48 protein-coding genes and 1 tRNA gene (2 of these 49 running past the window's edge) are annotated in these 57,671 nt (G+C 48.5%); 9 read left to right on the top strand and 40 right to left on the bottom strand.

The features are described 5' to 3' along the window. The 15 genes from ACE5LO_RS09265 to ACE5LO_RS09195 all read right to left on the bottom strand — a co-directional run. Positions 1 to 682, bottom strand: the 5' portion of a protein-coding gene (locus ACE5LO_RS09265; RefSeq protein WP_375519724.1) for an aldose 1-epimerase. The gene continues 326 nt to the left of window position 1, outside the view; only the first 682 of its 1,008 coding nucleotides appear in the window; it begins with the start codon at positions 680 to 682; the stop codon falls past the left edge of the window. 41 nt (positions 683 to 723) lie between these two features. Then, positions 724 to 2,484: a glycoside hydrolase family 2 protein gene (locus ACE5LO_RS09260; protein ID WP_375519723.1), complete on the bottom strand. Its 1,761-nt coding sequence runs from the start codon at positions 2,482 to 2,484 to the stop codon at positions 724 to 726. A gap of 80 nt (positions 2,485 to 2,564) precedes the next feature. Next, the gene (locus ACE5LO_RS09255; RefSeq protein WP_375519722.1) at positions 2,565 to 3,371 is read right to left on the bottom strand and encodes a carbohydrate ABC transporter permease; all 807 of its coding nucleotides are present in this window, start codon (positions 3,369 to 3,371) and stop codon (positions 2,565 to 2,567) included. Further along, positions 3,371 to 4,261 (bottom strand): carbohydrate ABC transporter permease, encoded by an 891-nt coding sequence (locus tag ACE5LO_RS09250; protein ID WP_375519721.1) that lies wholly within the window; start codon positions 4,259 to 4,261, stop codon positions 3,371 to 3,373. Before ACE5LO_RS09250 ends, ACE5LO_RS09255 begins: the two co-directional genes overlap by 1 nt. A gap of 72 nt (positions 4,262 to 4,333) precedes the next feature. After that, positions 4,334 to 5,635 carry an ABC transporter substrate-binding protein gene (locus ACE5LO_RS09245; protein WP_375519720.1) on the bottom strand — a complete coding sequence of 434 codons (1,302 nt, stop codon included), beginning with the start codon at positions 5,633 to 5,635 and terminating at the stop codon, positions 4,334 to 4,336. A gap of 420 nt (positions 5,636 to 6,055) precedes the next feature. Beyond that, the gene (locus tag ACE5LO_RS09240; RefSeq protein WP_375519719.1) at positions 6,056 to 7,105 is read right to left on the bottom strand and encodes an aldo/keto reductase; all 1,050 of its coding nucleotides are present in this window, start codon (positions 7,103 to 7,105) and stop codon (positions 6,056 to 6,058) included. Between the two features lie 209 nt (positions 7,106 to 7,314). Next, a complete protein-coding gene (locus ACE5LO_RS09235) occupies positions 7,315 to 7,908 on the bottom strand; it encodes a TetR/AcrR family transcriptional regulator (protein WP_375519718.1) in 594 nt (197 codons plus the stop codon). A gap of 140 nt (positions 7,909 to 8,048) precedes the next feature. Then, a complete protein-coding gene (locus ACE5LO_RS09230) occupies positions 8,049 to 8,324 on the bottom strand; it encodes a hypothetical protein (RefSeq protein WP_375519717.1) in 276 nt (91 codons plus the stop codon). Positions 8,325 to 8,331: 7 nt separating this feature from the next. Further along, a complete protein-coding gene (locus tag ACE5LO_RS09225) occupies positions 8,332 to 8,877 on the bottom strand; it encodes an Rpn family recombination-promoting nuclease/putative transposase (RefSeq protein ID WP_375519716.1) in 546 nt (181 codons plus the stop codon). Positions 8,878 to 8,946: 69 nt separating this feature from the next. Beyond that, positions 8,947 to 10,104: a glycoside hydrolase family protein gene (locus ACE5LO_RS09220; RefSeq protein WP_375519715.1), complete on the bottom strand. Its 1,158-nt coding sequence runs from the start codon at positions 10,102 to 10,104 to the stop codon at positions 8,947 to 8,949. A 49-nt stretch (positions 10,105 to 10,153) separates the two neighbouring features. Next, positions 10,154 to 10,984, bottom strand: a complete 831-nt coding sequence (locus ACE5LO_RS09215) for a carbohydrate ABC transporter permease (RefSeq protein WP_375519753.1) — start codon at positions 10,982 to 10,984, stop codon at positions 10,154 to 10,156. A 7-nt stretch (positions 10,985 to 10,991) separates the two neighbouring features. After that, positions 10,992 to 11,927 carry a carbohydrate ABC transporter permease gene (locus ACE5LO_RS09210; RefSeq protein ID WP_375519714.1) on the bottom strand — a complete coding sequence of 312 codons (936 nt, stop codon included), beginning with the start codon at positions 11,925 to 11,927 and terminating at the stop codon, positions 10,992 to 10,994. Positions 11,928 to 12,006: 79 nt separating this feature from the next. After that, positions 12,007 to 13,320 (bottom strand): ABC transporter substrate-binding protein, encoded by a 1,314-nt coding sequence (locus tag ACE5LO_RS09205; protein ID WP_375519713.1) that lies wholly within the window; start codon positions 13,318 to 13,320, stop codon positions 12,007 to 12,009. Positions 13,321 to 13,791: 471 nt separating this feature from the next. After that, positions 13,792 to 15,519 (bottom strand): cache domain-containing sensor histidine kinase, encoded by a 1,728-nt coding sequence (locus ACE5LO_RS09200; protein WP_375519712.1) that lies wholly within the window; start codon positions 15,517 to 15,519, stop codon positions 13,792 to 13,794. A 54-nt stretch (positions 15,520 to 15,573) separates the two neighbouring features. Continuing rightward, entirely contained in the window at positions 15,574 to 17,184 is a 1,611-nt protein-coding gene (locus ACE5LO_RS09195; protein ID WP_375519711.1) for a response regulator, read from the bottom strand. Between the two features lie 308 nt (positions 17,185 to 17,492). On the opposite strand from ACE5LO_RS09195, the gene ACE5LO_RS09190 reads away from it, so the two are divergent. After that, on the top strand, positions 17,493 to 20,987 hold the full coding sequence (locus ACE5LO_RS09190) for a discoidin domain-containing protein (RefSeq protein ID WP_375519710.1): 3,495 nt from the start codon (positions 17,493 to 17,495) through the stop codon (positions 20,985 to 20,987). A gap of 47 nt (positions 20,988 to 21,034) precedes the next feature. Here the strand turns inward: ACE5LO_RS09190 and ACE5LO_RS09185 are convergent, their stop codons facing one another. Together ACE5LO_RS09185 and ACE5LO_RS09180 are read right to left on the bottom strand one after the other, a co-directional pair. Continuing rightward, a complete protein-coding gene (locus ACE5LO_RS09185) occupies positions 21,035 to 22,549 on the bottom strand; it encodes a hypothetical protein (protein ID WP_375519709.1) in 1,515 nt (504 codons plus the stop codon). Positions 22,550 to 22,754: 205 nt separating this feature from the next. Continuing rightward, positions 22,755 to 26,459, bottom strand: coding sequence for a ribonucleotide reductase barrel domain-containing protein (locus tag ACE5LO_RS09180; protein ID WP_375519752.1), 3,705 nt, complete (start codon positions 26,457 to 26,459; stop codon positions 22,755 to 22,757). 322 nt (positions 26,460 to 26,781) lie between these two features. Here ACE5LO_RS09180 and ACE5LO_RS09175 point away from each other — a divergent pair, with 322 nt between their 5' ends. From ACE5LO_RS09175 to ACE5LO_RS09165, 3 genes are all read left to right on the top strand, one after another. Next, positions 26,782 to 28,512: a DEAD/DEAH box helicase gene (locus ACE5LO_RS09175; protein ID WP_375519708.1), complete on the top strand. Its 1,731-nt coding sequence runs from the start codon at positions 26,782 to 26,784 to the stop codon at positions 28,510 to 28,512. A 22-nt stretch (positions 28,513 to 28,534) separates the two neighbouring features. After that, positions 28,535 to 29,461, top strand: coding sequence for a YqhG family protein (locus tag ACE5LO_RS09170; protein WP_375519707.1), 927 nt, complete (start codon positions 28,535 to 28,537; stop codon positions 29,459 to 29,461). 230 nt (positions 29,462 to 29,691) lie between these two features. Beyond that, positions 29,692 to 30,762: a hypothetical protein gene (locus ACE5LO_RS09165; RefSeq protein ID WP_375519706.1), complete on the top strand. Its 1,071-nt coding sequence runs from the start codon at positions 29,692 to 29,694 to the stop codon at positions 30,760 to 30,762. A gap of 55 nt (positions 30,763 to 30,817) precedes the next feature. On the opposite strand, the gene ACE5LO_RS09160 is transcribed toward ACE5LO_RS09165, so the two are convergent. After that, a complete protein-coding gene (locus tag ACE5LO_RS09160) occupies positions 30,818 to 31,018 on the bottom strand; it encodes a YqzE family protein (protein ID WP_375519705.1) in 201 nt (66 codons plus the stop codon). 164 nt (positions 31,019 to 31,182) lie between these two features. Here ACE5LO_RS09160 and ACE5LO_RS09155 point away from each other — a divergent pair, with 164 nt between their 5' ends. Next, positions 31,183 to 31,905, top strand: a complete 723-nt coding sequence (locus ACE5LO_RS09155; RefSeq protein WP_375519704.1) for an N-acetylmuramoyl-L-alanine amidase — start codon at positions 31,183 to 31,185, stop codon at positions 31,903 to 31,905. Here the strand turns inward: ACE5LO_RS09155 and ACE5LO_RS09150 are convergent. Further along, on the bottom strand, positions 31,880 to 32,653 hold the full coding sequence (locus ACE5LO_RS09150; protein WP_445993903.1) for a divergent polysaccharide deacetylase family protein: 774 nt from the start codon (positions 32,651 to 32,653) through the stop codon (positions 31,880 to 31,882). The genes ACE5LO_RS09155 and ACE5LO_RS09150 overlap by 26 nt on opposite strands. 259 nt (positions 32,654 to 32,912) lie before the next feature. Here ACE5LO_RS09150 and ACE5LO_RS09145 point away from each other — a divergent pair, with 259 nt between their 5' ends. Both ACE5LO_RS09145 and ACE5LO_RS09140 read left to right on the top strand, forming a co-directional pair. Beyond that, positions 32,913 to 33,338 carry an SRPBCC family protein gene (locus tag ACE5LO_RS09145; protein ID WP_375519702.1) on the top strand — a complete coding sequence of 142 codons (426 nt, stop codon included), beginning with the start codon at positions 32,913 to 32,915 and terminating at the stop codon, positions 33,336 to 33,338. A gap of 2 nt (positions 33,339 to 33,340) precedes the next feature. Then, the gene (locus ACE5LO_RS09140) at positions 33,341 to 33,676 is read left to right on the top strand and encodes an ArsR/SmtB family transcription factor (protein WP_375519701.1); all 336 of its coding nucleotides are present in this window, start codon (positions 33,341 to 33,343) and stop codon (positions 33,674 to 33,676) included. A gap of 252 nt (positions 33,677 to 33,928) precedes the next feature. Here ACE5LO_RS09140 and ACE5LO_RS09135 read toward each other — a convergent pair whose 3' ends face one another. The 16 genes from ACE5LO_RS09135 to ACE5LO_RS09060 form a co-directional block, all read right to left on the bottom strand. Beyond that, the gene (locus ACE5LO_RS09135; protein WP_375519700.1) at positions 33,929 to 34,291 is read right to left on the bottom strand and encodes a hypothetical protein; all 363 of its coding nucleotides are present in this window, start codon (positions 34,289 to 34,291) and stop codon (positions 33,929 to 33,931) included. Between the two features lie 275 nt (positions 34,292 to 34,566). Next, positions 34,567 to 35,529, bottom strand: coding sequence for an ArsR/SmtB family transcription factor (locus tag ACE5LO_RS09130; RefSeq protein WP_375519699.1), 963 nt, complete (start codon positions 35,527 to 35,529; stop codon positions 34,567 to 34,569). A gap of 76 nt (positions 35,530 to 35,605) precedes the next feature. Then, a complete protein-coding gene (locus ACE5LO_RS09125) occupies positions 35,606 to 36,115 on the bottom strand; it encodes a DUF4358 domain-containing protein (RefSeq protein WP_375519698.1) in 510 nt (169 codons plus the stop codon). Positions 36,116 to 36,121: 6 nt separating this feature from the next. After that, positions 36,122 to 37,261: a DHHW family protein gene (locus ACE5LO_RS09120; protein ID WP_375519697.1), complete on the bottom strand. Its 1,140-nt coding sequence runs from the start codon at positions 37,259 to 37,261 to the stop codon at positions 36,122 to 36,124. A gap of 11 nt (positions 37,262 to 37,272) precedes the next feature. Further along, entirely contained in the window at positions 37,273 to 38,679 is a 1,407-nt protein-coding gene (locus tag ACE5LO_RS09115) for an MBOAT family O-acyltransferase (protein WP_375519696.1), read from the bottom strand. A 37-nt stretch (positions 38,680 to 38,716) separates the two neighbouring features. After that, entirely contained in the window at positions 38,717 to 39,403 is a 687-nt protein-coding gene (locus ACE5LO_RS09110) for a GDSL-type esterase/lipase family protein (RefSeq protein ID WP_375519695.1), read from the bottom strand. 163 nt (positions 39,404 to 39,566) lie between these two features. After that, positions 39,567 to 41,393 (bottom strand): sensor histidine kinase, encoded by a 1,827-nt coding sequence (locus ACE5LO_RS09105; protein ID WP_375519694.1) that lies wholly within the window; start codon positions 41,391 to 41,393, stop codon positions 39,567 to 39,569. Beyond that, complete coding sequence (locus ACE5LO_RS09100; RefSeq protein ID WP_375519693.1) at positions 41,390 to 42,067, bottom strand: response regulator transcription factor; 678 nt, start codon at positions 42,065 to 42,067, stop codon at positions 41,390 to 41,392. The genes ACE5LO_RS09105 and ACE5LO_RS09100 overlap by 4 nt, the downstream gene beginning before the upstream one ends. Before the next feature lie 291 nt (positions 42,068 to 42,358). Next, the gene (locus ACE5LO_RS09095) at positions 42,359 to 42,853 is read right to left on the bottom strand and encodes a MarR family transcriptional regulator (RefSeq protein ID WP_375519692.1); all 495 of its coding nucleotides are present in this window, start codon (positions 42,851 to 42,853) and stop codon (positions 42,359 to 42,361) included. Between the two features lie 80 nt (positions 42,854 to 42,933). Beyond that, a complete protein-coding gene (gpmA, locus tag ACE5LO_RS09090; RefSeq protein ID WP_375519691.1) occupies positions 42,934 to 43,683 on the bottom strand; it encodes a 2,3-diphosphoglycerate-dependent phosphoglycerate mutase in 750 nt (249 codons plus the stop codon). Positions 43,684 to 43,856: 173 nt separating this feature from the next. Continuing rightward, positions 43,857 to 45,254: a Fe-S cluster assembly protein SufB gene (gene sufB, locus ACE5LO_RS09085; RefSeq protein ID WP_375519690.1), complete on the bottom strand. Its 1,398-nt coding sequence runs from the start codon at positions 45,252 to 45,254 to the stop codon at positions 43,857 to 43,859. Positions 45,255 to 45,269: 15 nt separating this feature from the next. Continuing rightward, entirely contained in the window at positions 45,270 to 46,586 is a 1,317-nt protein-coding gene (sufD, locus tag ACE5LO_RS09080; protein ID WP_375519689.1) for a Fe-S cluster assembly protein SufD, read from the bottom strand. A gap of 17 nt (positions 46,587 to 46,603) precedes the next feature. Beyond that, positions 46,604 to 47,452: a Fe-S cluster assembly ATPase SufC gene (gene sufC, locus ACE5LO_RS09075; RefSeq protein ID WP_375519688.1), complete on the bottom strand. Its 849-nt coding sequence runs from the start codon at positions 47,450 to 47,452 to the stop codon at positions 46,604 to 46,606. A gap of 200 nt (positions 47,453 to 47,652) precedes the next feature. Then, positions 47,653 to 48,210 (bottom strand): class I SAM-dependent methyltransferase, encoded by a 558-nt coding sequence (locus ACE5LO_RS09070; protein ID WP_375519687.1) that lies wholly within the window; start codon positions 48,208 to 48,210, stop codon positions 47,653 to 47,655. 30 nt (positions 48,211 to 48,240) lie between these two features. Next, a complete protein-coding gene (pssA, locus tag ACE5LO_RS09065) occupies positions 48,241 to 48,762 on the bottom strand; it encodes a CDP-diacylglycerol--serine O-phosphatidyltransferase (RefSeq protein ID WP_375519686.1) in 522 nt (173 codons plus the stop codon). A gap of 32 nt (positions 48,763 to 48,794) precedes the next feature. Next, complete coding sequence (locus ACE5LO_RS09060; protein ID WP_375519685.1) at positions 48,795 to 49,499, bottom strand: TVP38/TMEM64 family protein; 705 nt, start codon at positions 49,497 to 49,499, stop codon at positions 48,795 to 48,797. Between the two features lie 174 nt (positions 49,500 to 49,673). On the opposite strand from ACE5LO_RS09060, the gene ACE5LO_RS09055 reads away from it, so the two are divergent. Further along, positions 49,674 to 50,372 (top strand): response regulator transcription factor, encoded by a 699-nt coding sequence (locus ACE5LO_RS09055; RefSeq protein ID WP_375519684.1) that lies wholly within the window; start codon positions 49,674 to 49,676, stop codon positions 50,370 to 50,372. Beyond that, entirely contained in the window at positions 50,365 to 51,681 is a 1,317-nt protein-coding gene (locus ACE5LO_RS09050) for a HAMP domain-containing sensor histidine kinase (RefSeq protein WP_375519683.1), read from the top strand. The genes ACE5LO_RS09055 and ACE5LO_RS09050 overlap by 8 nt, the downstream gene beginning before the upstream one ends. 124 nt (positions 51,682 to 51,805) lie before the next feature. On the opposite strand, the gene ACE5LO_RS09045 is transcribed toward ACE5LO_RS09050, so the two are convergent. The 5 genes from ACE5LO_RS09045 to ACE5LO_RS09025 all read right to left on the bottom strand — a co-directional run. Further along, entirely contained in the window at positions 51,806 to 54,205 is a 2,400-nt protein-coding gene (locus tag ACE5LO_RS09045; RefSeq protein WP_375519682.1) for a glycoside hydrolase family 6 protein, read from the bottom strand. After that, positions 54,202 to 54,588 carry a hypothetical protein gene (locus tag ACE5LO_RS09040; protein WP_375519681.1) on the bottom strand — a complete coding sequence of 129 codons (387 nt, stop codon included), beginning with the start codon at positions 54,586 to 54,588 and terminating at the stop codon, positions 54,202 to 54,204. The genes ACE5LO_RS09045 and ACE5LO_RS09040 overlap by 4 nt, the downstream gene beginning before the upstream one ends. Positions 54,589 to 54,651: 63 nt before the next feature. Then, a tRNA-Leu gene (locus tag ACE5LO_RS09035) sits at positions 54,652 to 54,736 on the bottom strand. A gap of 175 nt (positions 54,737 to 54,911) precedes the next feature. Beyond that, positions 54,912 to 56,015, bottom strand: coding sequence for a glycoside hydrolase family 88/105 protein (locus ACE5LO_RS09030; RefSeq protein ID WP_375519680.1), 1,104 nt, complete (start codon positions 56,013 to 56,015; stop codon positions 54,912 to 54,914). A gap of 59 nt (positions 56,016 to 56,074) precedes the next feature. After that, positions 56,075 to 57,671: the 3' portion of a helix-turn-helix transcriptional regulator gene (locus ACE5LO_RS09025; RefSeq protein WP_375519679.1), read on the bottom strand. 680 nt of this gene lie beyond the right edge of the window; only the last 1,597 of its 2,277 coding nucleotides appear in the window; its start codon lies off the right edge, out of view; its stop codon occupies positions 56,075 to 56,077.

Below are 57,671 nucleotides of genomic sequence, written 5' to 3'. Positions count from 1 at the left end.
TACGTTCTTCCTCTTGTACAAGCGGCTGGTACCGTGTCGTCGGCAGCATACGGCCGTCCAGCTCCCAGCGCTGTCCAATCGTCAGCTTCAGCTTGTAGTCCCTGGCCGAGCCCCCCGCGGCAAACGGCGCATTCACGGATGTATGAAATGCAAGCAGGCAAGGCATCACGGTGCTGCCATGATTGCGGACCCTCACATGCTGCATTAGTCCGTCGCTGCTAAGCGAATACCGTAAAATAATGCTGAAGTGGAAAGGAAAGACTACGTATACCGGATGATTTTCATCGATGGTAATCGAGACGGATACAAAGCTTTCCAGCCCGGTCTGACCATACTCATCCACAGTCCATGGTATGTTATACAGAAAGCCGTGCAGATGGTTGCCTGTAGCCTCTTCATTGACTGGCAGCTGCAGTGTGCGCCCATTCCAGGCAAACCGCCCGTCCTCATAGCGGTTTGGCGGGAACAGCACCGGGATGCCGTGGATCATGGGCCTTGCCTTGAACGCCTCCATCTCCTCCGGCGCCGGTTCATGCAGGAAGCGGCACAACAGCTCCTGATCGCGGAAGGCAACCAGATTGCCACCGATCTCCGGAAGCATCACCGCCTCGTAAGGACCGTAGCGCAGCCAAATGGCTTTTTCCCCTTGATACTCGCCTTCCCACGACGCACTTGTGAACATATTCTTCCTCCATTCCAAAAAATCTGTGAATCATAACTGCCTCAAGCCAGATTGATCTCCCGGATCACTTCAAGCGGCACCTTCGGCTGACGATCTTCCGTCAACAGCCCGTTGACCTCCTGCTGCACATCGGTGATCTGCGTGTAGCAATAACCCGCGATGTAAGGAGTGGCCTTAATCGCTTCGGTTATGGCGCGGAAGCGTTCGATAAAGGCTTCCTCGGAATCCACCTGATTCCCGTATCCCCAGCCTTTGTCCGTCTGGAACGCAATGCCGCCGAATTCGCTGATGATGATCGGCTGTCCCCGATAGGCATATCCTTCCGCAAACGCGCGTTTCCATTGATTAAAGGAGATTTGGTTGTTTACGATGCTCTCCTTGTCCTGATACCGCTGCAGAAACTCTTCGCCCTTCTCCACATAGTCATGCAGGGTCAAAATATCCGAGACTGTATGCTCCCATCCGTCATTGGTAACGACCGGGCGATACGGATCGATTGCTTTTGTAAGATGATAGATACCCTCCGTAAACTGCTGCTGATTTACATCATGCTCAATCCTCTGAATGCCCCAGGATTCATTGAACGGGACCCAGGTGATAATACTTGGATGATTGTACTGCTGCGGCACAATCTCCAGCCACTCCCTCGTAAAACGATTGACCGCGTCGTCATTAAACTCAAAGGTGGCCGCCATTTCCGACCAGACCAGCATGCCCTTCACGTCACACCAATATAAAAAGCGCGCATCTTCCAGCTTCATATGCTTACGGAGTCCGTTGTAGCCCATCGCGGCCGTTTTATTGATATCCTCAATAAGCGCTTCCTCGGATGGAGGCGTCAGGTGGCTGTCCGGCCAATAGCCTTGATCCAGAATCAGCCGCTGATAGAGCGGAGCATTATTCAGCAGAATCTGCCCATTCTCAATCGATATTTTCCGCATGCCGAAATAGGAGTACACCCGGTCGCGCTCCTGCTCGCCCTCATACAGAGCAAATTCCACATCGTACAGGTTTGGCGATGCCGGCGACCACAGGCTCTGCTTCCATGGGCCGCCTGCCTCGTGGAGTACATTAACCTCCACCGTAATCCAGGGCCTGTCGGCAGACAGGCTGACCGTTCTCACAGGCTGTCCCTTCAGTTCAATAGCGGCCTCCAGGCGCAGATTGCTCTTGCCTTCGATGCCCTTGAGCTGGAAGTCAAAGCGGATCATATGGCGGTCGATATCAGGCGTCATTTTGACTGCTTCAATTCTCGCCTCATTCACATGCTCCAGCCACACACTTTTCCAGATGCCCGTGCTCTGCACATAAAAGCATTCAAAATTCTGATCCACCCAGCGCTGTTTTCCCCGTGGCTGCGTGCAGCTCTGGCTGTCCTCCACTTCAAGCACAATATTGTTTTCCGATCCGTACTTGATATAAGGCGTGATATCAAACGAAAACGCAGCATAAGCACCTTCATGCTCACCGGCAAGCACCCCGTTCACCCAGCATTTCGCCTTATAATCCACACCCTGAAAGTGCAGAATCGTTCTTTTCCCTGCCGCCTCCTGTGGGATCACTACGCTTCTGCGGTACCAGACGAGCGGATAGAAGGTCTCCATTCCGATCCCGCTCGCTTTTGTCTCATAGGTAAATGGCACGATAATTTTTTGCCCTTCCGGAAAATGGTTGAACCATTGCTCCTTTTCCCCAATCCTTTCATCATCGAAGCAAAAGTCCCATTCCCCGTTCAAATCCAGCCACTCTTTGCGCACAAATTGCGGCCTCGGATAATCTTTGATATAAGCTTTTGTAGTCATACGGTTTCCACCTATCCTTTTAGTATATTCAGGCTCGTTGGCACGAGCTGATTCACAAGCAGTCTGTCAATTCACGCTGGTCATCCCTTAATGCCGGACATGCTGATCCCCTTAACGATCTGCTTTTCGAAGATGATAAACAAAATAATGATCGGCACGGAAGCCACCGCATTAATGACCATCGGTTTGACGTAATCCTCCGAGTATTGGCCCATCAATGTGGGAATGCCCATCGGCAGTGTGAACAAATTGTCATCCGTGATGGACAGGAAGGGCCACAGAAAGTTATTCCATGAACCGATAAAGGTCAGAATCGCCATGGAAGCCATGGCCGGACGGGTCAGGGGCAACATAATGTTCATGAAAATTCTCCAGATGCCGCCGCCATCCATTTGCACGCTCTCCAGCAAGTCATTGGGTATACCATCGAAAAAGCTTTTAAGCACAATCACAGCCACCGGAGAGGCCAACGCCGGAATAATGAGCCCGCTGTAGGAGTTCAGCAGATGCAAATCCTTGGCTACCTGATAGAGCGGAATAATGGTCGCTTCTCCAGGAATGAGCAGCCCGCCCAGGATGAAGAAGAACATAAACGTACGGTAGCGAAACGGCACCTTGGACAGAGCAAATCCGGCCATGGCGGCGAAAATCACGGTCAGCACCGTGACAATCACGGCTACCAGCAAGCTGTTGATTGTCCACTGAGACAGCTTCGTGGTCGTCAAAACCTCCTGATAAACAGCCAGCGAATACGGCGGCTTGAACCAGTCCAGCACGGTGATGATCTTCATGCCCTCTTCCTTGACGGACACAACCAGCATCCAGACGAGCGGAGCCGCAAACATAAGCGCCATGAGCGCCGAGCCTATACGATACAGCCATTTCATCAGTCTTCCGCTCCTTTCCGGTTATTCATCCAGTATTGCAGCGCAGACAGCAGCAGCAGAATGACGAACAGAATATAGGACATGGTGGCGGCATAACCAAGATTGTTGTTTTTAAATCCGGTCTGGTAAATCAACTGGATGATCGGACGTGTCTGATCCAGCGGGCCGCCACCTGTAATGACATAAATTTGCATAAAGACCTTAAATGAAGCAATGATTTGCAGCATCGTGATCGTTTTGGTCAGCGGAGTCAGGTACGGAAGGGTGATCCGCCAAAAGATTTGGGCATCGCTCGCCCCGTCCAGCCTGGCCGCCTCGTTAATCTCATCCGGTATTTCCTGCATGGCCGCCAGGTACAAAATAAAGTTGAACCCGACCGTCCACCACAAAGTGATCACCGTAATGACGACCCAGGCCAGCCCCGTTTCCGTCAGCCAGAAAATTTCGGCATTCTCGGGCAATAACCCGATGACATGCAGTGTTGAATTCACAAGCCCGGTATAGGGCTGGAATACGAACAATCCCAGGTAAGCCGCAACGGCCACGGAAAGTACACTTGGTATAAAAAAGAGGATGCGGTAGAACTTTTGCAGAAACGATTTCCGGTTGGCGATCAGCGCCAGCAGCAAGGCCAACACAATCATGGTTGGTGTGCTTAAAATGACGAAAAAGGTTGAGTGCCACAGCGCCTCCCATACTTCTCTGTCCTGCAGCACCTTGCGGAAGTTGTCAAGGCCGACAAAGCTCATTTTGCGGATCAATGTCCATTTATAAAAGGTCATCTCAACGCCCTTAATCATCGGCCAGATCGTAAATAAAATGTACACAATTAAAAATGGAAGCAGGAATAGCAGTGCCTGCAGGTCTGTTCTCCATTTTTTGATCTTCATTTGCGTCCCCCCTTGGTTGGCACGCAAGCCGACGGATCAGCATCCGGCGGCTTATGTGATCCGCCTGCCTTACTATTCGCTCAGAATTTTCTGAATGGCCGCCTCCATCTTGTCCAGGGCTTCAGCCGGCGTCATTTTATTCGTCCATACTTCATTCAAAAATTTAAATGCTGCCTCGTCACGGATTTGCCAGTTTTTCGTGGACTGCTTGTTGAACTTGACCACACTCGCCACCTCGGCATAATCGCTGCGGTAAGGAAGATCCTTATACTCCTGCTTCTCCAGTACAGATGGTTTGGATGGAATATGTCCGGCTTTCGCCCACACCTGACCATTTTCAGCAACCCAATCGGCAAAAATCATGGCTGCTTTGCGTTTGGCCGGGTCCTCATCCTGGGTTAGCGGCAAAATAATCGTATGGGAATCGCCCCATGTCGCTTCCTGATCGAAAATTTTCGGGATCGGCATGGCGCCGAACTCAAACCCTTTCGTCGCTTCCCAGGTGCCTGTTGCCCAGACGCCCGTCATCATGATTGCTGCCGTGCCGCTCTGGAAATTTTTATAGAAGTCAGGATCGTTTTTCTTGATATAACCTTCCGTGAACAGCTTCTGCACGTATTCAGCCGCCTGAATGCCTTTCTCCTTGTCGATAGCCGCTGACTTCAAATCATCTGAAATCACGTCATTGCCGCCCAATTGCGAGTACAAAGCCCACCATAGACGGAATGGGTCATCGTTGGTATTGTTTAGTGCAAACGGCGTAACTTTGGCTGGAAGCTTCTCCTTCAATGTCTTGAGGAAGGTCACAAAACCGTCAGCCGATTGTTCAAACAGCGGCTTCCCGTCTTCGCCAAGCAAGCCCACATCTTTAAGCAGCTTTTTGTTGTAATACATAATAAAAGGATGCGTATCGATCGGCACCGCATAATGCTGTCCGTCCACCGTAACCGCATTCAAGAGATTCTGATTGTAGGTGTTCCAGTCCACGCCAACCTCGGTGGCCGGGGTATCCAGCTCCGTGACAACCCCCTGATTAATCAGGTCGGGCAGCCTGGAGGTATGGGAGATGCCGATGTCCGGCCCGGTCCCGTTGCCTACAGCGGTAACCAGCTTCGTATAATACTCACCCCAGGCCAGCTTTGTATTTTTCACAACGATATCCGGGTGTGTCTTGTTGAACTCATCCACCAGCGTCTGCATATTCTCGCCATCGCCGCCGTCAAACAGCGTCCAGAAAGACAAAGTCACTTTTCCGTCACCGGACGAATCACCGCCCCCCTGCTCACTGCTTCCACCACTTCCACCGCATCCGCTTAAAACCAGTGAGAACGAAAGCAGCAGTGTCAATGCAAGCCATCCAATCTTCTTTTTCATGCGAATCTCCCCTTTGAAGTAGCTTCATAGATACAGACGATAATATTGTTTAATTACATTATTTTTGTATCTATTGCGGAGTATATAGCTACTTTGTTTTTATGTCAACGCTTTCAAACGTATTTTTTGTAAATATACTTGTGAAAGTTGCAAGCTTGGTCTTGTTCGTCATTGCCGAATCAAGGCATAGCTTACGAGCACCAGAGTACCCAGAATTGCATAACCATTTGTGAAAAGCTCCGGTATGACCTCTCCTCCCAATTGCAGGGGCTATGTTACATCACTTTTAATCATATGACCTGATTTGTACATTTTTTTTGTAATAAATATATATTTAGCCGTTATTAAAAAAACACCTCCAAGCTCATCTCCATATCTATCGACATGGTGACAATCACTTGAAGGTGTTATAGATTTACCTTAGCGGCGCTCGACGGCTACGCCTCCAAAAACTCCCCACAGGTTTGCGGGGTCATTTAAGTATTTATGAGGAAACCCGAGCTCAATCGCGCTTACCGCGTCGAGCCTTTGCAGTTGTTCCTCCGTAAGCTGCAAATCAAGCATATTCAAATTGCTTTCAAGCTGTCCGGCTTTGCTTGCCCCTAGCAAAATGGATGTCACGGACGACTGTGCTCTCAGCCATGCCAGCGCAACATGCGCTGCCGGAGCGTTCACTTCATCTGCTACTTTTTTGACTTCATCCACAATATTAAATACCCGCTCATTCAGCATACCATGGTTAGCCATCATGGTTACCCGCGAGCTCCAACCTTCGGATTCCTTGCTGCGCTGCTGCAAATCCTCTCTTGAATATTTGCCGGTCAAAAGACCGTTGGCCAGAGGTGACCAGGCAACAACCCCAAGCCCCATCTCCTGAGCCATCGGAGTGAGCTCTCTTTCCGACGTTCGCTCGATCAGACTGTGTTCATTTTGCAGGGCAACCAGAGGAGACCACCCTCTCAGGTCGGCTATCGTCTGCATCTGCGAAATCTGCCAGGCCGGCGTATCCGATATTCCCACATAAAGCACCTTGCCCGCTCGTACAAGATCATCCATAGCCCGCAGTACTTCCTCAACCGGCGTCGTGTTGTCCCAAGAGTGCAGATACAGCAGGTCGATATAATCTGTTTTCATTCGTGCCAAACTCGTTTCAACCGAGCGGATCATGCTTTTTCTGTGATTTCCGCCTGCATTCGGGTCGCCTTGATGCGTATTCATCGTATATTTCGTGGCAAGCACGATGCGATCACGACGCTCGCCCAGAATTTCACCCAACATTTTTTCCGAGCTTCCGTTCGTGTATCCACTGGCCGTATCGACAAAATTTCCGCCCCGGTCGAGATAAATGTCCAGCATGTTCCGGGCTTCATCCGTGCCTGCGCCCCATCCCCAATCCGTACCAAAAGTCATCGTTCCAAGAGCAAGCTCCGAGACGCGTAATCCGCTTTTTCCTAAGAAATAGTATTTCATAAATGCCTCCTATAATTATAATTGTGTTTGATTTTTTTACAAACTCATCGTTCGATACCCCGTTTTTTTATGAATCACCCCCTTCAAGTAATATCTCTCCACCATAGAGCCGACGGTACTTCAGAAGCCGCAGTAAAATATGAATCAAACCGTTGCAATCAATAGAAATTGAACGTTCATTCATTTTATAGTCAAAAAAAGAAGGACTCTTATGCTTTGACAGCGTCCCAGCTTGCTTGAATCAGGTCCTTCACATTTTCATCATTAAATTCAAATTCTCTTCTGTAATACTGCTTGGCCAGTTCGGCAACAGGAGCATAAATCAAAACTAACAGCAGCATGGTATCGTAATCTTTAAGCAGCTTCTGTTCTTTGCCTTCCTCAATCAATTTATAAAAAGGCTGGAACATCAAACTGGAGTCTTCAAGATACAAATTCTCGACAAGCGGTGAATTGCAAAATTGTTCATAAAAGAGAAATTCATCTTTATGGTTAAGAATGAATTCAATATAGTTGCTCATGATCAGTTCAAATCTTGCCTTGACCGGCAATGGATGATGGAGCCCTTCGAACATACTCGAACTGATCTTCTGCTCGACATTCAAAAACAGCTTCCTCAGCATATCCTCCTTGTTCTCAAAATAAACATAGATCGTTCCTGGCGATACCTGAGCACGTTTGGCGATTTTCGACATGGAAATTTCGGAAAAACCGATCTCGTTCAAAAGCTGAATGGTTGCCTGAAAAATGGCTTCGTTTTTATTTTTGTCTTTATATCTCATGTCTGAATAATAAACGATCATTCAATTAAAGTCAAATCCAGAATTATGTAGCCCCCAGACTCTCTCTCAAATGGATTCTATCTATCCAAAAAAGCCCCAAGGACAAGTATCCTTATGAGCTTCATTTTGGTGAATAACGAGCCAAAAAAGACCCTAATATGCTATTTTTTCGTTGTCTTTCGTACTTCATCCACCGGCAACTCCAACGCATCTGCAACTTGCTCAGGATCGAATCCTTTATCGAGCAGCTTACGTATGATATCCTTTGTTGCCTTCTCCTTGCCCTCTTCATATCCTATTTTTTTCCAGATAGGCATCAGTTCCATGATCTCTTCACCTTCCTCCGGGCATTGTTCGCGTAATTCACTCAGAATCACGTCATCTTCCCCTATAGCGGGCCGGTAATATAAATCCGCTACGGACATGATGAGCTCCATTTTGGCGTCATCCAGTTTCTTTCGCAATCGCAGCAGCCACCGGATTGTCCGACTCGATAAATTGCCGCCAATTTTGTTTTCGCAGCTCAACCTTCAAAAATTGAAAATGTAAAATGTCGTGTCCCGGGATCGCCATCGTCAAGGCATCGGGTTCGTCCTTCACATCGTCGGCTGTAAAAATGGCGATCGGAATGATCAGCTTATGCTCTTTCCGGTGCCGTTCGAACAAACGGCTAAAATAAATGAACATGCGCTCGTGAAAATCGGCCTCTCTGTAGGACTGTGGCTCAAAGTGAACCAGTACGTAAGCGTCAAGTTCCGTATACTTCGTTTCGAGCAACAAATCGAGCTCTCTCGCCTCTTGGCCGACGATATCGACGAGCAGTTCCTGCATGAGAAACCGCGTCTGACGATGATCCAGCATTCTATCCAGCTCCGGAAAAAACAATTCGATAAATTCCTTAAAAAAGGTTTGCAGCAGCTTTTTCAGTGCTTCATCGTGAGGCGTATTTTTGCGTCGCAGCGGTTGACTTGGCTGCTCCGGATTGCCCATGCCATCCTTCCTTTCTCAATCGATCATGTTTCAAGACCGTCATGACTTACTGCCATCGAATTTTGCATTTTACCAAATATATAGATCGTCTCCTTTAAGCTTGAACATCGCCTCCATGAAAAAATAATCGCCGTAAATGATGGATTGATGGTGGGTGCCGGCATGATAGGCGGCAGAGCCATTCTTCAGAATGCAGTCGCAGCCTGTCGTCCAGTCAGTGCGAGTCTGATCCAGTGTCTGCAGCAGTTTAATCGCGGCCCCCAGATACAGATCCTTTTCATGTGGGCCAACTCTTTTGGCCATCTCTATTAAACCGCAGGCAGCAATGGCCGCAGCTGTCGAATCCTCAAGAAGCGACTCCTTGGGCTGCCTGAAATCGACCGGAATAATTCCGTTTTCAGGAATATTGGCGATAAAATAATGGGCGACCCGCTTTGCCGTATGCAGATATTCTTCCTTCCCTGTATGGTTATAGCTCATCATAAAGCCATACAAGGCCCAGCTTTGCCCGCGCGTCCATGAAGAGCCTTCCTCGTAACCTTGCCCGCCATAGGTTTTGACCACTCCGCCTGCAAACGGATCAAATTCAACGATATGGTTGACGGAGCCATCAGCTCTGACAAAAGCATTCATGGTCGTATCGGCATGCTTCTCCGCGATCTGCCGGAAGCGGGGATCGCCTGTTTCTGCGGAAGCCCAGTACAAGAGCGGAATATTGAGCATGCAATCAATGATGGCCCAGCCTCTGGTATCCTCGCCCTCCAGGTCGTTCCAGGCACGGATGAATTGCCCTGCCGGATTGTAGCGGCCTGCAAGCAGGTTAGCCGCATGCATTGCCCGTTTGTGCGACTCCGGATTTCCGGTCAGTTTAAAATTGGCCACACTGGTGGGCAGCCACATAAAACCTACATCATGGTGCAGGCCATAATAGTCGTGGAAGCAGGCATCTAATTTCTGCTCGGAGATTTCGGCGATTTCCTTGTACCTCGGATGGTCTGTTGCATGATACATCTGCCACATCATTCCGCCCCAGAATCCGTTGGTCCACCAGCTTATACCGTCCGCTTCCGTATTGGAGGGGTTACAGAGCGACCTGTCATCATGTTCCCCGTCCACGGTCGTATACGGGATTTTGTTTCTTGATTTTTCGCTGACCCAGTCCATTTTGGCAGTAATTTTGTCCACAACCTCGTCTACCCAAACGGTTTTGCTGTCTAAAATAGGCATGCATTCATCCCTTCTTTCTTCTCCGAAATGATGATGGGGATCCCCCCCTTTACCCTTTTGTCGCCCCTGACGAGATTCCCTTAACAAAGTATTTTTGCATGAAAATGAAAGCGATTAGCACAGGAACAACGGACAAGGCTGTTCCCGCAAAAATCATATCCCATCTCGATGAAAACTCCCCGATATACCGGTAAATTTCTACAACCATCGTTTTCGGCTCACCGGACGGAAGCGCGAGCATCGGCAGCAGAAAATCATTCCAGATGCCCAGCCCGTTCAATACAACCATACTGGCCGTAACCGGTCCGAGCAGCGGAAACACAATTCTCCAGAAAATCGTGTACCGGCTGCAGCCGTCAATCTCGGCCGCCTCTTCAATTTCCTTGGGAACCCCTTTGACAAAGCTTGTGTAGAGCAAGCATCCGAAGCCGACCGCGCCTGCAATATACACAACAACCGGCCCTGCCAGGCTGCCGTAAAGCCCCAGCATTTTAAGCTCTTTGAACAATGGAATCATGTAAGCCTGAAAAGGAATCATCATGCCGGCAAGAAAGTAAAGAAAAACGAAATGCGTCCATTTGGCGTTTCTTCTTTCGATCGCATAACCTGCCATCGGAATAATGAGAATTTGCATGATGATCGAAACGACCGTCAGGATCAGACTATTGATGATTGCCCGTGGGAACTCGGTCTCGGTCAGCAAATATTTGAAATTTTCCAAGTACAGTGAGGTCGGAAACGACAGAGCATCGCGCATAATTTCACCATTACTCTTGAAGGCGGACATCAGGTTAAACAAAATCGGAAAAAAGAACACAACCGCCACCAGCAGAGTAAGCGCGAACAGGATTACTTCGCCGATTTTTTTGCGTGCCTGCATGCTCATATCAATACTGCACCTCCCTCTTCCTGAGAATTTTCACCTGAATAATGGTGATGATCAGGATGATAACAAACAATACCATCGCAAGTGCTGTGCCAAAGCCCTGCCTTAATTCACCAAAACCAACCTTATAGATAATATAAGTTAACGTTTCTGTCGCAAAACCCGGTCCTCCGTCCGTCATAACCGCAATTTGATCGAATATTTTCAGCGCACTGATCATGGAAAGCACCATACATACGGTCACGGAGCCTGCGAGCAGCGGGAAGGTAATAAAACGGAACTGCTGCCAGCCATTCGCACCATCGATGCTTGCCGCTTCGGACAGCTCTGCCGGGATGCCCTGCAGCCCTGCCAGATAGATGATCATGTAATAACCGGCGCCTTTCCAGACCGTAGACAGGATGACGGACAACATGGCGTAGTTGGGGTCCCCCAGCCAATCTACCGCCCAGCTTCCGAGTCCGATCGTATTCAGCATTTGATTGACAACGCCAAAATTATAATTCAGGATCATGGCCCATACGAAGCCCATCACGATTCCACTAAGCAAAGTGGGAAAGTAGAAAATGCTGCGAAATAGATTCTTGAACCACTTTACCTTATCGACCATCAGGGCCATAGCAATGGCCGCAATGTTCTCCAGGATGACCAGACTTACGGTCATGATCAGTGTGTTTTTAAGCGCATTATGAACCCGGGGACTGTTCCATATCTCAACAAAGTTGGCAAAGCCGATAAACCGGATATCCTCGCTGATTCCGTCCCAGGAGGTAAAGCTGAGATACACGCTGCCAATAGTAGGAACAATGACAAACAAGGTGTACAGGATTAATGATGGAAGTATAAATACGATGGCAAAAGGGTGCTGCTTTTTCTTTTTTGGATGAGCTGTTGCTGTGACAATACGCTCCCCTACAGATGATGCGGGCGTTCCCATAGAATGCACTCCTTCCCGAAAAGAGGAACCGCCTTTACTCTGAACGGGGTTCCTCCAAAGGTTCTCTTTCTTACATCTTTTACATTGAATTTGCCTTCACCTGATTGTCATATTCTGCATCCACCTGCTGCATATAAGTTTTTACATCCCCGTCATTCACAACCATCTCCTGCAGCTTTTTGTAGAACCAGTTGCGGAACTGAGGCGGGATCAGGTTCTCCCCCCACCAGTTATTAATGGCCAGAGACTTCGTAACATTCGGATCGTTCATCAAAGCAAGCGCCGCCTGCATGGCTTCCGCAGTTTCATATGTGACTTTCTCTTTCGTTGACGGAATGCCGTTGATGCTCGCCAGATACTGCGAATATTGCTCCGGCGCAAAGAAGAAACGAATGAACTTTTTGATCGCTTCAGATTTTGCTTGATCCTTGGCCGCTTCGGTGGACAAAGACCATCCGGCCGGTGATGGAAGTCCTATAATATTCACTTTGCCCGCACGGTCAGGCACGGCATAAAAGCCGTATTCAAAGCTCGGATCGGCTTCCTCGACTTGCGAGAACATCCAGGTCCCCGAGTAGAGTTGCGCCGCTTTGCCTGAGATCAGGAAGGAAACTGTTTGATTGTCAGGTGTACTGAGCCAGCCTTTGTCCACATAATTTTGGAACAGCTCTTTATAATCCGTCATCGCCTGTACGACATTGGCGTCAGTGAAGCTGACCTCTTTGGCTGTTTTCTTGGAATTCCAGTCCGGGTCCTGCGCGTACACATCATCTATTAGGAATTTGTTCACCCAGAATCCCATATGGAAAATGTCTTTGCCGCCAACCACTATCGGTGTTATACCGGAAGCCTTCAATTTTTCCTGGATGGCAATGAATTCGTCATACGTTTTGGGCAGCCCGGTGATGCCTGCATCCGCGTATGCTTTTTTACTGTAAATGATGCCTTGCGGCGCATTCATCGATAAGGGTGCGTTCCACACCTTGCCTTCTACGGCCGGAGGCGAATCAAATAAATCCAGCAGGTCTGACGGCAGCTCCACAATTTTACCCGCATGTGCAAACACCTCCGTATCCCGCATCTCTACCAGATCAGGAAACTCGCCGACCGCATCCTTCGTTTTCAGCCAGTCCAGATACGAACTGCTGGAGTTTTCACTAAGATCCTTGATTTCAATATCGGGATTGGCTTCCATGAATCTCTTCACGGTGTCGGCTATCGCTTTTTTGGCAGCCGGATCACCGGCAGCATATCCGATGGTAAAGCTTATTTTGTTCCCTCCAGAATCAGCCCCGGTTTCACCCGCCCCCGTGCCGTTTCCGGCACAAGCTCCCAAAATCATCACCGTTGCAAGCAGAAGTGCGGTTAACCTGAATTTTGCTTTTTTCAGCATATTGTGAACCCCCTTTAATCTCATAAAGCTGTTGAAACTGCTGTGCCATGCAGGTAAGCGCTTTCGTTATTTAGAATAACATTGGCCGCATGTTGCTTGTATGAACTTTTTTAAGCCGCATATGTAGGGAATTTAAGAAGAAAGCAGACCATTGATTATTTCCTCTTTATTGTTTTTAGGATACTTCATATCATCCAGATACAAGTTGGAGATGCCCCTATTCAGGCTTGTTGTTTATTTATTTTTTCGGGAATTATAGCAAAAATATTTTACAAATTTGTATTCTAAAGGAGACAAATTATGATTATTGGCGCAATTATCATATTCATTGTAGCTATGGTGCCCGTTATCTATCGCATTAACAAAAGACTTACAGACATGGAAACCAGATTAAGAGAACTTGAAAAAAATCAATAATGGTATGCGAAGAACCAAGAAAACCAGGCAGGATTCCGACTGAACCTACACAGATCAATTCGACACAGGAAAGCAGAGCAGCACAGAGGTTCCAATATCCTTCTGACTGCTCACGGACAGGCCGTAGTTTTCTCCGTACATGGAGCGGATTCTCTCATGCACATTTTTTAACCCTATAGACTTGCTTGGGGGACTGGGCTCGCACAGAGTTTCATTAATACGTGCCAGCGTCTCCTTGTCCATTCCCGCACCGTCATCATAAATCGTGATGGCCAGGTCTTTTTCCCGTTTTTCTATGGTTATCCCAATCGTCCCCTTTTTCTGCTGGCGCAGTCCGTGTTGAACCGCATTTTCTACGATAGGCTGCAAACATAATTTCAGGATCGGCCAGTCCATGTCTACGTCAGGAGTGATGTCACACCTGAGCACATATCTGTTGTCATACCGGACCGAAATAATATAGAAATAATCATGCAAATGCTCAAGCTCCCGGCGCAGGCTTACGCGGTCTTCTCCGTAATCAATGACATATTTCAATTGATTGGACAAGGAATGAATCATGTCCGCAACCTCATCCGCCTCTTTATCCACCGCATTCATCCGGATCACTTCAAGGGTGTTGTACAGATAATGAGGCCTGATCTGGCTTTTTAGCGCATTCAGCTCGGTTTGCTTCTGCTTGATCTGGGCCACATAAGCTTCATCAATATGCACCCGCAGGCGCTCGACCATCCGGTTAAAGCCTTGGGTCAGCCTGCCTATTTCATCGTTGCTGTTGACAGGGAGCATGGTATCCAGTCTTCCGGACTCCACCACAGCCATTTGCTGTATCAGCTTGCGGATCGGTGCGGCCAAGCGGCGCGAAAACCAGGCCCCCATGACAATCAAGGCCACTGAGCAAATCAGGATCGCAATATATACGGTGGCCCGTGCGGAAAAAAGCTGTTCAAACAGTCCTGCCCGATGAATCATTGCAATCAGTTGGCCGTTCACAAAGGGAATGTCTTCACGCAGCACCAGCAGCTCATGATCTTTGCTTCCTGCTAAAATTTCATCCTTCGTCCTGTTGCCCAGATTGCTGAAATAAATATGATGCTCGCCATCGATCAGAAGCACCTCGTCTTGCTCCCCAAGATAAAGCTCATTCAAAAATTGCCGGAACATCGCCGTGTCAATATCGAGAAACAAGGTGCCAACCACCTTGGGTTCCCGGGTCAGCACGCCTGAGGTATCGATAAGATTACGCGCAAGCGTAAAAACCTCCCGCTTGGACCCGGTGAAATACGAGTCCTGATGCTTCGGGAAAATGGCTGCCTTCGCAGGCTGACTGCTCATTTTGTCTTTCCATTCCTGGACAGGCAGCAGCTCGCTTCTAAGCCCCTGATTCTCCCGTTCCTGATAATAGATACGCCCGTCTTCCGCCCGCACAAAATAAGCGCCGGTAATATAATTATCACTAAAAACGATCGTTTTCAGGAAGGAATCGATGGGCGTCGAATTGATCTGCTCCAGCTCATTGACATTGAATGTCTGATTCTGGGTTATATCTTCGGAAACTCCCTCGTAACGAACGTTATACATGAGCTTCGAAATATCGTTATACTGCTGGAAGGCTGAATTCAGATTATAGCTCATATACAGTACCATTTGCTGCAGGTTGCTGGTTGTATATCGTTCTACATAACCCGAGAATATTTGTACAGAAAAAAAGCTTAACGCAAAAAGCGGGATAAGCCCTACCAACATAAAGGAAGCCGAAAATTTTACGAATATACTTTTCATCAACAATCTCCAGAAGCGCATGAAGGCAGCACCTTCTTTGTTCGTTATGGTTAATTATGTTTGATGCCGGCGAAAGCACTGCCGGTATTCTTGCGGTACCTTGCCAAATCTTTTTTTGAACATATCACTGAAATGTCTTACATGGTTATAACCTACACGGTCAGCAATTTCATAGACCATCAGATCTGATTCAAGCAGCAGCTGAAGCGCATGCCTCATTCGCACCTCTGTAATATAGTTTTTGAAATTTTGACCGGTATGCTTCTTGAAAAAGCTGCTGAAATAGTAGGAATTCATATAGACAAGAGCAGCCATGGATTCCAGGGTAATATGGCTGGCATAATGCTCTTCAATATACGCTTTGATCTTCGTTAACAATGCCCGCTCTTTACCCGACAGCTTGCCCGCAAACTGCTGCAGCATTTCCGCTACGACCTCTTCAACCATGCGGGCAACAGCCGTGTAAGTGGGACAGGCAGCCAGTTTTTCCAGCAGAGCACCGTGGTCAGCCTGAATGAGCTCCATCCCGCTCCCAATCTTTGCAAGCTCCTGATTAATGATCAGCATTGAATTGTAAACCCCCGTAATCGCCAGATTTCTGTTATCCCCCGCCTGAATCCGGATCTGCTCCAGCAGTTGCTTTATCAGCGGCTGCAACGGTTCCTTCTGTTGAGCGGTCAGCGCTTTGACCAAATCGGATTGCAGCTCTGCTATGGACTTATCCTCCGGATTACTCCTTGTATGCTGCTCTTCATAACAAATCACCTGGTTTATGCCTGTAAAATATTTTTTGTTAAGCGCTTTTAATGCGAACCGACAGGATACCGCCGCTTCTTCAATGCCTGTCACACTTCCCCCTATACCACACGAAACATTCAGCTTTAAATAACCGTTGATCTTACTGCGAAGGTCGTTGGCTAGTTGAAGCGGATACTCTCTTTGTTCATGCTGGATTAGAATCGTAAAATATGCTTCTTTCTGAACCAGCCATCCGTTGCCCTCGTCTCGTTCCTGCTCCAATGTCTCTCTAATGATATTGGACAATGCGAAATTTACCAGATTACGCTCCCGCTCCCCCCACGGTGTGCCAGTGATATTTTCATCGATTTCCAATACACACACAGTAGTAAATCGGCTGATCGCAATAACATCCATTTGCGAAAGCTCGTCAAGTGTCTTTTTGTCTCCGTCCAGTAAACCGTCAAGAAGCTGTTCTATGATGGTGGAGCGATTCTTTTTTTCATAATAAGTCAGCATCTCTTTGTTTCGCTCATCATTGGTTTCTTCCTGGAGAATGGCCGCTGCTTTGGCTGCTGCATTTTCGAGCTGATGTTTATTGATAGGTTTTACCAGATAATCCAGTGCTCCCAACTGCAGCGCTTGGCGGGCATAACCAAATTCCTGAAAGGCGCTAATAAAAATCACCTTAGCACGGTATCCCTGTTCATTTAACTCGGCAATAATATCAGTCCCGTTGCCATCCGGCATGCTGATGTCACTGATGATCAGCTGGGGTTCATGTGTACGGATCAGCTCGCGGAGCTCCCGCCCGTCATTGGCTTCACCTACGATAGTAAATCCAAGCGCTTCCCAGGCTATCAGTTTTTTCAGGCCGCGTAATATGACAGGTTCATCGTCTGCAAGCAATAATTTAATGGTTTCCATAGAGCGCCCCCTCCTGCTTACCCGTGAGTATTAATATTTACTGTACGCGCATAAAAACATGGCCTCCATCTGCTGATTAAGATTATAACGACAAACGCTGCCTGAAAAAACAGGAACCTGTGCCGAACATCCGGTCCTCACGCTAAATCCAAAAAAGAATGCATATTTCGCTTAAAAAAGCAGCATACCTCCCCTTCCCCATTCTGCTATTGTGTTTCTTGACTACACAGGAAAAGGAGGAGATTTTTCTGAAACGAACGTATGGGAGACCGTACCGCACAAGTCTGTGGAGGCGGGTGACAGCCGGATTGACTGCATTCATTTTTGCAGCCATGTGCATTCCCTGGTTTCCAGCATCTGCCTCGGCATTAACAGAGGAACCGTCGCTGGCTATCGATACGGCTGTGGCCGATACGGTAGAGATTACGGAAACAAGCAGCAACGGTTTTCTGCATCCAGGCATCGGGGTAACTAAGGACATTCTTGAAAACATGCGGGCACAGATTATGGCGAAGCAGGAGCCGTGGTATTCGTATTATAAGGCCATGCTTGTTTCGTCAACAGCTTCAAAAACGGTTACATCCAGCAATCAGGATGCCTCGAATCCAACAAAACCGGCAAGTGATGCGTTTGACAGTCAAGGTTTTAACTCACGCTTTATATCCGATGGGTTGAAAGCGTATACACAAGCCTTGCTGTATTATATTACAGGTGATGAAGCCTATCGGGCTAACGCGATGCATATCATTCGCATTTGGTCCCAGATGGACCCTGCCAAATACGTGTATTTTACCGACGCCCATATTCATACGGGAATCCCGTTGAACCGGATAGTAACGGCGGCAGAAATATTGCGGTATACGAGCTCCCCGACGGAAGCTTTGCAGTGGACGGAGCAGGATACGGCTAATTTCAGCAACAACCTCATTATACCGGTAACGGAAACGTTTCTTCACGATAACAATCACTTTATGAACCAACATACCTACCCTCTGCTGGGAGCCATGGCGGGTTATATTTTCACAGACAACAAAGAGCGGTACGAAGAAGCCGTAGAATGGTTTACCGTGAATAAAACGGCGAAGGATCAGGGGATTAACGGTTCCATTCAACAGCTGTTCCGGCTGGTTGATACCAATGCGGTTACGGGAGAGAAGCTGGATCAGCCGGTTGTGCAGCATGTAGAAATGGGCAGAGATCAGGCTCACGGTGCCGGGGACATTACGAATGCAGCGATTATTTCGCGGATGCTGCTTGCCCAGGGCACCAAGGTAGACCCCGAGGCAGGCACGGTCTCAACCGCTCCAGATGCGGTGGATATTTTTGCTTTTCTCGATCACCGCATGTTGACGGCAGCCAATTATTTCTGGCAATACATGCTGGGCTACGACACCCCTTGGACTCCTGTGGTTTACACCATGGATGAGAACGGCAGTCCCTTGGGCATTTACCGGGTCATATCCGACTTTTACCGGGGCCGCATGAACACCGCCCAGTTTTGGGATATTTACTACTATTATACCTATAGCCAACAAGTCGATCTCTCGGAAAAAGCGCCTTACTTCCATGAAGCGTTCACGAAACGGATCCCGTCCAATTATTATTATCAGGGGAAACTCTCACAAGCTTGGGAAAGCCCGGACGGGGGCGGAGATTTCTGGCTGTACATTCCACAGGAAGCCGTTGTGGAGGGGTCCAAATATTTGCCCAAGGAAATGACAAGTGATACTGTGGCAGAAATTGAAGACCGGTACACGGCCCTTGACAGCCATTCGGCGACCAGGCAGGAAGGGACCGTTTCTTATGTGGAAATCACAGCAACGGACGAGGGGAGCACCATTGTGCCTTTGAATCTTTCCTTTGGACAGCGAACCTCTCCCAAGCTCATCGGTCTGAAAATCAGGACCAACGGGACTTCCACCCTAGAGCTTAGTAAAGAAAGGAAATCCCTCCCCTTCCATACGATTACTCTTCCGGATACAAAGGGACAATGGAGATACGTCACCTTTGATATGTCCATCAACACGGTTCCCTACGCACAGATCGATGAAAACTACAGCCTTATGTATATGAAGGTAACGGGCAGCGGCACCAAAGTGGACCTGGATCATTTCCATGTCCAGGCAGGCAGCCAGTTATCTGCTCCGGTGTTTAAATCCGGTGCGGCGGCACTGCATCAGATCGCATTCACCGGGGGAACGATCAACGCGGATTTTTCGGCTACAGATTCGAACGTCTCGGACGTTGTCACCTATGAAATGGCGGATGGTCCTGCGGGAGCTGTTTTGGATAGCAGTACCGGCGCTTTCACCTGGACCCCCATGCAAACCGGAACAAGCTCCTTTATCGTCGTGGCCAGCGACGGAACCTCGGTATCCACAAAACATGTAAAGATCGAGGTGACAGCTGACCGGGCGGCCGCCATTGCTGCTGCCACCGCCGGATATAATCCGGCTGAAAGCTATGTGTCAGCTACCCTTGCGACGTACACCAATGCTTATGTCGACGCTGTCAATCATATGGAGACGGATACAGATGCAGCATTTTATGACCGGCTGCAAATCGTTCGTTCAACAGTAGAGGAGTTGGAGCTTCTAAACAGCGCTTTGCCGGATGGAAGCCTTGACTTTGTCAAAATGGGTATTGCTTCTTCCTTCGTCAATTACCTCCCGAGCCTCACGGACGATAATGACAACAGCTATGTCGCTTACGGATTGGCACCGGACCAATACCATACCCTTGATTTCAGCAGCAGGTTTAAAATCACGGCACAAGCTTTCGAGATCCAGGGCAGAAGGAGCTTCCCCGAGCGCATCGCCGGTCTTGCCGTATTTGGATCAAATGACGGAGACAACTGGACACGATTGACGGATGAGATGACCGTTCGCAGCGAAGAGAAACAACGGCTCACCGTGAAGGATGAATATAAAAACACCCCATTCCGTTTCTTCAAGCTGGCCATTATCGATCCGCAAAGCACGATGTTCGAAATCAGCGAATTACGCATCTATGGTCAACGGCATGAAGTGTTTAGCAAAATGAGCTCTGTGTCGATCAGTTCAGAGCAAAGTTTGAAAAACCGGATTGCAACAGGCGATACGGTGAGACTGGATTTTAAAGCAGTCGAACCGATTCGGGATGTGAAGGTCTTGATGCAAGGACAGGAAGCGCCGGCTGTTACAACCGACAATATTCACTGGACGGCACAATGGACCGTCAGCCCCGATGCCAAGGATGGGAAGGTCCGCTTTTCGATCAATTACAAACTGATATCGGACGGAACCGCTGGAGATGAAGTGTTCCTGACGACGGACAGCACCAATCTGTTTATCATGGATGAGTCGCAGCTGATCCCTAATGTGACGGATATCACCTATCTGCTGGATCCTACAACAGCCGGAAATCGAACTCCTGCAGAAACAATGAAACAGGTCGGTTATCTGTTTGACGGGGATCCAGGCACCAATTCCGATTTCCGACTTGGCAGCAACGGAGCGGGAGGTTTCATTACTTTTGACTTCAAAGCAGGTAAGAAGCTTCTTGTTTCGAAAGTCGAATTGTTAGCCAGACAGGATCAATATTACGGCCGCATCAAAGGCGCCGTGGTTCAGGGCTCCAACGACAACGAAAATTGGTCTAACCTCACACCAGGGGCCGCTGCCCTTCAGGACTGGCAAACCTTTACGGTAAGTGATGCAACACCATACCGATATATCCGCATTTATAATTCAGGCTCATGGTTCGGCAATATGGCTGAATTGAGGCTTCATGGTTCTCTTCAGAATGTGAACACAGTACCCTAATGACAGACATCCTTACTTTTGAGCAATCAAATGGGGAGGCTGCATGTTTATTTGCAGACCTCCTTGCTCAGACGTACTCCGTATACCACAAGCTCCTTCAAAAAAGGTTCAACCGCCAATTTGGTGACCAAAACTTGAAATGGATGCAATACAGACAACAAGTCTTCAATATCCTTTGGATGGTAACTGGTACTGACTTCTGGCAGATACATCTGTTTAGTTTGACCGGAAAGAGAGATGTTTTTGAATGAAATGCTGTCTGATCGCTTATGTCCTGTCTGGATATGTCCAAGAGCTTCAGTCAATACACGGCGCAATGCCAAAGTGGGATTTAAATCAATGGCATAATACCAGTTGCCGTTTGAGCGAACCCAAACAATTGGAATGTGAGGATATAAATCTTCACTGTATCCTAGAACCAAGTCCTCTGCTACTGCCCTCAACGATTCAAGATAATATTTACTGCACAGATCATCGAGTGTAGATGGGTTAAACGGAACTACTACAGGAGTAGCCTGTTGCATATCCCATCGATACAAACGGTCCAGTTCACTTTGCAGAAGGGACTGCAGCCCGCGTCCTGCAGCCTCCGAACCAGTCATCCCTGCACCTGCATAAGTATTTTGCATTTTATCTAACAAAAGATGATCGCACAGTCTGGACATATATCTTTCCAACCCCGATAAGCCTGCTTCTCTCCTGGCCTGAGTATGATCCATTCCTGCATGAATCGTGGCTGGGAGCCTCGTGGCAGGACCATCTGAAAGGGGATCCGCTATCTGGATACTGCACAAAGAAAGCGGGAGCTGCTCAAAAGAACTTTCTTCAAGGGAATAAAAGATACCAATCCGGGAAGAGACCAGTCCAGTAAAATAATTTTGTAATTGTTCCTCATTCATACTGCTTTGCTCCTGATTGAAGGGAATATGGAGGGGGAACCAGTCGGAAAGCGGAATGTGCTGAAGTGTCAAAGGGTGTTCGAAAAAGGAATGGATTTCTCCGTGGATTGGATCTTCACTCAAGATATAGACACTGTTTTGGAGTACAGGAAGGCCGGTACTCAGATACCGTTCTACGTAACTTGATGTTATATGGGACATCCTATCTATAATAGTCGGTGCAGGAGAAGTGGGCATCCGGTTCTGCACATGCAGACGCAGCCAGCAGGACTCCCAGCATGCATCTGTTTCTTTTATCGTAGTTGGACCAAGAATTCCGTATTCATGCGTAAACGTTAAAGGCAGAAGAACTTTTTGCTCCTCTATGCAGCAACTGTAAAATTCTTGATAAAGCTCAAGATTGTTGTTTGCCGAAGCTAATAAAACCAAATGAAATGGCTGAACCAGTTCTCTCCATGTCATTTCATCTTTCTTTATAATCTCTATCCTTCCTTCAGATTGCTTCCCGTACAGCATTTCATTCATTTCTTCATCAATTTCGGTTTGAGACGACGAGCAATCATCTGTAATTACGATTGTGAATGGTTTGAGGATAGTCTGAAGCAAAGAGGGAAGCAAAAACTTTAGAACCGAGCGGTTGCCTGCAACCAATAGTTTATTCATAACACGCCTCCTTTTTTCACTGGTGGACACCGCTAAAAAGCAGTTTTTTTGCTTTGCAGCTATTATATGGCGAACCAAGTTTGTAGGAACACAGTAATACCAGAAAAAATAAAATCCCCCTGCTGAACAGGAGGAAGTGATGTAACGTGCTACGCCTTCTCTAACAAGCACATCGCCGAGGAATTTACAGGAAGGTGAATAAGCCTTATCCGCATTTGCTATACCCGCAGCTGCTGCAGGTTTTGCAGCCCTCGATGTTAATCAGCGTCGCCAATCCGCAGGACGGGCACAGATCTCGGGACATTCCCGCATGCCCCTCCGTGGCGCCCTCTACGGCCTCCTCTTGTGCCAGCGCAGCTGCAATCGGAGCAGACGTGTCCGTGTCCAACTCATGGTCTGCAATCCCATTCTGCACATGAAGCTCAAGCGCCTTCGCCACCGCATCGGCAATGGATTCAACGCGGTTCACGCCAAAGCCGATTGCCCCGGAGCCACCAATTCCTTTCAAATGCTTCACCAGCAGCTCTACCTTGTGCCCATGGTCGCCGTAACGCAGGAAGAGTGAGCATACCCGTCCCAGCGCTTCCGCCATCGCGAACACATCCGATCCGGCTTTGCCGACGTTCAGGAAGATCTCCGCAGGTGTTCCGTTCAGATCATTGATCGTAATGTAAGCCATGCCAAACGGGGTATTGATTTTGTACGTCGCTCCGAGCAGCACCTGCGGACGGCTTTTGTACTGCTTATCCACCACTTTTCCGGTGGGTTGAATTGCCGCCGTTACTGGTGCTGGGACAGATTCCCTCGCTTCCCGAGCGGCTTCCGCTGCTGGAACGGATTCTTCTGCTTCCTGCACGGGTTCTTTTGCTTCCCGCTCAGATTCGGCCGCTGCCTCCTCTTTCAGCGGCGCATCCGCAGTCCCCTCATCTTTTTTCCCGGTAGACAGCACCTGTACGTCCCGGCTGCCGTCCCGGTAGATGGTCACGCCTTTACAGCCCAGATCAAACGCCAACTCGTACAGCTTTTTCGTCTCCTCGACCGTAAAGTCAGCCGGGCAGTTCGCCGTCTTCGAGATCGAGCTGTCCACCCAGCGCTGAATGGCGGCCTGTGCCCGGATATGGTCCTCGGCCGACAGATCCATGGCCGTGACGAAGTAGTCGGGCAGCTTTTCACCCGGATGGCCGTCCAGCCATTCCTGCGCAATCGGTACGAACTGCTCGTCAAACCCGAGTCGGCTTTGCCGGAAATATTTAAATGCAAAGTACGGTTCAATACCTGTGGAGGTGCCCACCATCGTACCGGTGCTGCCTGTCGGCGCCTGGGTGATAACCGTTACGTTGCGCATACCATTGGAAGCGACCGCTTCTCCGATTTCCGGGTACACCTCGATCATGTTTTTCATAAACCCGCTCTGCACATATTTCTCAGCATCGAAAGCCTGGAAGGAGCCTTTCTCCGCCGCAATATCCGCAGAGGCGAGATAGGCCTCGCGCGCCATAAAGCCGTACAGCTTATCCAGGAACTCCAGCGATTCCGGGCTGCCGTAACGGATGTTCAGCTTGATCATCAGCTCGGCAAGCCCCATCGTGCCAAGCCCGACACGGCGCTCTTTCTTCTGGTTTTGCTCATTTTCCGCAAAATGATATGGGGTCTTGTCGATGACGTTATCCAGGAAACGGACCGAGTATCTGGTCGTCAGCGCCAGCTCCTCCCATGCCACATCAAGCTTGTCTTCGTCATAGAATTTCGACAGATTGATGGCCGACAGGTTGCACACGCCCCAGTCCGGAAGGCCCTGTTCTCCGCAGTTATGAGCCACCATTCCGCCGGCAATCAATGAGTTCGTCTCCGGCTCATGAATATCATATACGGTTACGACTTCACCTTGTTCGATCTTTTTAACCTTTGAAACGAATTTTTCCGACTTGCGCGAGGGCCTCGCAATCCGCTCCAACGCCTGCTGTTTTCTAGTTACAAATTTGAAGCCGATCTTTTCTTTAAAAACGACAAGATTGTTGCCACTCAGGATTAGTTCGTAGAACCCGGAGCTGGAATAAATGGAACTGTTGATTCCATAATTCAGCAACAGCAACTGTACTCCCTGCAACAGCTTCCGGGAGGCCGAAGTTAATCTCGCTGTCCGGTGCATCTCATCCCGCTCATACACCGTACCATCGGCAGAGAACAATGCTTGCAGAAAAGCAGTGACGGTAGCTCGGGACGAAGTGAACAGTGCAGAGGGAACTTCTTTTTCCGAAGCCCTGACTGCCTTAACCCCCAATTCATAAAGCTGCTCAACAAGCGCTTTCCGCCACCAATACACTTGTTTGGTACCGTTGCTTCGCTCAAAAACTTTGGCGGTGACCCCTGTTATTCTCTCTCCTGCCTTAAGCAACTGGGGGATAACTTCGCTGTCTGCCGCACCAAACACCATTCCAACATCCCCACGCTTGGAGATCCAGCCGTCTCCTGTCAGCCATCCAAGGAACAGCCCCCATTCCGCGCCAAGTGCATCTTGGGCTGCAAATTCTCCCTCTCCGGACTGTAAGTAAACGTAATCATCTGTAGTTAATTGTGCAGCTTCTTTCCATCCACTATTGGTGTACAAACGATGCTCGGGAGTCACTGAAAGCTCCATGCCATTTTGCAATGAAATGTTCAGAGTTTCTCTCTGTCCTGAAGGGAAGACAGTAGCTTTCCTCATTCTTAATCCAGGAACCTCGTAGCTTCTTCCCCCCACAACTTTTGCTTGCTCCACGAGCCTTAAATCTGTTCCGACAAGGAAAGCTTTACCTTGTGTTTTCTTATATAAGTCTTCGATGGTGATAAGCCCATATTCGGTTGTAATCCGTGTGTTCGGGTGGAAGCACGGATTCGTACAGATAATCGGATTAAAGTACCAACTGTTGGACATCTGGTTGTAGTATTCCATGAACACAACACCCGGCTCGGCGGATTTCCAGGCCGATTCGATAATCGTATGCCAGATTTCACGTGCTTTGACCGTCCGGTAGTGAACAACCTTGCGTCCGTCCTGCTTCCATTTGTCCAGATCGCCATCCCACAGCTTGTCATAATCCGGCTCGCTTGAATCCGGGAATACCAGCTCCCAATCCAGATCCTCTTTGACCGCCTTCATGAAGCTGTTGCTTACGCACACCGACAGGTTAGCGTTGGTCACCTGACCCATCGTCTGTTTGACGGTGATGAAATCAAGCACATCCGGATGCCAGTCGTTCATCATAACCATTAAGGCGCCCCTCCGGCTTCCACCTTGCTCGATCAAGCCAGTCGTATAGCTGAACAGACCGCCCCAAGAGACCGCGCCGCTGGAGGAACCGTTCACTCCCTTCACGATGGACCGCCGTGGACGCAATGAAGACAGGTTGATCCCGACACCGCCGCCGCGTGCCATAATTTCCGTCATTTCGGTCAGCGTCTCCATAATGCCGCCCCGGCTGTCCTTGGGCGAAGGGATGACATAACAGTTGAACAGGGTCAGCTCGTCGCTTGCCCCGGCTCCTGCCGCAATCCGCCCGCCGGGCACGAGTTTCCAGTCGTCGAGCACGGTACGGAATTTGTCACGCCATTCCTGCTGCAGCTCCGGCGTCTTCTCCACCGATGCCATGGCTTGGGCGAGCCGGTCCCACATTTCCTCCGGCGTCTTTTCTATGTTCAATGTCAGCTTCTCTACGTCGGTTTGAACCATTTCACCCGCGCGGGTCCGGACCGTCACATTTTTTCCCTCACGGCTGACGATTTCGCCAACCTCCTTGGTCGGGAATTTCGGGTCATCCTTGGTCAGGACAAGCACGACGTCGCCCACCTTGGCGTTGTTCGTATCCGCATCCTTCCAGGCATAGCGGTCCAGAAAAATTTTTTCACTTAGTCCTGTCAGTTTCTGCTGCATCGTTTTCAAAGAATCAGCCTCCTATATGTAGTGATGATTAGAAATTCCGTATAAGTCCGGTCATCTATCAATAACCACTCTGGCGCAGGCATAAACGGATTTCCGCAAGCAAATCACAATATATTGTGTATATATATTATTCTAACATACTATATATAGGTTCAACCATTTCAAAATTGTGAACTTTGCAGAGAAAAAAACACTTCATCATATAGAGCTTCCCTGCCATTCTTCCATGGCTATGTTATGAACTTTCAGCATTAAGTCCATACTAATACCTACGAGTATCCAGTGCTGCTGCCATTAGGAAGGAGGATCTATTGTGAGACCATCGACAAATTCAACTGCTGTTCCAACTTCCGCGCAAGAGCTGCCTGTCCCCGTCCATTTTGACTACTCATGGGCGGAGGAGCTGGACGCCAGAATGCGCAAAGGAGGTCCCTGGGGAGACTGGGAGCTGTTCAAGCTCGCTATTGAAGCCGAAGAAGCCAACATCGTTCCGAGCTTCGATGAGCTTCAGTGTCTCAAGCATCTGCAGGGCCTGACTCCTCTCCCGCACCAGCTGGACACGGCCCGCAAGGTACTGTTCGAAATGTCCGGACGCGCCATTCTTGCTGACGAGGTCGGACTGGGCAAAACGATCGAAGCCGGCATGATTCTCAAAGAATATATGATACGCGGCCTCGCAACCAAGGTGCTGATTCTCGTCCCGGCTTCGCTGGTGCTGCAGTGGGTCCGGGAGCTGAACAACAAATTCGGCATCCCGGCCGTCGCCCAGAAGAAAGCCCATTCCTGGCACTCCGATGTGGTCGTCGCCTCCATGGATACGGCCAAGCGTGAGCCGCATTGTGATATTTTGCTGGATACGGACTATGATTTACTGATTATTGACGAGGCTCACAAGCTGAAAAATAAAAAGACTGCCAACTACCAGTTCATGACCAAGCTGCGCAAAAAATACTGTCTGCTGCTGACGGCGACACCGGTACAGAACGACTTGTCCGAGCTTTTCAATCTGATCAATCTTCTAAAACCCGGACAGCTAGGCAGACAGGGAGATTTCGCAGCCAATTTCGTAGTTGACAAACGTCAGCCCAAGAACGAGGAGCAATTGAAGGACGAATTGGCCAAGGTCATGATCCGGAACCGGCGCGGTGAAGGGCCTGTGCAATTTACAAAAAGGAATGTCTCCAACATCAACCTGGCGCTATCGCCTGACGAACAGAATCTGTATGACGGAGTCACCTCCTTCGTTAAAGATCAGTATCAGGCAAACGGCGGCAATCTGAGCAGCATGCTTTCCATGGTGACACTGCAGCGGGAAGTGTGCAGCAGCCGTGATGCGGTGTTCATTACTCTCGTCAATCTCGCCAAAAAGCTGGCCCCGGATTCCCCGCTGCGCGACCGCATCTGGGAGCTTGTCGCCGCGATCAAGGCGATCCAATCCAATACCAAGGCGGAGAAGACACTTGAGCTGATCCGCGAAATGAACGATAAAGTTATCATTTTCACGGAATACCGGGCTACCCAGGAATACCTGCTCAATTATTTCAGGGAGCGCGGGCTTACAGCCGTCCCTTACCGTGGGGGAATGAACCGGGGGCGCAAAGACTGGATGATGGACCTGTTCCGCGGCCGTGTGCAGGTCATGATCGCGACCGAAGCCGGGGGTGAAGGCATTAATCTGCAGTTCTGCAGCCAGATGATCAACTTTGATCTTCCCTGGAACCCGATGCGGGTGGAGCAGCGGATCGGCCGCGTACACCGGCTTGGTCAGCAAAATGATGTCCACATTTACAACCTGTCCACGACAGGCACAATTGAAGAATATATCCTGAACCTGCTGCATGAAAAAATCAATATGTTCGAGCGGGTCATCGGCGGCCTGGACGTCATTCTCGAACGGCTTGAGCAACGCGAATCCATTGAAAAAAGCCTGTACAAAATTATGCTGGAATCAGGCAGTGAAGAAGAAATCCGCAGCAGACTGCACTCCCTCGGCCGGTCCCTTGATTCCATCAAACAGGAGGTAGAGCAGGAAGGCCGCAGCTGACCTGTGAAAGGAGAACGTTAACTTGTCCATGAATCCTGACGAGATCCAGCGTTATGTAATGACCTACCTTCGCTCCACCGGCTGCAGCATTATTGAAAAATCACCGGCACATGTCACCGTCAAGCTGTCCCCCGAGGCGGACAAGGCGCTGACGAACCGGCCGTATTACTGGAGCTATGTCGAGCGCACCGGGGTTCCTCCGGAAACGATGTCGTATACGTTCGTTTTTGATTCGGAGGCCTATGGACAGTTGCAGCAGAATAGTTCTCCCGCAGCCGCCAATCCGGATCCGAACGGGCTGCTTGCCCGCTATTTCGGAGCCGCTCCGGCTTTGCCGCAGCTGGGTCCGAACCGGATTCTGCGCGAGGAAGTCAGCTTTGGCAGCAGAAGGCTGCAGCAGATTTTTACCGCGGCCCGCGAAGGAGGACGTTATGTCAGCCTATTCGAGCAGGCCGGTCCCAAGCAGCTCGATGCACGCAGACCGGTTAAATATGAAACCTGGCTGGGCGTGTGCTTTAAGGTGGAATTTGTCTGTGACCTGAAGCGGGAGGAGATGCACTTTCTCGGCATCTCCATGCGGACAGGCCAGATTCAGGAGGACTTCGGCAAGCTGCTGGCCGGCAAGGAGCTCAGCCCGCAGCTTGCCGGAAATATGCATATTCCGGCGGCCAAGCTTCCGCTTGCAGCAGCGGCGGCACAGCTGGAAGCTTATCTGCTTGAGGATATCCGGGGGCGGGATTACCGATGGTCAGAGCTGGCGAGAGAGCGCCTGTCCGAAGAGCTGGCAGTGATCGACCTGTACTACGAAGATTTGCTGAAGGAGCCTGATGAGGAGAAACGGACGGGCGTGCAGGAGCAGCACAACGCGCGCCGCGAGGAAATGGCCTGGCAGTATGAACCGAAGGTGCTGATTTCTGCGATTAACTGCGGACTTTTTCATCTTCGTTGAGGACATATCCTTTCAAAATTCAGCGGTGCCGGCAGCCGAATGTCATGATTCGCCCGCATCAGGCCATCCGCTTGCTGTCCTAAGCCATCCCGGCCCTTTAAATCGACAGCGGCATACGCCTTTCTTTATGGCCTGTCCAGCGACAGCAAGCGGCAGCCTTCTCGCCGTGCCCGGTTTATGCTTATCATACGACACACTGCAGTTATGTAATATGAAAGAGGTGGATATCCATGAAACGCAGAAGCGCATCCGGCAAAGGACCAGGACTTGTCGCTGCGGCCATCATCGCTTTTACGGCAGCGGGGCTATGCTCCCTGCCCGTCCGTGCGGAAACCGATGGACAAGCTCTTGTCTCCTCCGGTTCAGCGGCAGAGCTGTCGGATGCCCAGTTCAGCCACAGCCAGCCCGACGCAGACAACAAGAGCACTCCAGGCAGCCTTTCGGGTCAAGCCGCAAACGCCAGCGCTGCTCCAAAGGCCGTCAAGCTTGCTGCCGAAGCAGCCCGTGCCTCGCTGGCCGGACAACCGCAGTTCAAAGGCTGGGAGAACGCGGATTTAACCTACAGTCCGCTTGGTCCGGGGACGCACGCCTGGCTCGTATTGGTGCGGGGGGCAGGAAAGCCGGAAGGTTATATGATCATAGGCCAGAACAAGGACGGGTCTTTCCGGTTAAATGAATACGGAGCCGGCAGCCTTCCTCCCTTCAGCCTGAATATATTGCAGCCTGTCCTTCAGTCTCTTGCTGCGGCTGCCCGCACCACCGTGGACCATATCCGGGTAACACCCGGATATGAGGAACCTGCGCTCGCCTATTGGACGGTTCAATCCCCTGAGGCGGAGCATCTCATATATATAGACGCTTTTACCGGACAGGACCTGCCTCTGGGAGAACCGGGCTGGAGAAGCAAACTTGAACAGGCAGCCAGTTCTGCCGGTACAGCCTCTCCGCTCACAGATGCCGCACGAACCGTTACTGATTCCACCCCTGAGGACAACAGTCCCTATGCGGACCTGTCATGGTTAAAGCAAAAACCGCTTTCCCTCGGCAGCAACCGCGAATTCGAACAAGCACTGCAGGCATCACCCAAAATGAAGATGATCTACAGCGCTCAAGGGCTTAATTATGTATTTAATTCTCCTTTTACCGTAAACGGATACCAACAATGGATCTCCGGAGATCTTGCTGCACCCGGAAGTCTCTATATACGGACAGATTACACCGGCCAAACTGCCCGTTACCTGCCGTTCAGCGGCCTTGCGGCTGCAGGCGCATTTTATACAGTGCAGGACAAGAATGATTGAGTGAAAGAAAACCAGCAAGCCCGTTCCATATCCGGAGCGGGCTTGACGTTGGGCATCATCTGCCTGCCTTCTGCTTCCTGTCTTCGCTTCGCGAAGATTTAAGCCACATGGAGAAGGAGAACGGAAGCATGCCGAACCATTTTGTCCGCCACGATTCTCTCTCCATTCTGCGGGCACGCCGGACATCACGGGGCAGCTCTATATATTTCACGACCTGCTCTGTAATATACCGGACAAGCTCATCACCTTTGGCCATCTTATCCGCCTCCCTGCCGCCCTTGCGAGGACAGCCGTTTTTCCCTCTTTACTCAGCATGTTCATTTCCCCGTTAAACTAAACAGGTTTGCAGGTGCCATGTATGGATTTCCAGAAATTACACATGCTACTGTCAGACCATATTGTTCCCGGGGGGAAATGAAGATGCAGCTTCGAATTGCTTTTAAAAGAAACCTGTTTGCGATGCTATTAATCGTCTTGACCATACTGTCCGCCGGAGAGCTGTGTTCTGCCGCAGCCGCTTCCCCGTCCAACGAGCGCACCGAGCAGCTTCCTAATCTGTTTTTCAGCAGACCGGTCGTCATTATTGATGCCGGTCACGGAGGAATTGATGGGGGCACAAGTCACAAAGAAGTCCTTGAAAAGGATATTAACCTGAAAATCGCCCAAAAATTATATCTCTTCCTCCGCAGCAGCGGTTATGTCGCCATTCTGAACCGGAATGGGGATTACGCCCTCAGTGAGGAGAACCGTTGGCTGAAATCTTCAAGACACCGCAGGGATTTGGCCCAGCGTAAAAGTCTGACCGATGAGCTTCCGACTACGCTGCTGGTCAGCCTTCATGTTAACTGGAACAAACACAGTGGCAAAAGCGGGCCTGTCGTTTTATACCAAAATATTGCCGAAAGCTTTCTGCTGGCTGATTCGATTCAGCAATATCTGAACAGCTTTTACCATTCCTCCCGCCTGCCTGTGTACGGCAAGCCGTTTTATCTGCTCAACCAGACCAAACAGCCTGCCGTCATTGTGGAGACCGGGTTTATCAGCAATGAGCATGACCGGAAGCTGTTATGTGATCCTGTGGCCCAAAAACAGATTGCAGCCGCCATCGCCGACGGAATTATGGCGCACTTAACGGCATGGTAGGCTGGGGCGTCCATCCCCAGACTGTGCTTACCAGTTGCCTGATGCCGACCAGCTCCGTTTTTTGCTGAAGCTCGGGGATGGACTGGCGCAGCACGGAGGAGGTATATAATCCGGGCATCCCGACATGACCGATCATGACACAGGTATCATGGGAGTCCAGCCAATTGGAGACGGTGTTCATCTGCCTGGATACATGTGTCAGCGTATACACATCATCCAGGAAGATATTGTTATGAACTGGAGGCAGTCCTTTTTCCGAAGCAAGCTCATCCACCACCGACTTATGGCTGGTACGGCTGTCCACAAAGAACATCCCTCTTTCCTTGCACACATCCAGGATGACGGACATAATCCGGCGGTCTGCCGTAATTTTGGAACCCATATGGTTGTTAATGCCGACCGCATGCGGTACATCATCGATGGCCGCCTCTACCCTGGCGCGCACCTCTTCGTCCGTCATATTCGACATAATGGCACCGGGTCCCAGCCATTCCTTCTTGCCCTTGTTAGGCTCCATAGGCAGATGAACAAGCACGTCATGTCCTTTTCGATGGGCTTCCTCGGCATCCTGCTTCGTGGTGGGCAGAAAAGGCATGACTGCAACTGTAATATGTGCTGGCAGATCCAGCATCTCCTTGGTGCCCTTCATTCCGTTGCCGAAATCGTCCACAATAACCGCCGCCAGCTTTCGAGTCCGCTCCGCATAATGCCCAGTAGTTCCCTCCTGTTGACTGGCAGGCGCCGACATTAGGCCATTTACGGGGAAAACAGCATCCATAGCCAGCCCGAAAAAACAGCTTACCCCAAGGACTATACAAAGGTATTTGAACCCTGAACTCATTTTTCCCATGATCTTAACCTCCTCTTGGCTGTGCTTTCATTGTGTGAGGAAGCAGGCACAAATATGTATGAGTGCAGACGATGAGCCTGCTTGCTCTTGAAATGTAACACCTATAGGTGTTACTATAAATAAAACCAAAAGGTGTTATGAATCTAGGAGGTCTATGATGTCAACTCAAGGAGCGTTGCCTGAAATTCGTAAAACCGTCATTCTGAATGCTTCCATTGAAAAGGTATGGAAAGCCGTTGCCACATCGGAGGGAATCGCCGCATGGTGGATGCCCAATACGTTTGAACCGGTAGAAGGACATGATTTCATCCTGCATGCCGGCCCATTTGGCGATTCCCCCTGTAAAGTCACCGAAATTGTTTCGCCCCACCGTGTTGCATTCAAATGGGGAAAGGATTGGCAGCTCACTTTTGAATTGTCCGAGCTGGATAATGGAAAAACAGAGTTCACGCTCATTCATTCAGGCTGGGATGAAGCTCAGGTTACCGAGTTTGGACAACCTCATCCGGTTGTGCGCGGGATTATGGACGGCGGTTGGGAAGATATTGTCAAGAACAAGCTCGTTCAATATGTTGAGGGCTAAACTTGGGCGCACCTGCATTAAAGCATGATGTTTTTCAGGCCATCGCTGATCCCACTCGCCGCAAAGTGTTAAAGCTGCTTGCACATCAAGACATGCCCATTGTAGCTATATCGAAATACTTTCCCCTGTCACGGACGGCTATTAACAAGCATTTGCACATTTTGTCCGATGCAGGTCTGGTCAGCCGTGAGAGAATTGGCAGGGAGACTCGCTATAAACTGAAGCCAGAGCCTCTCTCCGAAGTCAGGGAATGGCTCTCCTTCTTTGAAACGTACTGGGATGAAAAGCTGGATCTGCTCAAGAACTTTGTCGAGAACGATATGAATTATATCGATTAAACATTGCGAATAATGGTTTCGATTTGCAGGGGACAGTCAGCTATACGCAGCAATACTCGGATTTTTTTCCTTTACACAGTATCGGGGATGAAGGACAAAGTCGAGAACAAAGGAAACTTGCTTTTGCTCTCGACTTTTTGCTCAGGACTTGAAGAGAAACCATGTTTGGCAGACGAAACTAGGTGAAAGATCAGTTAACCTGACTTTAAGATGATCTTACTAATCGTCAAAAACACCATTTTAAATGAGGTGTTATTTGGGCCAAACTTGAACGGTATCCGCTGGCTCACTTCCTTGCAGATATACTTTATCAATAGGTCCATATTCATTTTTAAAGGATAAGTTGAAAGTACCGCTTGACTTCAAACCTGGCATAATGCTTCCACGTACAGAAATATATAAGGAGCCATTTTTATAAGAAGTTTCGAAGCCTTTAAATCGATTACCGCTATCTATTATCTCACCTTTTATTGTTATTGCTTCGTTTGTAATAGTGCTTTTTTGAATTGCAATGTTTTTGGGACTAATTGTAGTTGCGAACATTGTAATAATCACCATACCTATAATCAGTATCAAAAAAAGCAAGCCAATAAAAAATATACGTTTTTTATTCAAAGTATCCCCCCTTGTCTATAACATTCCAATCTCCATCTCCTCTCACCGATTTGAACTGGACGCAAGCTCAGTGTGCATGAATCACGGATAGGCTCAGCCTAAAAAGCACCTCCAAAATTCAGTTTTTTGTAATCATTCTACATATTTAATTTAATGCAAATTCAATGTATTTTAATGCTCATATTATGTGTATACCACAATTTTATCAACGCATTCATTTCATTTTTTTGTAACTAAACTTTAAAAAAAGGTTATTGATTACAATAATTATGTAATCAATAGCCTTCCGATTCATTTTCTGATTCAATTTGATCTGCGGCATAATAAACTTTAAGGATAATATCCTGTTCATAATCGCCGAATTGTCTGCCGAACAGGTTCATGCCCCCTTGGTGAACCGCATCGGGCTTTACGCCGACCCTGAGTCTGATATTGGGACGCTGCATAAGCTTCAAATCGCCTATCGTAACATCAGATATCCTCTCCATGTCGAGCGTTGTCCATTTCCTGTCGATACGCCACGTCTTCAGCAGCCCGTATTGTGTTGACCAATCCGCCCACCAGGACGGATTCAGCCTGCCGCGCCGGTCACCAAAATCTCCGGGGCTTGTCCAGGTGCCAGTCTCAACGCCATTCATCCAAAGCGTAATATCAGATGGCCAGTTATTGTCATAGTTCGGCGCTTCGGAGCACATTTCCATGGACAGCTCCAAAGCATCGATACGAGCCTTGGGCGGTACCTCAAGCGGCAGCAAATATTCCAAATACCCTTTCCGCAGCCAAATGATCTGTGCTCCAACATGCTTTGGATGATAAAAACTGGCCGGCTCATCCTCACGGACGATCATGCCGTCGACGTTTGCCATCCCACAGGTGGGATGAACCTCACAGTCACTGTAATGACCGATCGGCATTTCCATCTCATACGTATTCAGGACCGCTCTTGGCACCGTCTTTTCTATATTGAAGGCAATACGAATGTCGTCATAATTGCGGCTGCACACCTTCATCGCCCCCCGGGAAGCCGGAAGGAGCTCGGTGTTGATCAGTTTGGCTGCCTCCAGTATTTTCACATTATTGGCTACCGTCGACACCGGGAGTTTTAGCGTTTCTGCAATTTCCACAATATTCATATTCCTTGTGCTAAGGAGCTGCAGCATATCGACACGAGCACGGGTAGACAAGGCATGAGCAACAGTTACAAGTTTATCCGGATCATCGAAGCTTAATTCCAACATGTCAGGTGTCTCCTCTAATATCATTAATTACAATGATATTACCTGAAATCGCTTTAGTTATCAATATTTTGGAATTTTATCGGATGGGTTTAAATGCATCGTCAAATGCTTGCTCCATTTGGTTGGCCTCATTTGAGACCGCAAAAAAGACAAATCGTGCTTCCGTCTTTAACACATGATTTTCAACCAAAAAATATTCGTCTGGACGATAGCTTTCAAACTTTATTTTTTGCGCGGTAATGCGCTCCTCGATCTTCTTTTTGACCATTTCCGCCTGAGACTGTTCTTTTACCTTGATCACAGCCCATTCGTCTGCTTTCACATTTGATACAGATGTATACAGAATAAAGTCCTCCACCATATCCTCATCAAGCTTATACAATTTCTGCAGCTTTGCATGATCCCCCTTCTTCATCTCTTTTAGGTCCACCGTCTGTTCGATGCTCTTGCCCACTTCAGCGGCCGAAAGCTTTTCCGTCGCCTCGCTGCCCTTGCCCACACATCCGGACAGAACGCCGATCGTAACAGCTATAACAAGAAAAATAGTGAGAATGACCCTCCTGCTTGTTGTCCATTGTTTTTTCATTTAACATCACTCCGATAAATATTGGATGGACGGGTCTTCCGAAAATGTGTTCGCATTGTAAAGCAGCAGCATATCCTGAATCCCCTGTCGATTTACAAACTCCGCCAGATCCTGCTCGTAATAACGAAGATCCACCACGTTAATTTCGCTGAAATGTTGCAGCAGAAAGGGAATGAAGCTATTCGCGTACGAATCTTTGACGATCAGCAGCTTCTTTCCGTTCGTTTGGGCCGTTTCGATGCGAATCAGCCCATGATTGCCGTTCAGGAATACTGCGTATTTATCCTTCTTCTCCAGCTGCTCCGGCGCATACAGCGAATGCGAGGTCTTGTCTTCGTCGACATAAGTTACAGTATATTTCTCTTGATGCTGAGGCCGATACAGCTCGATGCTGTCGGGCTGCACATGCCTGTAACCGCTCTTCGAATAAAGCGATCCGTAAAATTCATGGGTGGCCTGCCGGACAATAAAATCCTCCTCCTTCTGCGGGTTCAGGCCCATTTGCTTGCATAGCTCAATATAAGCGGTATAAGCGCCTTTGGTCGTCCAGTGGTGGTCGGTTTTATAAAAAACAGGCTGCTCCCTCTTCGCATACAACGCGGGAAATACATCAACAAAATTAAACCTCGCAGGCAGTGTTTGCTGGAATTTATTGAGATACGCTTCTTCAGCACCCGTGTCGGCGTATTTCGGAAGCTTGTCCTGAAGCACGGCCGCCGCCGTGGGCACGATCATCATATATTTGCGCAGGCCAGGTGTGGCAGCGTCAAATGCTTGAATGGCGTCGATCTTCGCCTGCAAATCCCCTTCTGCTGGAGGCACAAACTTCTGAATCAAATACCCGTCTTTTCCAAGGTAAACCCCGTTACTCTCCTTTTTCCCCAGCAAACGGTCCATATCGGTTTTCGCCCCAACCCACAGGTCACGAAAGGCAAACTGGTCGGATACGTAGGTCTCGAAATCGGAAGTAAAGGTACCTGACAGCAATGCCGTCATAGAAAACTGCGGCATCTGCTTCAGCACCCGATTCTCCGTTTCCGAAAAGGTGCGATCCGGCACAACCAGATTGAGCACGACGACCATACCCGTAAACAACAGTAGCAATAAAGCCAGACATTTTCCGTTGAATTTGCCGTTTCCGTCCATCGTCGCCCTCCTTAGAATCGAAAGTATAAAAACGGATTATAGGTTGCATCCACCAGATACGCCGTTGACAGCACCATAAACAGAACATACACAAGCGGAGTGACTATTACACCGGCAGTCCTCCATCTTTGCTTCATGTGCGTCAGAGCCTTCCCGGGAAGCGGGGTGACACAGAATGCCAATACGATCAGCAATACGGCATTTGCAGACAGATCGTAGAGCGCCTGCCGATCCGCAAATACATATCCGCCAAAGCCAAACATCACGCCGATGAAACGCCAGGCGGAAGCCAATTGCTCCATTTCAAACAACACCCAGCCGATGATCACAACCAGCAGCGTATACATATGGCGGGCAAAAGCGGGCAAACGTTCAAGCCACCGCAGCAGAAACAGCTTTTCGATCATCACAAAAAAGCCGAAATACAATCCCCAGACGATAAAATTCCAGCTTGCACCATGCCATAATCCGGTCAAAAACCATACGGCCAATACGTTGCGAAGCTGCTTGATCATTCCATATCGGTTGCCGCCAAGCGGGATATATACATACTCGCGGAACCAGGTGCCGAGTGAGATATGCCATCTGCGCCAAAACTCCGTCACACTTCTGGATATATACGGATAACGGAAGTTTTGCATGAAATCAAAGCCGAACATTTTGCCAAGACCACGGGCCATATCGGAATAACCGCTGAAATCAAAATAGATTTGCAGGGTGAACGCGATGATGCCAAGCCAGGCGGACAGCACGGAAAGCTCGGTGACCGGCTGCGCTTTGACACTTGTCCACAGCAATCCGATATTGTTGGCAAGCAGCACCTTTTTCGCAAGGCCCCTGATAAACAGCTCCGCCCCTTCGCCAAAACGATCCAGCGTCACTCTACGGGAAGCAAGCTGTGACGCGATATCGCCGTATTTCACAATCGGACCTGCCACAAGCTGGGGAAACATCGCCACATACGTCCCGAACGTTATGATATTGCGCTGTGCCCGCACCTTGCCGAGATAGACGTCCACGACATAAGACATCGTTTGGAATGTATAGAAGGAGATGCCCACCGGCAGCGGCAAATCAGCCATCTGGATCTGCAGATGAAATAACTGGTTGATATTGTCGATGACAAATCCGCCATATTTAAAAAATCCCAGAATCCCTAAGCTGCCTGCCATCGAACCGAAAAAAAACAGCCTGGCAATCGCCTTCCGGTGCCTGTACTTATCGATCATAATCCCATTGAAGTAGTCAAACACCGTCGAGAATACCATAATCACAATGTAGACAGGCTCGCCCCATGCGTAAAAAATCAGGCTTGCGACGAGCAAAATGGCATTTCGCAGCTTCCTTGGCGAGACATAATAAAGCAGAAGCGTGACGGGCAGGAAAAGAAATAAAAAGACAAGACTGCTAAAAACCAACCCTCATCACCTCCAAAGCAGGCGGAGCATTTGCATGTTATTTCACTTGCCCCTTCAGCAGCTCCAGCAGTTGCACATAAAATTCCGGTTTAAAATGAATGCCGTCCGCATCGTAAAAATCCTTGCCCTTTGCAAAGAGTGGAGACAAATCGGTAAATTCAACCTGCTCCTTGTCCGCCAGCTCTTTTACGGCCTGATTATAATCCCCGATATTCTTGTAGCGTGGCTCCTTCTTCAGCGCTTCTTCGGATACTGGGGTAACCGTTAACAGTGTGATCCGGGCTTGCGGCAGCTTTTCCTTGATCGCATCGATCAGCTTGGCGTAGTTGTTCATGGAATAGGCCGTCGGATCATCTGTTGGCCATAAAATATCATCTGAGCCCAATTGGATAAAAATCTGCTTCGGATTTCGTTTAGTGAGCTCGTCGATATCATCAAGCGCAAATTGTGCTGTTTTGCCCGCGCCAGCGAGCACATTTTTCTCGTCCAGCACATCATGGAAGGACAGCCCCTCCGTAATGGAATCCCCGAAAAATACGCTGTCTTGAAAGATCTGTTGATATGAGTTGGTAGTCGGTTCCGGTGTTACAGTGCCCGTGTCTCCCTGTTGCTGCGCTTGAGGCGTCGGCTGTTGAGCGGTCACGTCAGGCGTTTGCTTTCCGCACGCCGCCAGCGCCAGCGTGATGCTTCCCGTTAGTAATGGCAAAACGATTTTTTTGTTCATGTCATCTACCTTCCTTTCGAAAAAGAGTGTAACTGCGTGAGATCAAGATAAAGTGCAGATTCGATCAAAATGATTTATAGATTGAAAAACAAAAAGAAGCTGCCCGTCCAAGAACCAAGTGGTCCTCAGAGACAGCTCCTTCTAATTCAGGTGAAAATGCTCGTCATCCTACGTTTTTCTTATGCAAATAAAAATAGAACAATACTCCGTCCCGGGTGTTCATCACACCATAAGGCACACCGTGCATCTCCAAAATTTTTTTGGAAATGGCAAGGCCAAGCCCGGTTCCTCCGGTCGACCGCTGTCGGGAAGGCTCTCCGCGATAGAAACGGTCCCAAATTTTCTCCAGTTGTTCGTCCGAAATGTGTCCCCCTTTATTTTCGATACTTATTTTCACGCGATCTTGTTCGTCCGTGACGGTAACAAAGATGGACTCCTGCTCCGGTGTATAACGGAGCGCGTTGGTGAGAAAATTAACGATGACCTGCTCGATCCGCAGCTCGTTGCCGATCACCTCAACAGGCTGAAGCGAAGAGTGTAGACGCAGCTGCTTTTTCTCCATGTCCGCAGCCAGTTTAGCACAAATGCGCTCAATGAGAATGTCGATATAAAATGCATCCATTTCCATGTTGTACGTTCCCGATTCGTACTTCGCCAGCTCCAGCATGTCCCCGATGAGCAGATTCATCCGCTGTACCTCATTCTCCATCGCCCTAAAATAGTGCTCCCGCTTATGGCTTGCAATCCCGTCCTTTAACACGGAAAGACAGCTTTGAATGACACTTAACGGAGTTTTAAGCTCATGCGATGCCGTGGAAATAAACTCCTTCCGTGTATGCTCAAGCTGCTTTTCCTTCTCAATATCCTGCTCCAGCCTGACAATATGCGTGTGCAGCCGTTCAGAAAGCTCGTTGATGCTGCGCGACAGGTCACCGATCTCATCGTGGGTCGTGACGGGAATTTTTTCAGAAAAATCAAGCGCCGCCATCTGCTGTGCCGTTCGATTGATACGCAGCAGCGGCCTCGTGATTTGACGGGAATAATAAAACGAAACCAGCAAGACGAGCAGCACCGCAGCAGCCACAATGTAGATATAATAATCCTTGATCATGCCTGCCGCTTCATTCACCGGCTGCAGCGACGTGACTGCAAGCAGATAACCAGGCTGCCCGCCTGCATCTTGAACCGGATCCATAAATATTTTGTATTTCACATGGTTTTCTTCATAATCCATGATCCTGCCCGCATCCGTGTTCGGGTCATCCCCATAAAGCAGGTCTGCTTGAAAAGCCTGAATCCGTTCCAGCAGCAATTGATTTGTATAACGCGAAACCGCCGCGCCTTCCGGTATCCGCAGCTTCGTAATCGTTCCTTTAACCAAAATGCCGGGATATCTTTCGTAGTACTCGTTAGGACTTGCATATCTGGTGACGACCTCGTATTCTTTGTTCACCATCTGCCGATTTTCGAGTTGGTTTTCCTCCCGCAGATTGGCTACGCTTCTTCCCATCCGCTGAATGACCAGCTCATCATTCATGAGCAGACCTTCAATAGCGATGCCTTGCCCTTCCTTGATCCATGGTTCCTTAAACGGATTGGGGTTATAAAAATCCTCCACGTTTATGAAGCTGTACAGCGGAACCTTGATCGTGCGGCCGGAAAATGCAGAATCACCGTCAACCTGGTCCAGCTTAATTTCCATGAAAAAATCATCGGTATACTTCAAATATCCCATTGCATCAAGCGGTGCGACCCAGGTGTTGTAGCGTTCATAAAAATCCTGTTCCAGCTTAGCCGCCTGCTCTCCATCAACCTCCCGTTGCAGCGAACCCTGTTCGTATGCTTCGAGTGCCGTTTTTACGTCCTTCACCTTCTGATGAACATAGAACCGCTCGAAAAACACGGTTTGTCCGACAAAAATAGCAGCGATCAGGAATAGGCACAACCCGGACGTTAACAAAAACAGCCTGAGTACGATGCCCCTTTTCATGGCTGATCCTCAAATTTATATCCTGAGCGCACCACCGTGACGATATGCCTGGCATGCTCCCCCAGCTTGGAACGCAGGTTGCGGATATGACTGTTGACCGTGCGGTCATCGCCGGCGAAGTCATAACCCCAAATTTTTGTGATCAGCTGTTCCCGGTTAATAATGATGCCTTTGTTTTTCATCAAATAGGCCAATATTTCGAATTCGGTATGCGTTAAGCTGCAATTTTCCCCATCAACCGAAACGGTGCGGGACGGGAAATGAATCGAAATGCCGCTGCTGGCCAGCATGTCGTGCTCTTCTTCGTGAACATGCCGCCGCTGCAAAAGCCGCTTCACTCTTGCGAGCAGTATGGGCGGGCTGTACGGTTTGGCAACGTAGTCGTCAGCGCCAAGCTCAAAGCCAAGCAGCGTATCGTCTTCGTCCGAACGGGCCGTTAGCATAATGATCGGGACATTCGATGTTTTGCGGACCCGCTTGCACACAGACCAGCCATCCAGCTCAGGCAGCATGATGTCCAGTATGATCAAGTCCACCTCATGCTCTTGCAATAATGAGAGCGCTTCTTTGCCATTGGCGGCTTCAAGCACACTATAACCTTCTTCAAGCAGATAATCCTTCATAATTTCCCGTAGAATATGTTCATCTTCTACGATCAATATGGTTCTTGGCATATGATAACCTCACAACGTTTTCTGGTGCCCAATTAATTTCTTTGTTATGTTTTCCCTGCTGATTCGCTATGTTCCGCTGAAAACTACTTTCCGCACCTCATGTTAGTTTAAAACGAACCGAAGTAGAATATCCAGTCCATTCATGAGCAATACTTTACATACCCAAATATGAAAAAAAAGCTCCTGCATCTCCATTAAAGGAAATTCAAGAGCTCATTCATTGTAAAATGACGCGGTAATCTCTCTTCAACCTTCTGCACACTGGCGCTTGTCACCGCCAGGCCGTTCCGCCTACTCCAGCTCTTTCTTAGCCCAATGCTCGGACACGCCCTGCAGAAATCGCAGAATAACCTGTAACTCCGCTTCCGTAAACGGCTCAAGCAATTGCATAAACCGCTTCTCCTCCAGCTTGTGAAGCTGTTGATGCAGCTCAAAGACCTGTCTGCCCTTTGCCGTCAGACTGAAGTAGACTTCCTTCTTATTGTCATTCAGCTGCCTGCGCTTTATATATCCTTCCTCCAACAGCTTCGCGCTGATTTTCGTAATGCCGGCTTTGGACAAATCCATCTTCTCTGCAAGCGCCGTATTGTTGATCGGCTCGTTGTTGCCGATACAGTCGATTACGTGCACACTGGTCAAATGACGCGGGATCGATTCCAATTGCTGCTCCTGTGCATAACGAAACATCTTGTCCTGCTCCGTTTCGATCATTTGTTCGCTCAGATGCACAAAATGAACGACCTGATCATGGACAAGCCATTTGACCGTTTCTAATGTATTCATCATCACGCACCCCCCCGCAATACAATTATAGTTAACTGATAAACAATCGTATCACGTTCCGGCGCGGGGAGCAACGTGCGCACTTATTCCATAATCTTGTCTGGCTCGGCAACCTCCTGGATCTTGCTCTCTATATGCTGCTCGCTTCCAAGGTAATGTTTCCTTACGGGATGTAATTGGTCATCTAACGTATATACTAGCGGAGTGCCAGTCGGCACATTCACATCAATAATCTCTTCCGAACTGAGTTTGTCCAGAAACTTGATTAATGCCCGCAAACTATTGCCATGTGCGGCGATAATTACATTTTTACCCGCTTTGATCTGTGGTGCAATTTCCTTATCCCAATAATCCCTGACCCGAATAACCGTTTCCTTGAGGCTTTCCGTTAACGGGATAAGCTCGTCATCAATATTACGATATTTAACATCGTTTTTTGGATAGCGGTCATCATCCTTTGTCAAAGCAGGAGGCAATACATCATAGCTTCTGCGCCATAATTTAACCTGCTCTTCTCCATATTTCTCTGCGGTGGCTGTTTTGCTTAAACCTTGAAGCGCACCATAATGACGCTCATTAAGCTGCCAGGTCTTGTATACGGGGATCCACAGCAAATCCATTTCTTCAAGCACATAATCCAGTGTTTTAATCGCCCGCTTCAAATATGAGGTGTAGGCGACATCGAATACGAACTGTTCTTCCTTGAGCAGCCTGCCGGCGTGCAAAGCCTCTTGAATGCCTTTATCCGACAAGTCTACATCCATCCAGCCTGTAAATAAATTGGCTTTGTTCCACTCGCTTTCTCCATGTCTAATCAAAACCAGCTTATACATCTCTCTACCGTCCCATCCTGTTGAATTTTCTTCATTCGTAAATGTCCAAAAAAGTCACCATCTGCTTTGGTAGCGAAACATCGGTCGGATTTCCGGACAATATCGAATTGTAAGTGTCAGTGACCTAAATATCTAATCTACCCGCTGTGTCTTTCTGTTATACCCTGAAGAAACTACCCTATGCTGCCTTCCATCTCGAGCTTGATAAGTCGGTTCATTTCAACCGCATATTCCATGGGCAGTTCTTTCGTGAATGGCTCGATGAAACCCATCACGATCATCTGCGTCGCTTCGTCTTCAGACAGGCCGCGGCTCATCAAGTAGAAGAGCTGGTCCTCGGATACCTTGGAGACGGTCGCTTCGTGCTCAAGCGTGACATTGTCGTTCATGATCTCGTTATAGGGGATCGTATCAGATGTGGACTCATTATCAAGAATGAGCGTGTCACATTTGATGTTCGACTTGGCGCCGAAAGCTTTGCGTCCGAAGGAAGCCAGACCGCGGTATGTGACTTTACCACCCTGCTTGCTGATCGATTTCGATATGATCGTCGAAGTCGTATCCGGAGCCAGGTGAATCATTTTAGCCCCGGCATCTTGATGCTGCCCTTTGCCGGCAACCGCAATGGAGAGCACCGAGCCCCTTGCTCCACGGCCTTTTAACACTACGGAAGGGTATTTCATCGTCAGTTTGGAGCCAATATTGCCGTCCACCCATTCCATTGTAGCGTTTTCTTCCGCTACCGCACGTTTTGTCACCATATTATAAATGTTGGGTGCCCAGTTTTGAATAGTAGTATATCGCGCACGGGAATTTTTCTTACAGATAATTTCCACAACAGCGCCATGAAGCGAGTTCGTGCTGTAGATCGGTGCCGTACAGCCTTCTACATAATGCACAAAGCTATCTTCTTCCGTAATTATGAGTGTCCTTTCGAATTGGCCCATGTTCTCCGAATTGATGCGGAAGTAAGCCTGCAAAGGCACCTCGCATTTTATCCCCTGCGGAACATAGACAAAGCTTCCCCCTGACCATACCGCGCTGTTAAGTGCGGCAAATTTGTTGTCACTTGGCGGAATAATGGTGCCAAAATATTTGCGCAGCAGCTCCGGATGCTCTCGCAGCGCCGTATCCGTGTCTGTGAAGATGACCCCTTGTTCTTCCAACTCTTTTTGAATACTGTGATAGACAACTTCGGACTCATACTGGGCCGACACACCTGCAAGAAACTTCTGTTCCGCTTCCGGTATGCCAAGCTTGTCAAAGGTTTGCTTAATCTCAATCGGCACTTCCTCCCAGGTTTTCCCTTGCTTCTCGGAAGGCTTGACATAATATTGGATATCATTGAAATCCAGTGCTTGCAGATCGCCTCCCCATGCGGGCATCGGCATACTTTGGAACAACTCCAGCGACTTCAAGCGAAAGTCGAGCATCCATGCGGGTTCACCCTTCATCTCCGAGATGGTGGCAACAATCTCACGAGTCAGCCCCTTGCCGGACTGAAACACCGCTTGATGCGCATCTCTGAAGCCATATTGATACTCTCCCAGCTCCACTATTTCCTTGGCCATATGTTATCATCCTCCTTATTCAGATATGCTAGCTTGATCTACTTCCTTGACTTGCCCCAGCTTTTGCTCCACAAGTGCTTGCATCTGCGCGGCTGCTCCTTCCAGCGGCACCTCGGCTACGACGGGAGCAAGGAAACCATACACGATCAGCCGCTCGGCCTCTGCGCGGGTGATTCCTCTGGACATCATGTAGTACAGCTGCTCCGGATTAACTTGTCCTACACTGGCGGCGTGTCCGGCTTTCACATCGTCTTCATCGATCAACAGGATCGGATTCGCGTCGCCGCGCGCCTTGGGATGCAGCATCAATATTTTCTCCGTCTGCTGACCGTTCGTCCCGCTTGCTCCCTTCCCGATCTTGGTGATTCCATTCAATATTGCGGTTGACTGCTCTCTCATCACCGCTCTGATCACCATATCGCTTGACGAATTCTTGCCAAAATGCTCCGTCCGGGCTGTGATATTCATCGTCTGACTGCCGGATCCCACCAAGATTGTCTTCATATCCGAACCAGCCCCTTCTCCCTTGAGAATGGATGCCGTATCGCTCATCGTCTCGCCCTGATTCATTTCGCCAATCAACCAGTTCACCGTTCCGTCGTGTTCAACGATTGCGCGCCGATAAGTCAGGTCGATCAAGTCTCTTTCCAGTTGGTGCAATGATACGACATTGACTTTTGCACCTTTGCCTACGAATACTTCCATGATGGCTTGATTCACCCCCACACTCTTTTGCAATGAGGACATTGTATTCTCCACCAGTGTTACGGAACTGCGCTCCTCGGCTACCACGAGTACATGCGGCATAAAGAGCGTATCGGATTCGTCTACAAGGAATAGCGTCTGCATCGGGTTCTCCACATGCACCCCCTCAGGGATGTAAATAAAGGCTCCGCCGCTCCAATGCGCGGCATGCTGCGCGGTCAGCAGATTCTCTTCTGTCTGCACAGCTTGCATGAAATAAGACTTTACAAGTTCCGGATACAGTCGTGCTGCTGTTTCCAAATCGGTCAAAATAACCCCTTGCTGCTGCAGCGCTTCTGTCAGATGGCTGATTAATGGACCCGAATTCCGCTGCACCAGCACATTATCAGCGTGCACCCATCCCCTGATCGACTCCGGCAGTTCATCGAGAGCAGGCACCCGCTCAGGCTTACGGCAAGCACCTTGCTGCTGTAAAGGCCAGCGCTGCAGATTCGTCTTTTCCAGCTTGGGCAGCTGCAGGGTGCCGGCGGCGTCCAAACCTTTCTTCCTCAATACGGTCAGCCAATCCGGTTCTGCTTCAAATCTGAGTTGCTCCGATCCCCGGTTCTCTGCACTGTTCATTGTCATGTTACGCTTCCTCCCCTTCAGCTACGCGGTGCCTTGGTTTTCATCGGAATTTGAAAAGACTCTTCTTCCTCCAGTATCACAGCTTCCTCTGTAATACCCAGCTCCTCTTTGATCCACTCATAGCCGTCTGCTTCTAACCGCTCTGCCAATTCCGGCCCCCCAGACTTTACGATTGTGCCTTGCATCATCACATGTACGAAGTCCGGCTTGATATAATTAAGCAGTCTCTGATAGTGCGTAATAATTAAAAATCCGCGGTCTGCACTGCGCAAAGCGTTGACCCCTTCAGCAACGATGCGCAGCGCATCAATATCCAGACCGGAGTCAATTTCATCCAGAATGACCATCGACGGTTGGAGCATCATCATTTGCAAAATTTCATTCCGCTTTTTCTCCCCTCCGGAAAAGCCTTCATTCAAGTAACGATGCATAAACTCCGGGTTCATCTCCAATGTCTGCATGCTTGCTTCCATCATCCACACAAACTTCATCAACGAGATTTCCTGGCCTTCTTCACGTCTGGCATTGATCGCACTGCGCATGAAATCGGCATTCGTGACCCCGGCAATCTCACTCGGATATTGCATGGCCAGAAACAAACCCGCCCGCGCCCGTTCATCGACATCCATTTCCAGCAGGTCTTCTCCGTTTAGCGTTACAACCCCCTCCGTCACTTCATACTTCGGATGCCCCATTAAAGCTGAGGCCAACGTACTCTTCCCTGTTCCGTTCGGCCCCATGACCACATGAATTTCTCCACCATTTACTGCAAGGCTCAGACCTTTCAAGATTTCTTTCCCTTCTACGGCTGCCTTTAATTGGTGAATACGCAGGCTCACTGTCATTTCATCGCCACTCCTTTTCATAATTTATCATCCTTCAACCATTGATTTTGTTAACTAGTAAACATTTTATTTGATAATGATTCTCATTGTCAATACCCTTGGAGAAAACGCCGTATATACTCCGGTAAATGGAAAGCAAATGTCCGAAAAACGCTTGCTTATTCTTACCTGCAAAAAAGCTCCTGAACTGCCGCAAGGACAAATTCAGGAGCTCGTAACGTCTATTGGCTGCAGCAAAACACATAAGCAGGAGGTATATTCCTCAATTCTCTTTTAATATTGATTTTATTGAAATAGTGTCCAATTAAATCTTTCTTTAATAAGGTGTACTGAAAAGTAATAAAACTGCCTCCTTGCCTCAAATGCATTTGTGTCAGCCGTAGAATGTTTGAGGATACACTTTGCGGTAAACTTGCAAAGGGAAGTCCTGAAATAAAATAATCTACCCATGGCATCTCATACTTAATCATATATTTCTCTAGATGCTCTGCAGAATCATTAATAATATGAAGGTTACGTTCATGTTCAAATTTCTCTTTTAACAGGTTGTAAAATGTTTTGTTACTTTCGAAAAGCAATACTATGGTGCTTTCTTTTCTATTTTTTATTATTTTTTCCGTAAATACCCCCGTACCCGGACCATACTCCACAATGTAGCTTGCTTGGTTAAAATCGATATTGTCAACCATCTTGCTTGCAAGATATTTCGAGCTTGGAAGCAGTGCTCCTACCGTTCTTGGCTTTGTGATATATTGTTTTAGAAATGATAATCCTCCCATTTCAATCCCTCCCTTTTTTAGCCTCATGGATTATATTTTTTTGAAATGAAACTTCGACACCATCAAAATGGAAAGTAGCAATAGTAAAATAACTGACACAAGCTCTGAAATTCTATTACTTGGTATAATCAAAGAGTATATGGAAAGAACAAAACCTGCAACTGTTATCGGTATTCCACGAAAAGCACCCGCAAATTTGCTGATGTTATACTTCGCCAATCTATAAGAACCACTAATGATATATAACAATAAAATGCCCGTACCCACAAATTTGAACAGACCAAAGTCAAGCAAATTGAACTTCATGAATATCAACAAAGATGGAGCAACTCCGAATGAGACTAAATCGGCAAAGGAATCCAATTCTTTTCCGAATTCACTGCAAACATTTAAACGTCTGGCAATTTTCCCATCATATCTGTCTAATAAAGCTGCAATAATGATATATACAGCACTTGCAATGTAATTTTGTTTTATAATTTCGAGTATGGAAAGCACTCCAAATGACAGGTTCGCAAATGTAAGCAGATTTGGTATAAACCTTGTAAACATAAACATCAACTCTCCCCTACCTTAAATAAAGCTTATGATGATTCATCCGTGCTTTTATTAAACTTAGATAGCTTGTTGATAAGCTTATCTTTATATATCAATCCCAAAATAAAAGCCAGCACTGACACTCCTGATATGATTATGGTGGATACATAATTTTTTTGATAAATATTAGATCCAATACTCACGGATGCCAATAGCCACGGGAATCTGGCGACAAGTAAAATCATGAAAAACCTTAAAGGTTTTATAGGCGTCAGTCCTGCGGCATATACGAATAAATCCTTGGGGAGTCCAGGAATAATGAACATAATGAATAAGAAGATAGAAAACTTTTTATTGTCCACCATGCCTGCCATCCATTGAGACCTCTTCTTTTTTAATAAATTCTCAATTAATGTGCCGCCCAAAAACCTGGCAAAATAGAAAGCTATCACAGCGCCTAATAACATCCCTGCTGTTGTATAAAACGTTCCTAAAAATACGCCATAAATATATCCCCCAGCTATTTGAACCACTTCACCCGGAATTGGCGCAATTACGGTTTGAAGTATCTGGAAAAGAATAAATATAATAGGTCCTAATTTCCCCGTTGCAAGGATATAATCTCGAAATCTATCAATGGATACAGTTAATTTAAGGATTTCAGGTAAGTATCGGATTGCTAAGAACATGACTAAAAGCCCTATGAAAGCAAGCAATATTTTACCGACTAATGATTTTTTTGATTTTCCCATACCTGTTTATCCTCTCTCACTTACTTTTCTTATCGATATAAGCAGTTTATGAGAAGGATCTTAAGATCGGGCTGCAAGAAATCTTAAGAATTCTTAAGTCGTGTAAATATTGTAGTTTCAGGCCAAACTGCAATATATACTGATCACATGATGAAGGGAGTTGGAGGGAGATTGTTGAACAATGCAAAGAATATATTGATAGCGGACGATAACGACGAGATTAGAGAGATTGTCCGTGTATTATTGGAGAGCGAACACTATAACGTGATTGAGGCGATAGACGGTGATGATGCTGTAAACAAAGTGAATGAACATATAGATTTAATCATCCTTGATATTATGATGCCTGGAAAATCGGGATATAAGGCCTGTGTGGAAATTCGTGAAATAACGAGTGCCCCCATTTTGTTTCTGACTGCCAAAACTCAAGACTCGGATAAATACATGGCATTTTCGGCAGGAAGTGATGATTATCTGTCAAAGCCGTTTTCATATACAGAATTGGTCTCAAGAGTAAAAGCCTTGCTTAGAAGGTATTATGTTTACAAAGGAAAAGAAAATGCTGAGCCTCTCGATACGATCCATATCCATGAACTGACTATTAAAACCAATACAAATGAAGTTTATATGGACGAGAAAGAAATTACGCTGACTGATATCGAGTATAAGATTCTGTTGTTATTGGCACAGCACAGAAAAAAAATATTTTCTGCCCAAAATTTATATGAAAGTGTCTGGGAAGAACCTTATTTTTATACCTGCAATAATACGGTTATGGTTCATATCAGGAATTTAAGAAGCAAGTTGGAGAAATATCCGCAAAACCCCAAGGTCATCAAAACCGTATGGGGAAAGGGGTATCGGATTGAATAAAAACTTTTTTTTGGGCAAACTGAAAATAAAATTAATACTGTGTCTGATCTTTTCATTTATTCTTTCTGTAGGCTTGTTTTTGTTATTGCAAACAACAGGTGAAGACTTATTAGAAAACCATTTAAATAAAACCTCGTTTATTGAAAATCAGGAGAAGCAAGCCATTTCTGAATTTAGAAGCTATGTATCCGAAAACGGTTTAACAATAAATGACCAGGATAAAATAACAGGATGGGTTCGTGAAGCGAAATATGTGAATATTTACATTTATAAAAAAAATAAACTGGTGTACGCTACCGATGGTTATACATCCACTACTGAAAACAAAGAATTTCTGTTAAGTACAATTTTAAAAGATAGACCTTTTTATGATATTAAATTTTCCGATACAAGCGCCCAAATCTATATGGAGTGCTTCTTTGAATACAAGTATTTTTACATTGTCACCATTTTTGGTGTGGCAATTTCTTTTTTATTTTTTATAATCATTATGTTATTTTTTATCAGCAGAAAAACAGCTTATATTGGCATACTGGAGAATGAAATCAAAATATTAGAAGGAGGCAACTTAAACTATCCAATCACATTAAAAGGGAAAGATGAACTTTCTTCATTGGCTCAAAGCATAAATGAAATGAGAAAATCATTTATTGAAAGATTGGAGAGTGAAGATAAGGCCAGAATTGCAAATAGCGAACTGGTCACAGCCATGTCCCATGATTTAAGAACACCTCTCACCGCATTGATCGGATATCTGGATATTATCGAATATAAGAAATATAAGACGGATGAAGCATTTGTAAAATATATCCATAACAGCAGAGAAAAGGCTTACCAAATTAAGCATCTTTCTGACAAACTATTTGAGTACTTTACTGTGTTTAATACCAATGACGACGATCTGGAACTTGAGCTATTCGATGGAATTCAACTGATAGACCAGCTAATAGATGAGCAGCTAACCATCTTACAAAATAATGGGTTTCATTTTCAATTCAACTCATGTGACACCCCTTTTCAAATTGAAGTGCATCTCATTTCTGTACGCAGAGTTTTTGATAATCTTTTTTCTAACATTACCAAGTATGCGGATAAATCCTGGCCAGTTAAAATTAATTGTTATGTTAAACACCAGTTGTTATTTATTGACATAGAAAACCATATAAATACTGAATTGGATAAAATAAATAGTACCGGGATTGGTATGAAAACATGTGAAAAAATTATCGAAAGACATAAGGGGAAAATTGCGGTTACAAGCACCGAGGAAATTTATTCTGTCCACATTAGTCTTCCTGCCAAAAATTAGAGCGGGAAGTATCAGCTTGGCCAATTAGCCGCGGAAAATCACTCAAGGCGCTGCCACAGTGGCAGCGCCTTGATATTTTGCATCCCGGTTTAAAGAGCCGTCCTTCCATACCCGGTCACTCGGGTTAAGGCTCGATCCCCCACACCAGGGCTCCGTCTTGGTATAGCGTCACTTTTTCCCAGTCGGCGAAGGAGGTTTTGGTCGCGTCGTACGAGTAATCGTCGGTCTCGTCAAAATTGCTCCAGTTCGACTTGGCCACTCGCGTCTGGATTTCGCCGGTTTGTCCGCCCGGAGCGAGCGTCCCCGCGCCGCTGGTGAAACCGACCTCCATATAACTGTCCGTGAACGTGACCGTCACGTTAGAAGAGCCGATTTGCGCCCAGTCGACCCAGGATTGCATCGCTTCACTGCCGTCTTTGGTGAAATAGTAGCGCAGCTTCAAATCGCTTAGCTGGACGGCATCCTGACCGTTGTTCTTAATATTGAAGTGCGGCCGGATTTGGTTGTCGGTTGCGCTGGAATCGCCGTTGCGGTACTGCACCGCCAGATCGCCCCTAGGCGCTTCCTGCGGAGCCGCGCTGACTACGCCCGAGTCCGCGCTTTCGCCTGACGTATTAACGGCGCTGACGACATAGTAATACGTCGTGCCGTTCTCTACGGCGTTATCCGTATATGCCGTTCCTGTGACGGATTCCGCGATCGTCTCAAACGGACCGGACTCGCTCAGTGCGCGCTTGACGTTGTAACCATCCGCAGCAGACTCCGCGTTCCAGGTCAGTTTCACCTGCGCGTCCCCGGCCTCCACCGCGAGGCCCGCAGGCGCAGCCGGAGCCGGCAGGACGGCGGGAGTCGCGCTGGCGACGGCCGAATCCGGACCTGTTCCGACAGCGTTGACGGCGCTGATCACGTAAAAATAAGCCGTACCGTTCATGACGTCCGTATCCGTATAGGTCGTTGCAATCCCCGTCTCGGCAATAGATACAAACGGGCCGGACGCACTTGCCGCGCGTTTGACGATATAGTTCTCCGCACCACGGACCGCGTTCCAGTCCAGCTTCACTTGCTGGGCGCCCGCCGTTGCGGTCACCCGCGCCGGAGCGGCCGGAGGCGTGTTCCCGCCACCGTTATCGGTTAGCGGAATGGCCGGATAGGCGTTCTTCACGAGCTCGACAAACTGGTCGTGAAACCAGTGACCTGAAATCGGGGCGTTCGGCAAAGCGCCGGTCAACGTACCGTTGGACGTTGTGTAGGTAGGATCGCACATCCGGTCGAAGCCTTTGCCTTCGTCATTTGGAATTTGCGTGCTTGAGCCGTCCGAGTCTCCGGGCGGCTTCACCCAGACGAGCGCATCGACATGCGGATAACCCTGCGGATCCGCTTCAGGTCGCGCACCCATCCCCGCGCCCGCAGCGTTGCACCAGTTACCGCGATGCAGACGCTTGTCGATACGGCCGGAGTTCACATAGGTATTGATATCCGAGCCGGACGCACCGGTCGGCCGGTCGGGTCCGCCCCATCCGTTGCGCGAAGTGTCGATCAGGAAGCCGATGTCGGACGGCCAGCCTTTGGCCACAAAGCCGGAGTAGAGCGCCGCCGTAAAGTCGGCCTCATCAAAATACGGGTTCCATTCATAGTACTTCGCCGAACGGATCGGCTGGCCGTTGATGTTCAGATTCGAATCCGGCAAATTCGGTTCAACGAGGGGCGTCGTATTGGCCGTATTGGTAATGAAGCCGTCAACGCTATCCAACCCCGCCTGCGTTCCTTGAACTACAGATGTATACAGATTGACCGCCGGTTGGAGGTTGGAATCCCATCCTAGCCAACCGGAGTGGCCGATGTCCAAATATTTGTAGACATTCGGGATATCAGCCAGTTGATCCAGCGTATAGCGGACCGCATCCCGGTAGATATTGGTCGAGTTCGCCGCCGCACAGGCCGGGTCGTTCAGGTTCGTCACCAGGTTCGGCAGCGAGTCCGGTTCGATCACTGCAATAATGCGAATATCTTCGTATTTGGAGTCAGCGAAAAGATTTGCGATCACATCGATATATTCCGTTTTGTATCTTTGCAGCGCTGCCTGCGTGAGCGGCAGTTCGCCGTTCGAAGCCAAGGCATGACAGTCGCGACCAGGCAAATTGTAGATAACGAAGCTGGCCGTGATCGGCGTGTCGCCCTGCTGTTGCGCCAGCGCATTGTCCAAATGCTCTTCCAGACTAAGGCGCCCGCCAGCGACTTCGCCGCCATGAATCGCCGCAATCCGGTCCAGCCAAACCGCCGTCGGATACGACTTGACCGTCTCCATCTTGGCCGCCAGCTCCTCGTCTCCTACGCGGGCAATCGACATATCGACGGATTGTGCGTAATCCGGATTCAGATACGCCGTAGCGCCGGTAAACGGATTGTCCACGTGAGCGGGGGCCGCCTTCCCTGTCCCGGCCGGCAAAGACAACGGGACGGCTAATGTCGCAATCAGACAGGCCGCGAGGAAGGGCCTCATTTTAGGAAAAAACTTTCTTTTCATCTCTTTTCACTGCTCCCTTCATTGTTTTTTTCATATTCCATTAGGACTCCAAGTCCCCTCTTACGGGCGAATGCGCCCGATCTCCGGAGATATCTACCGATAGCATCACTCTCCTTATCGATTGATAGAGCTGCAAGTGGAAAAATAAGTACTTGTGATGTAAAATATGATAAGTATGCGCTTTCATTTCCAGTCCTATCATAAGGCAATAGGGATATTTTGTCAACCATAAAACGCCTTTTATTTCCAATCCATAGAGTTCCAAAAGAATAGCCCGGAACAGCGGAAAGGTAGATTGAGAGAAAAGCAGATCTATGTTCATCTGGAATACAGCTCAAAGCTTTCTTCGGCTCAAGTGTTGGGCAGTACCTTACAGATTCCAAGTATGCAAAAAGCTCCTGAATCTCTACTAGAGATAATTCAGGAGCTCTTTCGTGTCAATATGATGCGGTCGAGAGGACTCGAACCTCCACGGGGGGTTAGCCCACACGGACCTGAACCGTGCGCGTCTGCCAATTCCGCCACGACCGCAAATTATAATGAGTGCTTAGAATTTTTTTATTCGCAGCAACAGAATTGATAATATCATATATACCAATTGACAGTCAACACAAAATCGACAGATTCCAGGGACCTGTCCATAGCAACCCCGAAAAGCCCCCTCCAGGGAGGCCCTATCGATTGTGCTTACGCGGGAATGATAAATTTACGGCTTCAGCCGCCTGATTTCGTTATACGCCATAAGCAGCGGTGCCACGCCGTGCCCATTGTTCTCGACGATCTTCTCGCCGAAAACGTAGTACTCGTAAGTGCCGTCGCGCAGCTCACCTGTTTCCGGCTTCCTGCCGAGACCGGCACTGCGGCAGATGCCCCCCAGCAGCACTTCTCCGCCCTCTTCACACAGATAGCGGCTGACCGTTCCATCGAACGCTTTTTGGCCATAGGCGGCATACGTTTGCGGCAGGTAGCTGAGCCGGGCTCCCTTCAGAATGGCATACGCGAGCATCAGCGTCCCGCTCGTTTCCAAATAATTGCCTGCCCGCGCTCCCTGATCCACCACCTGATACCACATGCCCTCGCTGTGCTGATGTGGCAGCATACCGTCCACAAGCTCCTGCAGGTATTGTTTCAGGAAGTCACTATCGACCGGCTCTCCCTCCAGAATCTCCAGCATATCAACCAGCGCCATGGCGTACCAGCCAGCCCCTCGCCCCCATACATGCGGCGAATAACCCGTCGCCGGGTCGGACCAGAACATGTGCCGGCTCTCGTCGTACGCATGCCGATACAGCCGTTTTGACTCGTCAAAGAGAAAACGGCGCGCATTGCGGAACTGGGCGAGCGGATCGCTGTAGTCTTTCCCCCCCGCAAAGCACTTGATATATAACGCATAAAACGGCTGTCCCATGTACAGACCGTCAAGCCATACCTGATAAGGGTAGTTCTGCTTATGCCAGAAGGAGCCCGCGCCTGTTCGCGGATAAACCGCCAGCTGCTTGTAAAGCAGGTCCAGGACCTGTTTGTATTTCGGATCCCGCTCTTTGTCGTATAAAGCGAACAGGACGGTCGCCATCCGAATCTGGTCGATATTGTAATTTGCCGGGTCGATGGCGGGAATCCGGCCTTCTTCGTCGTACAGGCCATCGATGAAACCTTTGACGAAAGCGTATTCCGCCTCGTCGCCTGTCAGCGCATAGCTGTCCAAATACGCCTTCAGAATGCAGCCTTCGATATAATGCCATCTCAGCGAATACCATTTCGGCTCCGCCATGTACTGCGCTTTAAGCCGATCAACTAACGCATAAGACAAGATAACCAGCACCTCCACAGTGAGTCACGATATTTCTACTGTCATGATGGTTTTCGCAGTCATGATGATTTGGAATGTTCTTCACGATACTGCCCCGGGGTCATGCCCGTCTGTTTGCGAAACGTGCGGATAAAACCCGTAGCATTCCTGTAGCTCAATCGTTCGGCGATTTCGTTGACCTTCAGCGAGCTGTCTTTCAGCCACAGCTTTGCCATGTTGATCCGGTACTCCGTCAAATATTCGCTGAACGTCACACCGATTTCCTTCTTGAACACCCGACTTAAATATACCGGATGGAATTTCAGCTTCTCCGAGCACGCCTCCAGCGTAATGTCCTGATCGTAAGCATCATGAATCATCTGCACCATTTGGCGGGCGATGCTCATATATTGCGAATCGATCTGCTCCTTCAGGAAGGACAAGGCCGGAGGAAACAGCTTCGTTTTGAACCAGGAAACGATGTCAACTGCCGTGCTCAGCTTCAGGAATTGCTGAACCGCCGAGTTGGTACCAAGCAGGCTATTCAGAGCCCCTCCGTGCTGCTGAACAAGCCGATATATCCGCGTGATCAGCTCAAGCATTAAAATTTGAAAATCGTTAAACGGAACGTTCTGTTCCATGATCGACCTCACATACCTGTCGAAATGCTCGAGGGCCGAAGCCTCATCACCCGCCTGCAGCGCATGGATCAGGCTGTTCTCCAGATAAGCCCAGGAAGCGTCCGGTTGAATACTGACCACGGAAGACGATTCGATATCGTCATAGCTCACGATCACATGATAGCCGAGGCTAATTCTCCGTTTCAACGCCTCCAGTGCTTCTGAATAAGCGTTCATAGCACCTGCATATCGATGAAACGCCCGGCTGATGCCGATGCTGACCTGGAGCTGAAGCAGCTCGTGCACCTTGCTTTGAATTAGGCCCGCCAACTGATGAAATAGCGCTTTTAACTCATCAGGGCGGTCCAAATCGCTTGTAATCAGCGACACCTGGGACTGGTCCAGCAGCAGCGAGCCCATCAGGTTGTGGGACGGAATCATCTCTCCGACGATATTGTGTATTGCAAACAACAACAGCTCTTTATCCTTCTCCGTATATCTCGTGTCCTGCAGCGTATCGATCTGAATGACAAGCACGCCGAGCGAGTCGCTTGTGTCCGCAATCCCGTACACGCCGCTTTTGTAAACGAACTCACGCTCGGTCACCTGTCCCATGAACAGCTTGTGCAGGAAAAACTCCTTGATCTGTCCGCGCTGCCCTTGCAGCTGCTGCTGAAGCTGCCTGCGCGAGCTGAACAGGATGTGCAGACGCTCCTCAATATAGGCGAACTCGTCTTTTTTGCCAGCATCGTCCGCTTCTCCGCCAAACTGCTGCATGATCGCGAACATTCGCCGGATCGGCTCATACATTCGTCGGCTTCCGAAATAAGCGAATACCGCAATCACGGAAAAAATAAGCACACAGGCGTTGACCGTAACGAGGGCGATTTTGCGTGATTCCTTGGTAATCTCCTGGATGGATACGATCGACACGTAAGTCCAGTTATGAGGATCAGACCCAAGAACATTGACGGCCAGGCCCTGCTCTTCAAAATACCCCGTCTCCACTTCTGAATACGCTTTCAATTCTGTCAAAACTGCATCGGCGATCTTGGGC

Source organism: Paenibacillus medicaginis, from assembly GCF_042138635.1.
GTDB classification, from domain to species: domain Bacteria; phylum Bacillota; class Bacilli; order Paenibacillales; family Paenibacillaceae; genus Paenibacillus; species Paenibacillus medicaginis.
Note: the sequence above shows the minus strand (reverse complement) of the source record. Positions and strands in the feature narration are given on the sequence as shown.

Excerpts from the sequence above, each read along its gene's own strand:
- ACE5LO_RS09155 (WP_375519704.1), top strand. The coding sequence starts at position 31,183 with ATGCAGCTTCGAATTGCTTTTAAAAGAAACCTGTTTGCGATGCTATTA.
- ACE5LO_RS09180 (WP_375519752.1), bottom strand. The coding sequence starts at position 26,459 with ATGCAGCAGAAACTGACAGGACTAAGTGAAAAAATTTTTCTGGACCGC.
- ACE5LO_RS09105 (WP_375519694.1), bottom strand. The coding sequence starts at position 41,393 with ATGAAAAGGGGCATCGTACTCAGGCTGTTTTTGTTAACGTCCGGGTTG.
- ACE5LO_RS09260 (WP_375519723.1), bottom strand. The coding sequence starts at position 2,484 with ATGACTACAAAAGCTTATATCAAAGATTATCCGAGGCCGCAATTTGTG.
- ACE5LO_RS09120 (WP_375519697.1), bottom strand. The coding sequence starts at position 37,261 with ATGGACGGAAACGGCAAATTCAACGGAAAATGTCTGGCTTTATTGCTA.
- sufB (WP_375519690.1), bottom strand. The coding sequence starts at position 45,254 with ATGGCCAAGGAAATAGTGGAGCTGGGAGAGTATCAATATGGCTTCAGA.
- ACE5LO_RS09205 (WP_375519713.1), bottom strand. The coding sequence starts at position 13,320 with ATGCTGAAAAAAGCAAAATTCAGGTTAACCGCACTTCTGCTTGCAACG.
- ACE5LO_RS09160 (WP_375519705.1), bottom strand. The coding sequence starts at position 31,018 with ATGGCCAAAGGTGATGAGCTTGTCCGGTATATTACAGAGCAGGTCGTG.
- ACE5LO_RS09165 (WP_375519706.1), top strand. The coding sequence starts at position 29,692 with ATGAAACGCAGAAGCGCATCCGGCAAAGGACCAGGACTTGTCGCTGCG.
- ACE5LO_RS09095 (WP_375519692.1), bottom strand. The coding sequence starts at position 42,853 with ATGATGAATACATTAGAAACGGTCAAATGGCTTGTCCATGATCAGGTC.
- ACE5LO_RS09255 (WP_375519722.1), bottom strand. The coding sequence starts at position 3,371 with ATGAAATGGCTGTATCGTATAGGCTCGGCGCTCATGGCGCTTATGTTT.
- ACE5LO_RS09240 (WP_375519719.1), bottom strand. The coding sequence starts at position 7,105 with ATGAAATACTATTTCTTAGGAAAAAGCGGATTACGCGTCTCGGAGCTT.
- ACE5LO_RS09235 (WP_375519718.1), bottom strand. The coding sequence starts at position 7,908 with ATGATCGTTTATTATTCAGACATGAGATATAAAGACAAAAATAAAAAC.
- ACE5LO_RS09225 (WP_375519716.1), bottom strand. The coding sequence starts at position 8,877 with ATGGGCAATCCGGAGCAGCCAAGTCAACCGCTGCGACGCAAAAATACG.
- ACE5LO_RS09125 (WP_375519698.1), bottom strand. The coding sequence starts at position 36,115 with ATGAAAAAACAATGGACAACAAGCAGGAGGGTCATTCTCACTATTTTT.
- ACE5LO_RS09245 (WP_375519720.1), bottom strand. The coding sequence starts at position 5,635 with ATGAAAAAGAAGATTGGATGGCTTGCATTGACACTGCTGCTTTCGTTC.
- ACE5LO_RS09045 (WP_375519682.1), bottom strand. The coding sequence starts at position 54,205 with ATGAAAAGAAAGTTTTTTCCTAAAATGAGGCCCTTCCTCGCGGCCTGT.
- ACE5LO_RS09130 (WP_375519699.1), bottom strand. The coding sequence starts at position 35,529 with ATGTTGGAATTAAGCTTCGATGATCCGGATAAACTTGTAACTGTTGCT.
- ACE5LO_RS09215 (WP_375519753.1), bottom strand. The coding sequence starts at position 10,984 with ATGCAGGCACGCAAAAAAATCGGCGAAGTAATCCTGTTCGCGCTTACT.
- ACE5LO_RS09200 (WP_375519712.1), bottom strand. The coding sequence starts at position 15,519 with ATGAAAAGTATATTCGTAAAATTTTCGGCTTCCTTTATGTTGGTAGGG.
- ACE5LO_RS09230 (WP_375519717.1), bottom strand. The coding sequence starts at position 8,324 with ATGGAGCTCATCATGTCCGTAGCGGATTTATATTACCGGCCCGCTATA.
- sufC (WP_375519688.1), bottom strand. The coding sequence starts at position 47,452 with ATGAAAAGGAGTGGCGATGAAATGACAGTGAGCCTGCGTATTCACCAA.
- ACE5LO_RS09060 (WP_375519685.1), bottom strand. The coding sequence starts at position 49,499 with ATGGGAAAATCAAAAAAATCATTAGTCGGTAAAATATTGCTTGCTTTC.
- ACE5LO_RS09250 (WP_375519721.1), bottom strand. The coding sequence starts at position 4,261 with ATGAAGATCAAAAAATGGAGAACAGACCTGCAGGCACTGCTATTCCTG.
- ACE5LO_RS09070 (WP_375519687.1), bottom strand. The coding sequence starts at position 48,210 with ATGGGAGGATTATCATTTCTAAAACAATATATCACAAAGCCAAGAACG.
- ACE5LO_RS09210 (WP_375519714.1), bottom strand. The coding sequence starts at position 11,927 with ATGGGAACGCCCGCATCATCTGTAGGGGAGCGTATTGTCACAGCAACA.
- ACE5LO_RS09110 (WP_375519695.1), bottom strand. The coding sequence starts at position 39,403 with ATGAACAAAAAAATCGTTTTGCCATTACTAACGGGAAGCATCACGCTG.
- sufD (WP_375519689.1), bottom strand. The coding sequence starts at position 46,586 with ATGACAATGAACAGTGCAGAGAACCGGGGATCGGAGCAACTCAGATTT.
- gpmA (WP_375519691.1), bottom strand. The coding sequence starts at position 43,683 with ATGTATAAGCTGGTTTTGATTAGACATGGAGAAAGCGAGTGGAACAAA.
- ACE5LO_RS09150 (WP_445993903.1), bottom strand. The coding sequence starts at position 32,653 with ATGTCGGCGCCTGCCAGTCAACAGGAGGGAACTACTGGGCATTATGCG.
- ACE5LO_RS09100 (WP_375519693.1), bottom strand. The coding sequence starts at position 42,067 with ATGCCAAGAACCATATTGATCGTAGAAGATGAACATATTCTACGGGAA.
- ACE5LO_RS09145 (WP_375519702.1), top strand. The coding sequence starts at position 32,913 with ATGTCAACTCAAGGAGCGTTGCCTGAAATTCGTAAAACCGTCATTCTG.
- ACE5LO_RS09185 (WP_375519709.1), bottom strand. The coding sequence starts at position 22,549 with ATGAATAAACTATTGGTTGCAGGCAACCGCTCGGTTCTAAAGTTTTTG.
- ACE5LO_RS09220 (WP_375519715.1), bottom strand. The coding sequence starts at position 10,104 with ATGCCTATTTTAGACAGCAAAACCGTTTGGGTAGACGAGGTTGTGGAC.
- ACE5LO_RS09195 (WP_375519711.1), bottom strand. The coding sequence starts at position 17,184 with ATGGAAACCATTAAATTATTGCTTGCAGACGATGAACCTGTCATATTA.
- pssA (WP_375519686.1), bottom strand. The coding sequence starts at position 48,762 with ATGTTTACAAGGTTTATACCAAATCTGCTTACATTTGCGAACCTGTCA.